Here is a 57,671-nt window from a genome sequence, read left to right on the forward strand (position 1 = left end):
GGCTCCTGAAAAAGATAAAAAAATCACCCTTAGTCAACACTATGCGGTATAAGAGTGTATAATTAACATGCCTTTAAAGATAAAAACAAATACCCCGGAAGCCTTGTTAACCGGTACTTAGAACAAAAAATACTCACAAATACTCATTATCAATTAACTATAATATATAATTCGTTATCTATATAAATTGATATAGTATGAACATCTTTGCTTATTTTTCGGGCAGCCAGAGTAATGCACTCCCGACACAATCAGCACAAAACCGAGCAGACCATTATGAAATTTGACCAACTGAAGGCCTTTCTGGACGCAAAAGCAGCGCAATACAACAATCCTGACTTTATTCCAGGCGACCCGATAAGCATACCTCACAGGTTTACCCAACTTCAGGATATCGAAATTTCAGGCTTGTTCGCAGCCATACTGGCCTGGGGCAACCGTACCACGATCATCAATAAGTGTACGGATCTCCTGAAGCTGATGGACGATGCACCCTATGACTTCATCAAAAACCATAAGCCCAGGGAACGGATGAAACTCCTTCAGTTCTGCCACCGCACTTTTAACGGGGTGGACCTGATGTATTTTGTAGAGTTCCTGCAGGGCTATTACAACGACATTACTTCCCTGGAATTCGCTTTCAGCGGCCATATTACCCCGGAAGACGATACGATCGAAAACGCCCTGCGCGGATTCCATCACATGTTCTTCCTACCGGAGCACCCTGAACGTACACGTAAGCATATTTCCACTCCTGCGAGAAATTCCGCCTGTAAAAGATTGAATATGTACCTTCGCTGGATGGTGAGGAAGGACGAAAATGGCGTGGATTTTGGATTATGGGAGCATATCCAGCCATCGCAATTGGTATGTCCTGTGGATGTGCATGTGGGCAGAGTAGCTACCAGACTGGGTTTGATTCCCGCCGCCAAATCTGACTGGAAAACGGCGATCGCCCTTACCGAGCAACTCAGGCAGCTGGACCCACTGGACCCGGCGAAATACGACTTCGCATTGTTCGGCCTGGGAGTAATAGAAAAGTATGTTTAATAAATATAGCGCAATGATGAAGCGATTTTTGGTGTCAATGGCAATGGGCGCCGTGCTGGCACTTCCGGCAACAGCCCAGAATCAGGAAGAAAAAAGAGATTATATCGACCTTGCCTACAATTTTCAGAAAGGCCAGCAGTTTGAACTGAAACAGGAAAGCCGCAGTGAGACATACACGACCGTAGACGATATCATGCAGCGTGTATCCCGCGATTTCAACAACAGTATCAGTATCCAGGTGTCGGATGTGGCTGATGGCCATCTCTACCTTGAATTCAGATATAAAGAGCTGAAATTCAACTTCAATGCTAAAAATCAGAACATCCTGGTAGATGCCGGTGTTCCCAACGATAAAGAACCTTTCCAGGCGGCCCTGAAAAGCATCATAGACCACCCGTTCACCGTTGATATCTCCAATTCCGGATTTATCAACAAGATCACCGGTCTGGATGAACTGCTGGATAAAGCCTCCGCTACCTTCTCCAGTCTGAAGGAAGACGAAAGGGAAGCATACAAGAAACTGATGAAAGACCAGTTTGGAACAGCCGCCTTCCGTACCTGGCTGGAACAACTGCTGGTGATCTATCCGGTACGCAGTATCAAGACCGGCACCCGCTGGGAAGAAACTGTACCTATCCGTACAGGACTGGTAGGAGATATAGACCTCTATTGGAACCTGCAAACCTGGGACGCCCAGACTGCCAAGATCTCTGGTACAGGTAAAGTACATACCAATAAAGTAGAAACCTTTACCATCGAAGACGGTATCACGGCAACCGCAGAAGTAGACGGCGATATCATGACCAACTACCTGATAGACCGCAATACCGGCTTACCAAGCATCTGTGCACAGAATATGGAAATGAACGGTACGTATACCTACAAGGCTAACAAAGCCAAACGTATCAAGAAAGATATCAAGGTGCCGGTGAAAATAGTCACCAACTCCTCCTACAAGATCAAACAAATGAAATAATACAGAAAAAGGTCCGCTAATGGCGGACCTTTTTATTTTTGTGCTGTATGATGCAATTACTTCCGGAAACGGCCCAACAGCTAACTGCGGATGCCGGTCTGCCAATGGCGGCCGGTATGACCTACGATCAGCTGGAAGAGGCCCTGGCTGAAAAGCTTGAACAGCTGATCAGTTCCGACTTTCAACAATTTGTGCTGCTGCTTTATAAAATAGATGTTTCTGAATTCAGTATCCGGCAGGTACTGGAGGCCGACCTGACACCCGGTGTTTACAGAAAGATAGCTGCACTGCTGATAGAAAGACAACAGGAAAAGATCCTTTCCCGTAAAAAATATAGCCAGCCTCCTCCCGATGACGGAGAGGAGAAATGGTAACAGGATTATTTATTGAACATCAGTTCCCGCACTTTCTCCTTGTCCTCTTTTTCCTTCTCCAGGTCAAAGCTGGTACCAAATATATAATCCCATATACTGGAGCTTACCCCAAAGCCTTTCTCATCACCTTTATAGTGATGCAGGTGATGGTTACGCCATAATGGTTTCAGAAACTTTGCCGGCGGATTCCATGCATGGATCGCATAGTGCATACTGCCGTAAATCAGGTATCCCAGCATAAAACCCGGGAAGAACATAAAAGTATACTCCCGGAGAAAAATATACTGCACGCTGAAAATAACCGAAGCCAGGATCAGGCTGGGCACAGGCGGCATGAATAAACGCTGTTTGTCACGCGGGTACTCATGGTGATTACCATGCATCACATAGATGAACCGCTTTACCCGCTGGCTGTCGCTACTGAAATGGAACAGATAGCGGTGCATCAGGTATTCAAATAAGGTCCAGAAAAACATAGCACCCAGAAAAGTAGTCACCACACGGGTAATACTGAATCCTAATGTGTCGTAACTGTAAAATAGCATGTAACCGATGATGGGGATGTACATGGCCCATATAACCAGGGGGTGTGTTTTGGTGAGCATCTCCAAATACCTGCTTTCAAATAATCTCGCCTGTCCCTTGTTCTTAATCTTATCAAACTTCATAACTCCTTTATTTAATGCAAATAAGTGCCTAAACGAATGACATGTTGGTTTCCTGTTCTGTCTAACTTATGCCCGAAAAAAATGCTTCCGCGAATATTATGCCGATCTTATGCATCTTGCGGGTATGTGAATATCTATTTGCGTCCATCAGGACACCCGGGAAGTAATCAGTGTTATGTTAATCATATGAACCGGGGCGTCACAAAACAGGCAATACAACTGATTATTACTGGAAATAAACTATTGATCTTAAATTATATACATTCCGGGGTACTGATAAATACGGTGCTAACATCCTTTATTGATTGGTGAACATTCCTATCAAGTGGTAATGTCCGTTTGTCATGAGAAGACACCGTAATTTATCGAATTTCCCTAAGCTACTGGCACAAATTCTCAGATAAATCTGCTCGTCATATCTACCATATTAACGGGTGATAGCTTGTATCAGCACATGCTGATTATCAATACACGACCAACCTGTCCCTGATAATAAACGTTCACCACCACAATATCCCCTATAGTCACGTTTGGAATATATCCCGGCAACAATCCCTCCAAAAAGTGGCGCCTGCCACCCATAGGGATGCCTTTTCTTTTATTAAAGATCATTGATGAATGAATTCCTAATTCGTAATTCCTAATTCCTAATTGGCATTTGCCCTATATTTACAGATCATACAACCAGAACCAACTACTTATTATGAAACTTGTTAGTTATCTACGGGATGAAGCTGACCACCTGGCCATTTTAATTGGCGACAAATTGTATAACACACAGGACCTGCACCCCAATCTGCCCGGCAACATGCAGATGTTCTTACTCTCCTGGGAAGAGGTAATAGACCTGGCCCTCGAAATCGATACACAGCTGAAAGCCGGAAAACATATCGGCTCAGCGACCCCGATCCCTTATGATTCGGTGGAGATACTGGCGCCTGTTCCGGCGCCTACATCCTGCCGCGATGGCTATGCTTTCAGACAGCACGTGGCTGCTGCAAGACGTAACCGCCGGGTAGACATGATCCCTGAATTTGATCAGTATCCGATCTTCTATTTCACCAACCATAATGCAATACAGGGCCCCGGCGATGTATTGTGTATGCCTGACCACTTCGATAAACTGGACTTCGAACTGGAAGCAGCCATCGTTATCTGCAAATTCGGTCGCAACATACCGGCAGCTGAAGCAGACAACTATATCGGCGGCTTCATGATCATGAATGACATGAGCGCCCGCACACTGCAGATGGAAGAAATGAAGCTCAATCTGGGACCTGCCAAAGGCAAGGATTTCAGTACCGTGATAGGGCCTATGCTCGTTACACCGGATGAACTGGAACACCTGCTCATTCCGGCAAAACCAGGTCATACCGGTAACAACTATAACCTGAAAATGACCTGCCGCGTAAATGGCGTACAGGTAAGTGAAGGTAACATGGGTGACATGGACTGGACCTTCGCAGAGATCATCGAACGTTGCGCTTATGGCGCCAATATCTATCCGGGTGATGTAATAGGCAGTGGTACCGTAGGTACAGGCTGTTTCCTTGAACTGAACGGCACGGGTAAACGTGAAAATCCTGATTACCAGGAACAATGGTTACAACCAGGTGATGTAGTGGAAATGGATATCGACGGACTGGGTACACTGAAAAATACAATTGTAGCAGAAGAAACAGACTTCTCCATTCTGCAGTTGAAAAAATAATAAGACCACATGCAAATCATTCCAGGACAGGTGCCAACGGCGGCGTTACAGGGCTACCTGCAGGGCGCTGTTGCACCCAGACCCATCTGCTTTGCCAGCACCGTTGATAAAGAGGGGAGGCCTAATCTGTCGCCCTTCAGCTTCTTCAATATCTTTGGCAGCAACCCGGTTACACTGATCTTTTCTCCTGCACGCAGGGTACGTGATAATACCACCAAACATACGCTGGAAAATATCCTGGAAACAATGGAAGTGGTCATCAACGTGGTGAACTATTCCATGGTGCAACAGGCATCTCTTTCCAGCTGTGAATATCCAAAGGGAACAAATGAATTTGAGAAGTCAGGATTCACCCCCGTCGCTGCTGAAAAAGTGAAACCTTTCCGCGTGAAAGAAAGTCCCGTACAGTTTGAGTGTAAAGTAAAAGAAGTGCTGACACAGGGCACTGAAGGTGGCGCAGGTAATCTGATCATCTGCGAGGCCGTCATGATCCATATTAACGATGAGATCCTGAATGAAGCCGGTAGCATCGATCCGCATAAGATCGACCTGGTGGCCCGTATGGGAGGCGATTATTACTGTCGTGCATCCGGCGCAGCCGTATTCGAAGTAGCCAAACCCAATACCTCACTCGGTATCGGTATAGATGCACTGCCACTGTCTGTCAGACAAAGCAGCATCCTTACCGGCAACAATCTCGGACAACTGGCCAACGTACATGTACAACCTGAAATAGATCCTGCATTTGAAGATGATCACCTGAAGAACATCTTTCAGTACTACAGTATCACACCTGATGAAATGGAAAAAGAACTCCATCGTCATGCACAGCAACTACTGGAAAAAGGGCATATACAGGAAGCCTGGCAGGTGTTACTGGCCGGCGCACAATAATTGTGTATATACACAGACAATAAAAAAGCCCCGTATCAGTGATACGGGGCTTTTTTATAAATCGTTCAACAATCCTTATTTGCTGCCGGAGCTGCTGCCGAATACTTTCTTCAGCAGATCAGTTGTTCTTGCAGCCGGATTAGCGCGGATATTAGATTCCTCTTTCGCAATCTGGTCAAACAGCGCAGTCACCGCCATACCTGTTACATAGTCCTGTAAATCAGGGTTTACCTTGTTGAAGGTAGTTGGCAGTTTGTTGTACGCAGTAACGATATTGCCATAATATTTTGTAGCGCTGGTGCTATCCAGTGAACCTTTTACCACCGGAGAGAAAGCTGCTTTCAGTTTGTCAGTTGTTTTGCCTTTGAAATACTCAGTAGCGGAGTTGTTACCACCGGAAACCAGTTTCAGGGCATCTGTGATGCTCATTTCCTTGATCGCATCCACAAAGATCGGCGCTGCATAACCTACCGCTTTTTCAGCAGCACGGTTGATAGACAGGATCGCCTGATCTACCTGCGCACCCATACCCACACCACGGAGGGTATTACCGATTTTTACCGCATCTGGCGGGAGCAACATTTTATAGAGTTCGTTTCCGAAGAAACCGTCAGTTTTGTTCAGATTAGCGATACCATTGGCTACGCCTTTCGCCAGGGCTTCTTTGATCGCGCTGCCTGCTTCACCTTGCGTAACATTGGATGTTCCGGTTTTGGAAGCTGCACTGCTTGCCGCTTCACCTAATTTCTTCAGCAACTGTGCCTGGGTAGCGGGCACGAAAGCTATACCTGATAATAATAGAACGCATAGTTTCTTGTACATAGACTGGATTGTTGTGGTTTTATATGCAAAATAGTAACAATATTTAGAAGCGCTACTATAAAGTTAGAACAAAAAGAACCCTCCAGGTTTAATGGAGGGACGAGCGGTATTTATTCATGTATTGCCAGCATGGGAATATGCGTGTGGAATGCCAGCTGAGCCGTACGACTACGTTTGAAGATACTTTCAAACAGCCCGTGTTTACGGGGGATCGTAATGATCAGATCGGCTTTTTCCCGGTCCGCAAACTCCATAATGCCCTGTACAACGTTCGAATGATCAATGAAATGATATTTTGGATGAAGACCTTCCAGCAGGGTATCCAGCAATAAACTGGCTTCTGGTGTATCGCTGGCAAGTCCTTTTCCTTCCTTGTCGATATTCAGCACATGTAATTCTCCCTGGAATACGTTTAACAGTCTTTTCAGCGGATAGATCGGTGTACCGGTGCCTACTTTTTTGAAATCGCAGGCAAAAACGATCCGTTTTACCGGCTGAAAGGAAACATTGGACGGAATGATCATAACAGGGCAGGAGGTATGTTTCACCACATCGATGGTATTGGACCCGATCAGGATCTCTTCCAGCTGGCTGCCGCCGGTGGTACCCATAATGATCAGATCAGCCTTTTCCTCCTTGCTGAGGTCTTCGATGCTGGCCGCCAGCAGATTATTATCTGCCCGGTAATCCAGTTCGACGCCACCCGGCAATATAGGCAGCAGGTCCTGTTTCATATGTTCCAGTCCTTCCAGACTGGCAGCTTTCAGCTCATTGGGATCTACCATGGGGATGGAGGTCGGCACATCGGGGATGGGCACGATCAGTTCATAAGCATGGTAAAGCAGAATACGGGCGGTACCCATCTGCGCTGCCAGTCCCAGTGCATAACGGGCGGCATTATAGGCAGTAGCGGAAAAGTCTGTAGGTACGATGATGGTTTTCATCCTGTGTGTGTTTTAAAGCTGATGAATCCCTGATTGGGGGCCTCATACATAATGAAAATTTGATGCCAAACCCGTGTTTCGCTCATTTACCCTTTAAATCGACTATTTTTGCACTCCAATTATTGTAATCAGTACACATGACACAATTATCCGAGCAAGAGATCATACGCAGGGAGAAACTGCAGGAACTGGAGAAACTGGGCATCAACCCTTATCCGGCGGAAAAATATCCGGTGAACAATACAGCTGCCAATATAAAGGCCCTGTATACGGAGGAAACCAAAGACCAGTTCCAGGATGTATGTCTGGCTGGCCGTATTATGGCTGTACGTGACATGGGTAAGGCGGCTTTTGTAAAGTTACAGGACCATACTACCCAGATGCAGCTGTATATTCGTCGTGATGATATCTGCAACGGCGATGACAAGACAATGTTTGACGTCGTGTTCAAGAAATTACTTGATCTGGGCGATATTATCGGTGTGAAAGGTTATGCCTTTATCACCAAAACCGGGGAACTGTCTATCCATGTTACCAAACTGGATGTCCTGGCTAAATCTATCCGTCCGTTACCGGTAGTACGTGAGAAAGAAGGAGAGGTATTTGACGCGGTAACTGATCCGGAATTCAAATACCGTCAGCGCTACGTAGACCTGATCGTAAATCCGCAGGTAAAGGACGTTTTCATCAAACGTACCCGCATCATGCAGACCATCCGTGATTTCTATAATGACCTGGGTTACCTGGAAGTAGAAACACCGATCCTTCAGCCTATTCCCGGAGGTGCTACCGCGCGTCCGTTCTCTACGCACCACAATGCGCTGGATATTCCTTTATACATGCGTATTGCGAATGAACTGTACCTGAAACGCCTGATCGTGGGTGGTTTTGAAGGTGTATATGAATTTGCGAAAGACTTCCGTAACGAGGGTATGGACCGTACCCACAACCCGGAATTCACCGTAATGGAAATGTACGCTGCGTACAAAGACTATGAGTGGATGATGGATACAACTGAAACCCTCCTGGAAAAGATCGCGATTGCCCTCCATGGTACTACCGAAGTAACAGTAGGAGAGAAGGTGATCAACTTCAAAGCACCTTTCCGCAGAGTGACCATGTATGAAGCCATCCTGGAGCATACTGGTATCGATGTAAGCAATATGGATGAGGATCAGCTGCGCGCTACCTGTGTGCAACTGGGTATCTACGTGAAACCTAGCATGGGTAAAGGCAAACTGATAGATGAGATCTTCGGCGAGAAATGTGAGCACCACTATGTACAGCCGACCTTCATCACCGATTATCCGGTGGAAATGAGTCCGCTGACCAAAAAGCACCGTAGCAAAGAAGGTCTGGTAGAACGTTTTGAACTGATGGTAAACGGTAAAGAGCTGGCAAATGCCTACAGTGAGCTGAACGACCCGATCGATCAGCGCGCCCGCTTTGAAGATCAGGTGAAACTGATGGAACGTGGTGATGACGAAGCGATGTATATCGACTACGACTTCCTGCGTGCACTGGAATACGGCATGCCGCCAACCTCCGGTATCGGTATTGGTATTGACCGTCTGACCATGATCATGACCAATCAGCCATCCATCCAGGATGTCCTGTTCTTCCCTCAGATGAAACCTGAGAAAACAGCATAATACTTTGATTACAACGTAGCCGGCTTCCGGTTACTGACAATACCCACGGGGCGTTCTCTTTAGCAGGGAACGCCCCGTTTTACATAAAGACCTGCTTAACCCCGCATCAAGTCCACCTCATCTCCGTTTCTAATTCATTGTCAATATATTACATTGCCCTACCTTTGACCTAAACCCAAACGGTATGAAAGCACTCATTCCTACCAGGATCGCCGTTATCCTCTACGGCATCGTAATGGCATTATTTGGCCTGATCCACTTTGTACATGCTGATATCATGGTAGCGGCAGTCCCCATCCCCGGAGGGAAGATCTGGTTATATGTCACCGGACTGGCATTGCTAATGGCAGGTATTGCCTTCATTATCAACCGTTATGTCAGGCTGGCCGGTTACCTGCTGGCATTTTATATCTTTCTGGTCATCCTGCTGGTACATACACCACATGCATTTGAAGACCTGACCTCACTGACCATGTTCATGAAAGATGTGGGACTACTCGCTGGCGCGATCGTAGCAGGCAATACCGGAAAATAGCTGCTTTGCTCCTTCCATCCGTAATTTCAGATTGAGCTTTTCTTTATTTAATTATTTTAGCTGTTTCTTACAACAATAGCTAAACTATGCATACAACACGTTACGGGTCAGTGTGTTTCACCGCACTGAGCCTGCTCTGTCTGAGTCTGCAGGCACAGGACAAAAAAGATCTTACGTTCCGGCAGATATTCAAAGGAGAGGCAACCGGCCTTTATCAACCACTACCAAATATCAAAGGATGGGCAGATGACACCCATTACATCCAGTACCGTACAGAAGGAGGCGCTTCAAAAGCATGGAAAGTAGATGCTGCCACCGGTAAATCCGAACCCTATATAACACCTCCGGAAGGCGCCACTGTGGAAGTACGTAACAATGACGTGGTCTATACCTCTCCGGAAGGACAGCAATCACAACTTACCAGCGATACCGCACAGGAGAAAAACCCTACACTCTCTCCTGATGGTAAATATGTAGCCTTCACCCGTGGCAATGACCTGTATGCGGTAGAGATCAGTACTAAAAAAGAGATCAGATATACGACTGACGGTTCTGACGTCATTTATAACGGCTGGGCATCCTGGGTATACTATGAGGAGATCCTGGGCCGCGCTTCCAGATACCGTGCTTTCTGGTGGAGCCCGGACAGCCGCTATATCGCCTATATGCGCTTTGATGACTCCAAAGTGCCTGTATTCCCGATCTATAGTGAAAAGGGCCAGCACGGTTACCTGGAAAACACCCGTTACCCTAAAGCCGGTGATACCAACCCTGCTGTCAAAATAGGTACCGTACCTGTTGGCGGCGGCGCTACACTCTGGTCTGACTTCAATGAAAATGAAGACCAGTACTTTGGCGCCCCATTCTTTACACCGGAAGGACGTCTTTGGGTACAGTGGATGAATCGTGGTCAGGATAACCTGAAGATCTACGAGATCGATCCGGCTACCGGCAAAAAGAAAGAGATCTATGACGAAAAACAGAAAACCTGGATCGACTGGTATGACGCTATTCCATTCCTGGCAGGCAGCAAAGGTTTCATCCTGAGAAGCGATAAATCCGGTTGGGCACACCTGTACTGGCACAATATGGATGGTTCGCTGAAAAAGCAGCTGACGGATGGTAACTGGACCGTAAAGGATATCCGTTCCATCGATAACAAACAGCAGGTGATCTATTTCACCGCCCGTAAAGAGGCTTCTCCACGTACCGACCTGTACCAGGTAAGTCTGAAAACAGGCGTTATTACCCGTCTGACCTTTGGCGATTATATGCATACAGTGGATGTGAGTCCGAACGGCAGTTATTTCATCACCACCTATTCCAACCTGGCTACGCCGCCACGTATGGCCCTGCTGAACAGCAAAGGCAAGGTGATACGCGAACTGGGTGATGCGAAAGGCAGTCAGTTTGATCAATATAACCTGGCAACGACCAAATTACAGTATTATAAGACCCGTGACGGCCTGGAATTGCCCATGACGATCACTATGCCATTGCACATGGAACAGGGCAAAAAATACCCTATTCTGATCAGCATTTATGGCGGTCCCGACGCAGGTACCGTATACGATACCTGGAAGATGCCACTGACTACCCAATGGTGGGCAGAAGAGGGGGTGATTCAGGTAGCGATCGACAACCGTAGTTCCGGTCAGCTAGGTAAGATGGGTATGAATTACATACACCGTCAGCTGGGTAAACATGAGATTGAGGACTATATGGACGCAGCTACCTGGCTGAAATCACAGCCATGGGTCGATCCGTCTAAGGTTTGTATGACGGGAGGCAGTTTCGGTGGTTATATGACCTGTATGGCCCTGACCTATGGTGCGGATGTGTTTACCCATGGAATGGCCAATTTCGCGGTAACAGACTGGAGCTTATATGACAGCCACTATACTGAGCGCTACATGGATACGCCACAGGAAAACCCTGAAGGCTACCGTATAACATCTCCGGTGACCTATGCGGACCGCTATAAGGGACTGATCCGTATCGTACACGGTACCATGGACGACAACGTACACATGCAGAACAGCATTCAGCTGGTGGACAAACTGGAAAACCTGAACAGGCATTTTGAGTTCATGGTATATCCGGGCGAACGTCATGGCTGGAGAAGTATCAAATCGCTGCATAGCGATAACGAGGCATACCGCTTTATCTACCGCAACCTCCTGGAGCGTCCTTTCCCTGAGAGCTTCACGAAGTAATCGCGCTGTAAATAGCTTTTTATGCGGCTGGTCGGATCGTTCTGACCGGCCGTTTTTTATTTCATGAAAGGGTGAAAAGGGAGGATGAGGTTCAACGCAGGTCTTTTTCCGGTGAACGTATGAATTTTCCGGTTTAACGTTTTGGATCCTGAGCAGCTGAAAAGGATTAAAAGCAGGGCATGCTATACGAGATCATCTCTCAGGCAACGTCAGCAGTAAATATCAGGAAAGAAATAGAAATAGAGGAGGAGTGGGAGTTTCTAAAAAAAGAAACGGGGCTGCAAGACTACAGCCCCGAAAAATTTTAACCATATCTTTATTGAAAAACCTGAACCAAAGGTGCGCGTATTTTGCATATAGGCAAAGCCCATTCTAGTGAATGCTATATTTTAGTTGGGGAACGTATAGAAAAAGAAGGTGAACGTATAAGGATCTGCGGGTGAAAAAATACCCATTTTCAGGGGGTGTTTTTTATGTTTTTATTGATTATAAGCGTATTAAGCTCAAAAGAAGGGGGAAAAGGGGCAAAACCGGCTTAAAATGTAGAAGGGCGGTAAGAATACCGCCCTTGTAATAATTTTAACCATATCCTATGAAAAACCTGAACCAAAGATATAGCAGGCCCTCATGCGGTAACCTCCCATTTCCGTGAACGTTATATTTTAGTTCGTAAAATGGTCAGTTTGGATAGGTCAGCCATCATATACTAAATATTATCATATTATATTAAAATATAATTGTATTTCTTGTATATATAATAGTGAATATAGTATCAAGCAGTTAGCGATTTACCCGATTTTCAGGCCATTTGCCACTGTCTTGTCTGGTTGGAGTAAGATAACCTCCTTCTCATTCCCATAAACGCCCAAAACCAGGCATTCGGAAAAGAAGTTTGCAATCTGCTTTACGGGGAAATTAACAACGGCAACGACCTGTTTGCCAATCAGCTCTTTCTGCTGATACAAGGTGGTGATCTGTGCGGAGGAACGTTTAATCCCCAGTTCGGGGCCAAAATCTATGGTCAACTGATAGGCAGGGTTCTTGGCTCTGGGAAAATCGGCTACTTCGGTAATTGTTCCTACTCTGATCTCTATTTTTTCAAAATCTGCCCAGTTGATTGTGTCCATGGTGCTAAATCTATGAAAATTAACAGAATAAAAAAAGGGCAGGTAAGACTACCGCCCAATAATTTAAACCATATCCTATGAAAAACCTGCACAAATATATTCCGCTCATAAGTACCACAAAACCATCATTTGGTGAAAGCCCCCAATTTCCCGTGTGAATGCATCGAAATACAGCATATGTACAACAGATGGCTTTAAGTTATTATATCATAAAAAAACCTTCTACTTCCACATACTTAATGGCATGGTTCTTGCGTTTTTACAGAGACAAAATTTTAGGTTAAAAATAGGTTAAAGCGAAACGGCCCGACATTGTATCATACAATGTCGGGCCGTTGTCGTTAAGGCCTGTGAGCCTGTATCTTATTGCATCATCGTGCTGTCCTGGATCACAAACGGACCACTTGGATGCAGTACTGTATAATCACTAAAATCCTGGTTAGATTCCAGTCCGGTACCATATAATGTGTCAGTTACTGTACTGATACGCACCGGTTTGCTGGAAAGGAATTTTTGCTGCTTGGAATCCCAGTTCAATTCTTCACAATCCAGTCTTTCTCCTTTCTTATTGATAACCACTACATGATCTTTCAGGAAAACGTTCGCGTCATTTTCAAAGTATTTACCATAACGGGCAGTCAGCGTACTCTCAACTCCGAGGGTATCATTGTAAAACAGCACTTTAAGTCCGGTATTGAATTCCACGAATACCGGCGGCTTCAGATGCCTGAGCATAGTTGGAGCTGTCAGCTTGGCCTTTACACGACCAGTCTGGCTGTACATGGACTCAATATCCTTGCCTTCCTCTACAGCGGCCAGTTGTTTGTCCATGTTCATAATGGCATTGATGTCATTTTCACAGGCTACTATTGTCAGCAGGGAAAAGAACAACGCGATACGCGCTATAATGTTATTCATAATACTGATTAAAGAATGCCTTTCCGGGCATTTTCGGCCTCAAATGTAGATAATCCCCGGCAAAAGAGGAACGAAGCCGGTTTAACGCCTATGCTTCTCCCGTGGATAGATTCCTGAAATGTCCGTTCAGCTTGACCCTGTCCTTCAACCTTTCCATTTCCGCCATCAGCGGGATCACCTTCAGCAAATGACGCTTCAGGTACTCCAGCCGCTGTAATTCCTGGAAAAGATGCAGCAACTCATATTCCTCAGTCAGGGAAAGTCCCACATGATGTGCCATGTCATAGGAAGTCAATGCATCCTCTTCTTTCTGGAAGTTCTTGCTGATCTGCAGAATGCTATGTAATTCTCTCATGGCATGCACCACCTGGGCATGTAAACGCGCATTGCTACTGAACTGATTATCAGGATAACTCACGATGGCGCCTGCAAACATTTTATCGGGGATACTTTTGATCACTTCCAGTATCCGGAACACTTTAATACCACGTGTCACTACATCCAGCTCTCCGTTGTCATATGTTTTTTCAATCCTGACGATCTCTACCAGTGTTCCGTACTCTGCCACTCTTCTGTCCACCACAGAAGGAATACCAAAAGGCTTGTTTTCAGCGATACATTCTTTTATAAGCTGTTTATACCTTGGCTCGAAAATGTGCAGATTCAGCTGTTCGTCCGGGTATAATACAATGCCAAGCGGGAATATGGGAATAAAATTGGTCATATAACCTAAATTATAGAATTACTCGTTACCAATGAAATATATAAAGATGTTATCTATATTTGCCCGATATGCTGAAAACCAGGACTATACGGGCCTTAAGACCTTCAGTATCAAGTTAAACTTTTTCCATGCATCATATATTGTTTGATTGCGAGACAATGAAATATGCCAATACAGGACTCTATGAGTACTGTAAACAGTTTGGACGTGCATTGCTCCGCAACAAAGCTGAAGACGAGAAAATCACCTATTATGTTCCTGCCGGTCTGAAAGGTTTCTTCGGAGACGAACACCAGTATATCACGATCAGCAAACTGCACCGTTTGATCATGCCTTCGTTTTCTTATCTGGACATCTGGCACACCTCCTTTCAGTCAACCCACTACAGGCCTTCCAATAAGAATATCGGACACATACTTACTATCCACGATCTGAACTTTATTCATGAAAAAAAGAATCCTAAAAAAGTGGAATCTTTTCTGAAAAAAGTACAACGGAATATCGACAGCGCTGATCATGTAGTAGCCATCTCAAAATTTGTGCTTGAAGATATAAAGCGCCATCTTGATCTGCGCAACAAACCTGCCAGCGTTATTTACAATGGAGGTGTGCTGGAAACGTTCCCTGATTTTGATGCACCGGAATATCGTCCTCAACGCCCTTTTATCTTTAATATTGGTAGTATCGATGCGAAGAAAAACGCGCATGTGCTGCCTGCTCTTCTGGTAGGTAATGAGTACGAGCTGGTCATTGCAGGCCCGGTCTTCGACGAAGAATATAAAGCAAAGATCCTGAGCTCTGCTGTACACCACGGTGTAGAAGACCGTGTGAAAGTCATCGGTAGTATTTCCAATAAAAGCAGATATTGGTATTACCATCATTGTACCGCATTTGCATTCCCGTCACTGGCAGAAGGTTTTGGTTTGCCGGTAGTCGAAGCCATGAGTGAAGGCAAACCCTGCTTTCTTTCTGACAGAACAAGTCTGCCGGAAGTAGGAGGGCCATTGAGTTATTATTTCCATGATTTCACAGACACTACCATGCAAAAAGTCTTCGCAGAAGGTATGGCGCACTTCAATACCACCAGGCCCATCGAAGCGATGAAAGCACATGCAGGATCACTGAACCAGGACAATACTGCCAGGAATTATCTGCAGATCTATCGTAGTCTGTACTAACTTATTTATATGCATCGCATCGGAATAGACTTAGAAAAACTGAAATATCCTCATAACGGTCTGTACACCTTCTGTGTGCAGCTCGGACAACGTTTGCTGCAATTCAAAACAGCAGATGAACAACTGTTATACTATCTGCCGGATACATTCGATAATTATAAAGGCGATTTCAAAAAGATCCCTTACAAATGGTATGACCGTTATATGTTCAATCCACCGGAAATGGACATATGGCACGCCGTTCACCAGAATGGAAATGTATGGCCAAGAAAGAAAGCAAAGAAGACGATCGTCACCATTCATGATTTAAACTTTCTGTTTGAACCAAACAAAAGCGATCGGGAGAAAAAAAGTGCACTCGATGCCATTCAGCAACAAGTGGATGAAACGGATCATATTGTTGCGATATCCGAGTTCACATTGAAGACAATTCATGAACATCTGCAGATACCCGACAACAAATGCAGTATCATTTATCAGGGCTCTGAGATAAAGGAATTCCCTGGATTTGACGCACCTGCATACAGACCATCAGCGCCGTTCCTGTTCTCTATCGGCATGATATTACCAAAGAAGAATTTTCACGTATTACCACGCCTGCTGGAACACAACGATTACGAACTACTGATCGCCGGAAAAACACAGGGAGATTATGTGAAAAGGATAGGAGAAGAAGCTGCCAAACTCGGTGTATCCGATCGCGTTAGAATGCTTGGCAGTATCACAGATGAAGAGAAATACTGGTACTATAAAAACTGTGCGGCATTTATATTCCCTTCTGTTGCGGAGGGATTCGGCGCACCGGTAGTAGAGGCAATGCATTTCGGCAAACCGGTATTCCTGTCAGACCGTACCAGTCTGCCGGAAATAGGAGGGGATGCTGCGTATTACTTTAAAGAATTCGACAACGAATATATGCGTGGGGTATTTGAAGCAGGCATGCAACATTATGCTGCGAATCAGCCTGTAGAAAAGATAAAACAACACGCTGTAAAATTCAGTTGGGACACCAACGCGAAAAAGTATATGGAGCTGTACAGAAGTCTGTACTGATATAAAAAATCAACCGGCAATGACAGTGTATGAAACCTGTGATTGCCGGTTGAAAATATTAAATACGTTTGTAGTTTCTATAGTCAAATAAACGCTTCCCCGTTATCTTCTCTACCCAATACAGGACAGTATCTTTAAACGACATTTTTTTCCTGCTGATATCATGTGTAAACTGCCAGTTCTTCTGGTTAATACGTTCCTGCATAACAGCAGGATGTGTGCCTTTGAATACTGCCAGTGAATCTACTTCACCATAGTCAAATGCATCAGCTGATACCGGTCCGTTTACTTCATTGTCATTTGATCCATGATACATCTGAAATGAGTTGTTCACCTTCTTCGCCTGCACCTTCGGATCTTTCACCCAACCATAGTGATACATACGTGCATGCACCGGTTTTACATGCAGTTTCTGACCTTCTTTTCTGAAACCCTGCGCATCGCGGTAAGAAGAAATACGCTTGTCATTACGAATGATCCTGATCTCGTTCTGATACCATGTTCTGGAGTCTCCGATATAGTCATAGCTGCCAAAGAAATGCGTATATCTGAACAGCAATCCTTCGACGCGTTTATCATCACGATATTGCTGCATAGCGGTACGGATAGCATCATAATCCTGCTCATGCACCACTTCATCTGCCTGTATGTAAAATGCCCAGTCTGCATCCGGACTAACATGTGCATATGCTTTGTCCGTTTCAACGGCCAGTACGCGTCCGCCTTCTTTCAGTGAATCGTCCCATACAGAATGGAAGATCTTGATCTTAGGCGATCCGATGGACTGGATCAGTTCAAGCGTGCCGTCTTCGCAGTTGCCCACACTGACAATCACTTCATCACACAGCGGCAGGATAGATTTTATCGACGCCACTACGGGATAATCATATTTAACGGCATTCCGAACAAAAGTGAACCCGGATACTTTCATATAGACAGATATATATTGTTTGCGAAGATATATAATCATTGCGAATTGTTTAATTTCGGAGCATGCAACCCTCCCTCATCAATGGCTTACTGAATGGAGATATCAGATCCCTGGCAAGATGTATTTCACTTGCTGAAAATGAGTCTGCCGGCTATGAACGCCTGCTGGAAGATCTTCCGGTGCAGCAGACTACCCGGGTGATTGGTATAACCGGACCGCCAGGTGCAGGGAAAAGTACGCTCGTTAATTCTCTGATAACATTTTTGCTGCAACAGCAAAAGCGTATTGCCATCATTGCAGTAGACCCTTCGTCTCCGTTCAATTATGGCGCATTACTGGGTGATCGTATCCGGATGTCGCAGCACTTTGGCAATGAGGATGTATTCATCCGTTCAATGGCCAGCAGGGGAGCACTGGGAGGCTTAAGTCCGAAGATCATTGAGGTAAGCGATATTATAAAAGCAGCAGGATTTGATTACCTGTTTATTGAAACAGTAGGAGTGGGGCAGAGTGAAGTCGAAATTGCCGGTATTGCAGATACGACCATTGTTGTTGTTGTACCCGAAGCAGGAGATGAGATACAGACGATGAAAGCAGGCCTGATGGAGATTGCAGATATCTTTGTGGTCAATAAGGCGGACAGGGATAATGCGGATGAATTTGTAAAAAACCTGCGTATACTCGCACATACCCGGCAAAAAGAAAACTGGGAAATTCCTGTACTGAAAACGATCGCTACAAAAGAGGAAGGACTACAGGCGCTGGTAGCAGCCATTGATGCACATCAGCAACAGGTAACCGGCAACAGTACACATCATGCATTACTGCTGGCGGAAAAAGCGTATCAGTTATTGCAGCATCGCCGTATGCAGGATGTGAATCGCCGTGTACTGCAACAACAGATCACACAGGAATTAGCCAGCGGAACATTTAATCTGTATCGCTTTGTCAATAAACTTGTATAACACGGCTATCTTTCTTTTTACTCAGCAGAAACACCAGCGCATAGGCGGCAGTACATGCACAGATCACGGGTAATAAAGCATGCAGGGCATGTGTGGTTTCTACAGCAAAAAAGATAGGGGCGATCAATACCCTGTTTCCTGCTGCGAACATGGCTGACATCCCAACGAGCGCCGCTACGGCAAAGTTGAGATGCAATGCAGGAAAAGCGAATTGCAGCAGGAATGTAATAAAGAGTCCGGCTGCGCCACCTGCAATCACCAGGGGCGTCATCGTACCACCGGGTATCCCACCACCGATACTGATGCTCAGCAGTAACATCTTTCCTGACATCATCACTACGAGAAATTGCAGGGTGATCTGGCCCAGTAACAGACTATCGATATGCTCATATCCGCCACCCATTAATTCGGGCTTAAAATAGCCTGTAATGCCCACAATAATGGCAACACCTGCCGGCCACCATAATTGGTCAAAAGGAAGGCGCTTAAAGAGCTTTTTTGCCCCATTGGTCATCCGCCGGGTCAGCATACCCAGTAACCCCACCAGTATACCAGTTCCTGTGTATACCAGTAACATCGGTAAACTGGCAGCCGGGATTGCTGGTGTGGGGAAAACGGGGTCTGTGCCTATCAGCCAATAATGGCACATCAGACCGGTTCCGCCCGCCAGTACAATAGCCACAATAGCTATCCAGCTCATTTCTATTACCAGCAATTCTATAGCCAATGCTACCGCCATCAGGGGAGCGCCAAAAAAGAAGGCCAGTCCGCTGGTCATACAGGCAGCGGCCAGTATCCGTCTTTTCTGCACCATCCGGTTTTCACCTGCTGCAATGGCAAAGGGCATATCCGCTACCGGACCTTCCAGCCCCAGGGGAATACCTGCGTTGATCAGTAAAATGCCCTGAAAGGGCCTTAATATGCGTTTTGCTTTGTCTCCGGCATAATACAGTATTCCGCTAATAAACAGGGTTGCTGCAACTGGTACAGACAATACCAGCCAGTCCCGCTCATCCAGGTCCCTGGATACGCCGGGCAGTCCGCAATAGGTAGGGATCAGATTCATGAGGGTCATCAATCCAAACAGCAGAAGGGCAGTTGCCGCCGCCAGCAAGATCGTATACAGCAATAATAGGGGCAGTTGCCTGTTGCCGATGGGGGTTTCAGACAGTGGTGTGTCCAGTCCGGCAGTATCCATCAGTGGGATGCCTTCTTTTACGAAGGCCCGGATATTCTCTCTCATTTCAGATGATTTTTTAAATGTTCAATATACGTATATCCATGTATTACTGCATACTATCTTTTTATTGTCAGATTTACATGTATAAACAGGATTAGATGGTCCACCGCATAATTTGCGTATACCAGATGTTAATCCGATGTTAAGAAATAAAGGAGCTTTACCAGTACGTTATCAATAAATTTAATTTATTAATTAATGATATTACAAAGATTAGTCTTATTGCTACTTATTTGAGTTATCCAATTTAGCTGTGGTAAATGAGATGTTAAAAATTTGACCAGTTTTACACCATTCTTACATTTGTGGCCTACCATTGATCCATTTACTGATAATTTGATTTTCATATTCTATAGACCTTAAAAGTATAGACCATCATGGACGTTGCTATCTTTGACACCTACGTGAAGCGCCGTGAAGGCGGCTATATGCACTTTGATATCATCGTATCTGCTGATACCAATTATGAAAACGTGCTAACCTTCGGAAACGCATATCTCAAGTCAAAATCAATTGAAAAACAATCTGTCTCTTCCAGGGACTGCCGGTTCTGCCATGTACAGGAAATGATTCCCACATGGGAACAGAACATCCGTCAGCATGGCTATCATATCTACGAACTGGAAGGTTGCAGATAAAGATATATACCACTAAACCGTATCCTAATCAAACGCAAAAAAGGAGGTCTGGCGAAATGCCGGACCTCCTTTGATTTATAAAGAGTTTATGTTTTATGCTGTGCGGTTATTCCTCCAGTACCTGAATCCCAGTATAGCGATGATGATCAGCGGAGTCGCTGCCAGCATCAGGATACCGTTATTCAACCCTTTCGCCGGACCTTCACCCAGCTGCTGAGCCGTTTTTGTACAAAGAGAGCACTGTGCCATTGCCTGTACACTGAAGCATAAAATGATCGCTAATATCTGCGCTGTCTTTTTCATAAGGTAAAATTAAGCATTCTTGCTATTCACCCCATTACCATTTGTCAATAGTATGGAGAGATCATTACATACACTACCACGCCTGTAACGGCTACATAAAACCAGATCGGCCACGTATAACGGGCAATCTTCTTATGTCTTTCAAAGTCTGCCTGAAAACCACGCAGCAATGTAAACAGTACCAGTGGTACGATCACTGCAGCCAGTACGATATGCGTCAGCAGAATGAAGTAGTAAATACCCGCGCTACCGCTGATAGCTGCTTTTTCAGCTGCATCTACAATGTGGTTATGGTCCACATCGCCATATTTAGTGCTTTCTGTGAAGAAGTGAAACGTCACATAAGATAGCAGGAAAACGGATGACAATGCCACCGCAATCAGGTTACTCACCTTATGTGCTTTGATCTGTCCTCTTTTGATAAAGTAAAGACTGGCAAGCAGCATTACCGCTGTTGCGGAATTGAGCACCGCATGGAAGAGCGGCAGTATCTGTACATTAAATCCTGCTTCGATATTAGGCCTCGGCAGGTAGAAGAGGATGGCTACAAGTACCGGTATCACAATCGAAATGATTGCGATAGGCAGATTAAGATTTTTGCTTTTAATATCCATAGCAGTGTTAGATTTTGCCTGAATGTGAAAAGTGAAATGTGAACGCGCATCCGGGCGTTTTCACATTTCACTTTTCACATTTACATTTCATCGTTTATGTATTTAGAACATACTAACGTATGTACGCATTATTCCGTTGTTGAAAACAGTCTTTTTAACAAACCCGGTCTGTGTTTATCCTTTTCCAGGTGCAGCACCGCAATATCATTGGCACATTTACGTACGGCATTTGAATCCAGTCCGTCATAGTAACCTCTGATATTATGGTTTTTATCCAGCAGCACCAGTTTCTCGGTATGGATAAAATCATCCGGTCCGCCGTCTCCTTTTACCACGCTCACATATACCTCATTTCTCGCCCAGTCATAAATATCTTTCTTGGCGCCGGTGAGTAACCACCAGTTGTCCGGATTGATACCATGTTTTACCCCATACATACGCAGTGTTTCAGAAGAGTCTCTCTCCGGATCCACGGTCAGTGATACCAGCTGTAAGAGGGTATCGTTTTTGACATAGGCCTGCTGGATCTTTTCGAGATTGGCCATCATACGCGGACATATGCTGGGGCAGGAGGTGAAGAAGAAATTAACCAGTATTACTTTGTTAGGAAGGTCTTTCAGACTTACCTGGCGGCCCATCTGGTTAGTAAGGGTGATATCTTTCACTACATGGAATGTAGTATCGTAGGTAGTGGTTCCGTTTTTCACTATAGTATCTACCCCTTCCGGAATATAGTACCTTGGGATAGGTACCACGTTTTTACTATAATGATCTACAATCAGGTATCCCGCCAATGGCACCAATATTGCCAACATCGCTCCTAATAATCCTCTCTTGGTAATGGCCTGAAGTTTTAAAGTGTCAGAAAAAATTACGCTTTACAAATACGGCCGTAAAGATACAGCAGGATTCGTAAAGCGTAATATATAAAGTTGTTATTAGTGATGTGCAGCCTCGTTGGTAATGTGTGTAGCAGGAGCTACAGGCGTACCAGGAGACAGGTCTTTGCGCATATTCTTCCAGGAATCACCATCAGCCAGGAAAGCGATGATGAACCATACGAACAGTAACAAAGGAATTAAGATGGTCATAATCAGGTTTCTGATCTCATGACGTAAGTGCATGAATTCAGCTACGATGAAGAAAGCTTTCACCAGCGTCAGACAAACGAAGATACCATTGAGTGCCCATCTTGCCATGAAGTCGTATTCCAGGTAAAGGAATGCCAGACCTACTTCAAAAACAGTGATTGCTAATAATATCCAGAACGTTTTCCAGATACTTTTAGTGGATGAATCGTGAGCATGTTCCTCGTGCGCCGCTCCTGTATGTGTATGTTCCATTAGTTTTTTCTTTTAAAGTTCCAGATTTACAAATACTACTGACTCCTCTTAGAGCAGATAGAAACAGGTGAATACGAACACCCAAACCAGATCTACAAAGTGCCAGTATAAACCTACTTTCTCCACCATTTCATAATGACCTCTCTCTTCATAAGTACCTTTCAGTACGTTAGCGAGGATGATGATATTCAATACAACACCAGAAGTTACGTGTAAACCGTGGAAACCAGTAATAGTAAAGAAGAAGTTGGTAAAGTTAGTAGATGCCTGTGTACCGTCCACGTTCAGGAAAGGGTTACGTCCCCACCATGCACCTGATTCGTGTAAGTGTGTCCATTCCCATGCCTGACAAGCCAGGAACGCAGCACCACCCAGGATAGTCCATGCCATCCATTTTACAACTGCCTGGCGGTCTCTCATCTTACCAGCATGTACAGCCAATACCATTGTTACAGAACTCATGATCAGGATGAAGGTCATCAAGCTCACGAATACCAGCGGGAGATCTGCATGCCCCATACCAGGGAATGAGTGGAATACCACGTTAGGATCAGGCCAGGATGGGCTCATGAAGCGGATCGTACCATATGCTATCAGCAATGCACCAAAAGTAAAGGCATCTGACATCAGGAAGTACCACATCATCAACTTTCCGTAGCTCACATTAAAAGGAGAATGTCCCCCGGACCACCATTTTTTCTTCGCTGTAACTGCTGTATCCATTGTTTGTTTTGTAAATTAATTTTAAGAAAGTTTATCTGGCAACACTCAGAAATATCAACAGGTAAATCCATAACCCGTCCACAAAATGCCAATACGTGGCGGCAACTTCTATTGGAACGGAACTGTATGAACGGACCCGGGTGCGAAATGCTTTGCCAAACATGATCAGCAGTGCAACAACACCACCCAGTACGTGTAACAGGTGTACACTTACGATAACGTAAATGAAAGATACAGAAGCGGGACCATTCAGTCTCAGACCACTATCATTCATTTGTTGGAAACCAACCCACTGGCACAAGGCAAAGGCAACACCCAATATCGCGGTCAGCGTGATCAGCTGTTTGTACCGCTGCATGTTCCTGTTGCGGAACTGTTTCACTGCCATCTGGATAGTAGCACTGCTGGTCAGAATGATCGCAGTAGATATCCAGAAGATGATCGGCAGATTGAAAGTGAACCAGTTGGCCTGGGCACGCTTCACAACATAAGCACTCGTAAACCCGATGAACATCATGGTAATGCTACCCATTGCTATCCAAAGAGAATATTTATGCGGATGTATTTTATTGCGTTGTAAGCTCATTGCGTCCATCACTCCTTGATTTCAAAATTGAATTATCCGATCTTATCAAACAGTAGTGCAAACTGCATGATCATCAGATAAATATACGAACCAAACATCAGCTTGCGTGCTGCAGGCACATCTGCTTTTCTATACAGATTGATTGCTCTGTAAAGAAAGAACAAGGTAACCAGCAGTACAATGATCGCAGAAGTAGGACCACTGATACGCAGGTAATATGGTAATAATCCTGCGGGGATCAGCAGTAACGTGTAAAGCACTGCCTGTAATGCGATCAGCTTGTTAGGTTCTCCTCCGGCGGGTAACAGTTTGAATCCTGCTCTTGCGTAGTCTTTATGCCCGATCCAGGCGATAGCCCAGAAGTGGGGAAACTGCCACAGGAACTGAATTGCAAACAAAGCCCATCCACCCTCACCAATTGCGTCAGCACCACCAGCCCATCCAATGAGCAGCGGTAACGCTCCTGGCACTGCCCCCACCAGCACTGCCAGTGAGTTCCATTTTTTCCATGGTGTGTATACGAATCCGTATAATACCAGGGAGAGCAGACTCAGACCTGCACATAACAGGTTAAAGCCCAGTGCAAGGATAACCAGACCGGATATCCCTGTAACAGCAGCTAAGATAATAGCTTCTGTTTCAGACATCCGGCCTGATGGTAAAGGGCGTACAGCTGTACGCGCCATCAGTTTATCCGTTTCCTTTTCCAGTAATTGATTGATCGTGTTGGCTGCGCCAGACACCAGCAATCCACCGGCAAATAAAGTAAGAACTTTTACGAGGTTGAACCCGATTCCCGGCACCAGCAGATATCCCACTACACTTGAAAACACTACCATGATGGTGAGATTAAACTTCATCAACTGAGAATAATCCCTCACCTTACTGGCTACTGCGTACGATGTCGACAATTTTATCGAGTTTTCTCTTATCATTTCTTCAGCCCATGCCCACGGGTCTCCCCGTAGCTTGCCCAAAAATTCAAACTATTAATGATGTCCTTCTTTTTCTTCGTCTGGAGACAATGGTACAGTCTGTGGAACGAAATCTTTACCGTTCTTGCTGTAGTCATATGGCCAGCGATATACTTCAGGGATCTCACCAGGCCAGTTACCGTGACCAGGATTGATTGGAGTAGTCCACTCGAGTGTAGTAGAGTTCCATGGGTTGGTAGTAGTTACCTTTCTACCCTTGAAGATGCTGTAGAAGAAGTTGAATACGAACAGCAGCTGAGCAGCAAATACTGCGATTACCACGATACTGATGAAGTGGTTCAGATCAGCGAACTGTTTGAATGATTCCCAGCTGGTGTAATCGTAATATCTTCTTGGCATACCCGCGATACCTTCATAGTGCATTGGCCAGAAGATCAGGTAAGCACCGATCAAAGTAGCCCAGAAGTGAATGTAAGCGAGGGTATTGTTCAGATAACGACCAAACATTTTAGGGAACCAGTGGTATACACCGGCGAACGTACCGAAGAACGCAGATACACCCATTACGATGTGGAAGTGCGCAATTACGAAGTATGTATCGTGCAGGTGAATATCGATAGAAGAGTTACCTAACCAGATACCTGTCAGACCACCGGAGATGAATGTGCTCACGAAACCGATAGAGAACAGCATACCAGGCGTAAAGCGCAGGTTACCTCTCCAGATAGTCGTGATCCAGTTGAACACCTTGATGGCTGATGGAACCGCAATCAGCAATGTTAACAGTACGAAGAATGCACCCAGGAAAGGATTCAGACCAGTAACGAACATGTGGTGCGCCCATACCAGGAACGCCAGGATAACGATAGCAAACATAGAACCCACCATCGCGAGGTAACCGAAGATCGGCTTGCGGGAGTTAACCGCCAGGATTTCAGATACCATACCCATCGCAGGGAGGATGATGATATATACCTCAGGGTGACCGAGGAACCAGAACAAGTGTTGGTACAGGATAGCACTACCACCTTCGTTAGAGAGTGCTTTACCGGCAACGAACAGATCGCTCAGGTAGAAGCTGGTACCTGCGTGACGATCAAACAGCAGCAGGATGAAACCAGACAATAATACAGGGAAGGAAAGTACACCCAGTACGGCAGTGAAGAAGAAGCTCCAGATAGTCAGAGGCATCTTGGTCATGTTCATACCTTTGGTACGCATATTCAGGATAGTAGAGATATAGTTCAGACCACCCAGCAGCTGTGAAACAACGAACAGCGCCATAGAAGCCAACCATAAGTCCATACCTACTTTAGAACCGATTGAAGCGTCACCCAGTGCACTCAGCGGAGGATAAGAAGTCCAGCCACCGGATGCAGGACCTGTCTGAACAAACAGGGAAGCCATCATTACGACACTCGCAAGGAAGAACGCCCAGTAACTCATACAGTTCATCAGGGGAGAAGCCATATCGCGGGCACCTACCTGCAAAGGAATCAGCAGGTTAGAGAAGGTACCGCTCAAACCGGCAGTTAATACGAAGAATACCAGGATGGTACCGTGCATCGTCACCAATGCATAATACGCTTCCGGGGTGATACGACCGCCTTTTGCCCAGTGACCCAGGATGCTTTCCAGCCAGGGGAAAGTAGCATCAGGGAAACCCAGCTGCAAACGGAACAGTACAGAGAAGAAAGCACCTATGATAGCCCAGATAATACCGGTGATCAGAAACTGCTTGGCAATAGTTTTGTGGTCAAGGCTGAAAACGTACTTCGAAATGAAGCCGCCTTCATGATGCTCATGGTCATCGTGCCCGTGGCCGTGGTCGTGCGCATGCGCTGCGCCATGAATTACCTCCTGACTGTGCAATGTTGCTTCGTTACTCATAATCGGTTCTATTTATATAAAACTGTCATCGGGGAGTACCGCTACCAGTTTATCTTATAATTTTTAAAATTCCTGCGTCAATTAATTTAATCTCTTCTACAAGGCAAAATTACTGTTTCACCTCGTTAGCCGCCACTACTTTCTGGGTAGAATCGATAGGGGTTGCTGCTGCCGGTACTTCCGGAGCTGCCGGAGCCGGATGAGCTACACCATACTGAGCTACCTGTTTAGCTGTCCATGCGTCGAATTCTTCCTGTGTTTCCACAACGATATTCGCTTTCATGGAATAGTGACCGGAACCACACATCTGATCGCAGGAGATTTCATACACGAAATCAGGATTGCCTGTTTTTTCCTTCATCTCAGTTGTAGTATACTTAGGCGTAAACCACAGTGTAGTAGGGATACCTGGAACAGCATCCATTTTCAGACGGAAATGAGACAGACCTACGTCATGGATCACGTCGCGGGAACCAATGATCAGTTTTACCGGTTTACCAACTACCAGGTGCATTTCTGTTGCCATGAAATCATCCTTGTTCAGCTGATCATCCCAATCCTGACCTACAGGGTTGTTAGCGTCGTTGATATTCTTGAAGAACTTACGACCCAGCTGACCATCTTTACCCGGGTAACGGATCAGCCAGTTAAACTGTTTACCGGTGATCTCAACAACCGCAGCATCTTTCGGTGCATCGGAAGTGATACGGAACCAGTGTCTTAAACCGATAGCCACCAGGATAGTGAGCGCTATGGCAGGAATAACTGTCCATATCAACTCCAGTTTGTTGTTATGAGGGAAATAAAAGGCTTCCTGACCTTCTTTCTCCTGATATTTATAAGAGAACCAGAACAACAGGATCTGGGTAATGATGAATACGATACCTGTGATCCACAACGTCCATTTGATCATGTTGTCGATACCCTCACCCTGTTCAGAAGCTGCTTCAAAGAAAATCTTTCCTTTCAGGGCATCGTTACAGTAGTAAACACCTATCAGGCCCAGTACCAGGAAGATGATCAACAGGAAACCGTTAACGCGGTTGGATTGCTGACGCGCTTTCTTTTCTCCCTTCAATATGGACACATACTCGCTGGCCTTCGCAATCTGGAAGATGACTACGAATATGAGCACAACAACTAAGACTGCTAAATATCCTGACATTGCTATTTGAAATAATTAAGTTATCTAATGCTTTTCGTTATTACCTATCACTTCCGGCTTTTACCGGAATCTCCGTTACTTGCTCGATGATCAGGTATGGTGTATAATACTTTCTTTCAGATAAGGATGATTCTTTGGAACCAGTGCAGCTTTAGTCAGCTGGTTGGTAACAACGAAGATGATCACACCTACAAAACCAGCACCGATACCAGCCTCATACCAAGGGAATACCAGGTGTTTGTATGTACCAGGACCTACCATCTGCCAGAAGTCTAACCAGTGACCAAACAGGATCACGATAGAGATAAACACCATGGAAGAGTAGTTACGTTTTGTATCACGTTTCATCAGGTATAATAACGGAGTGATGAAGTTGATCAGCAGGTTCAGGAAGAAAATTGGTCTCCACTCACCCCAAACACGTGGTTTGAAGTAAACGATCTCCTCTGGCATATTCGCATACCAGATCAGCATGTACTGAGAGAACCACAGGTACGTCCAGAAGATACTGAAACCGAAAGCAAATTTACCCAGGTCATGCAGGTGCTCTTCATTAACCATTGGCAGGTAACCATTACGTTTCAGGTAAACCAGGAACAGAATGATCAGCGCAATACCAGATACCCAGCTGCTAACAAAAGTATACCAGCTATACATGGTAGAATACCAGTGTGCATCAATACTCATTAACCATAACCATGGGGTAGTAGAACCTACAGTCAGGGAGTATACTACGATGAAACCACCGCACCATACTGTATTTCTCCAAACGATACGACGACCGGAAGCTGCGGACAGATCCCAACCATCTTCTTCGATGGACATTTTACGTAATTTCATTACAAAGAAGATCCACGCGCCGATAGTAACTACCGCAAACGCAGTGAACATTCCTTTATTTAAGAAAGCTGCTTTCCAGCTTAATATTTCGTCATGTTTAACATGTTCAGCATTTACCCAGTGATAGATGTGTTCCTGACCGGTAAACACTATCAGCATAAGAATTACGAACAGGATCAGACCCAGTACAGGTACAGCCATGGAAATTGCTTCCGGTATACGACGGAATACAATTTGCCATCCACCATGTGCCAGGGTAGTTGCTCCGATGAAGAAGGCGCTGGCTAACGTTACCAGCAAAAAGAATGTACTGTTCTGGAGGAGGCCAGCCCAGAGACGTGTAGAGCCATGCTCGCCATGAAATGCAAAAATTCCGATCAACAAAGTCAGCAAGCCAATCCCCATTAACACGAAGCTGGTCCTTTTTACTCTTGCCGGTACTACAAATTGGTCCTTCATTACTGTATATTAAAATACTTGATTGAATGCTAGTTTATCTTAGTGTTTCGCTGATGAATCAGCTGCCGCAGGTGCTGGTGCTGCTGGTGCAGCAGGAGCAGTCTGTGTCGCTTCATTAGCCACTGGTCCGGCATTAGCGCCGCCGTTCTGTACGCTGCGGATGTAAGCCGCTACTTTCCAGCGCTGTTCTCTGTCGAGCTGGCTGGCGTAACTACCCATCGCGTTATAACCAAAGGTCATTACGTGGAACAGGCGTCCTTCAGTATAGCTGGCCTTCGCACCACTCGCCAGGTTAGCAGGAGCAGCTACGTATGGACCAGAACCACCATTGTACAGCGGACCGTTACCGTCCAGCTTGGAACCATGGCAGATAGCACAGTAGATATTGAATAGACGTTTTCCTTCCTCCAGATCCGCTTTTGTAAGGATCAGCGGATTCTTTACTGCATTAGCCAAAGCGGTATCTGCCGCTTTCAGATGGTAAGGCAGCAATTCTCCTCTTTTTACGGTTCCATCTACTGGCTTCAGTGTAGAAAGACGCTCACTGTAGAACTCGTATGCACGGGATTCAACCATGTCCGGCATGTAATGTTTGCCGGGTTTCCTGTTGTCTTTTCCGCATGCCGATAACATAGCTCCACTTACCACAGCAGCCGCGATCAATATGTTGGAAGTCCTTTTCATCTGTTTATTATAATTCAAGCTTATGTTCTGTGTGCTCCTCCCGGGGAATAAGTCCTCCGGAAAGTTTTAAATTCTGTTTATGCGTTTACAGCCTCAACTTTAGTTTCAAACAGGCGGTCCTCGCGGTCAAAACGACCGAACCACCAACCTGATTCTACACGCTGTTCATTCACATCTTCACCGCCTGCGCTTACCAGGAATCTTTTCAGTTCCTCAGCATTCGTTTTAGCAGTTACCTCAATCACCATCACAAACTTATCGTCTGTCTGACGTGGATTGAAGATATGTTTCTTTACAAAAGGAGCCAGCTGACACAGGTAGCAGAATGTGAGCACCATACCTACTGCAGAGAACAATACCGTCAACTCGAAAGTGATCGGAATGAACGCCGGCAATGGGAAATGTGGCTTACCACCTATATTCATAGGCCAGTCAGAGTTAAATACCCAGCTCATGCAGGATAATGCCGTAGTAGTACCGGTGATACCGTATATGAAGCCGGCAGTGTGCAGGCTGGTTTCGCGCAGACCCATTGCATGGTCCAGACCATGCACCGGAAATGGTGTGTACACATCGTGTAACTTGTAACCCGCAGTTCTCACTTTTTTCACTGCCGGAAACAATACCGCCTCATCACTAAAACTTGCTACAACAAAATTTTTAACCGCCATATGTTTAAAAAATTCTTAGTCTAAAAAACGAAATCCGATTCTTTACTGTCCGGGATACCCCGGTCATAGATTAGTTATGATGAGCATGAGCTACTGCACCATGAGCATCGTGGTGATGATCATCATCATGGTGTAAACCAGCTTCAAACTCTTCAGCAGACTGCTGCTCATACTGCTCCATGTCTTTCTTGAAGCTTTCTCCCGAAGTTTTCAGTACGCTCTTGATCTCAGCAACAGCGATAACCGGGAAGTACTTAGCGAACAGGAAGAAGCAGGTAAAGAACAGACCAAAAGTACCCATGTAGAAACCAACTTCCGGCCAGGATGGACGATAGTAGCTCCAGCTGGATGGCAGGTAGTCACGATACAGGGAAGTACAGATGATCACGAAACGCTCGAACCACATACCAATGTTTACGATGATTGACATCACAAAGGTTACAGCTACGTTTCTTCTCATTTTGCTGAACCAGAACACCTGCGGAGAAATTACGTTACAGGTCATCATGATCCAGTAAGACCAACCCAGCGGACCCGCTGCACGGTACTTATAGAAAGTAGCGAATTCGTAAGGAACAGCTGCGTACCATGCCATGAATAACTCAGTCAGGTAAGCACAACCTACTACGGAACCGGTCAGTACGATCACCTTGTTCATAGCCTCCATGTGGCCCAGGGTGATGTAGTCTTCCAGACCTAATATTTTACGTACGATGATCAGCAGGGTCTGTACCATTGCGAATCCGGAGAAGATCGCACCCGCCACGAAGTATGGAGGGAAGATGGTAGTATGCCAACCAGGAATTACAGAAGTTGCAAAGTCAAAAGATACGATGGTGTGTACGGAAAGTACCAGTGGCGTAGAAAGACCTGCCAGTACCAGCGACAGTGCCTCGTGACGCTGCCAGTGTTTGGTAGAACCAGTCCAGCCGAAAGAAGCTACACCATATAATAACTTACGCAGTTTGGTTTTAGCCCTGTCACGCACAGTTGCGAAGTCAGGAAGCAAACCAGAATACCAGAACAGGAGAGATACTGTGAAGTAAGTAGAGATCGCAAACACGTCCCATAAGAGGGGAGAGTTGAAGTTCACCCACAGCGGACCACGTGTATTTGGATAAGGCAATACGAAGAAGGCCATCCATACACGACCCATGTGGAAGATCGGGAACTGACCCGCACACATTACCGCGAAGATCGTCATCGCTTCTGCCGCACGGTTCACACCTGTACGCCAGCCTTGACGGAAGAGGAGGAGGATCGCAGAGATCAGTGTACCGGCGTGACCGATACCTACCCACCATACGAAGTTGGTAATGTCCCAACCCCAACCGATTGTTTTATTCAGGTTCCACACACCCGTACCGTAGTAAACTTCCCAGGTTACGGAGAAGGCACCAAATGCGAGCAGCATTAGGGAAATGAAAAAGCCTACATACCACAATTTACCAGGCTTGGCTTCAATCGGGCTGATGATATCTTCGGTTACCTGGTGGTAATCTTTCACCCCATCAACTAATGGTTCTCTTAGTGTGGATTCGTACTTTAAATGCATAATTCTTTAAGCTTTTACCCCTAACCTGCACCTGGATGCAGAATAAGGAGCTTTAATTGTTCTAAACTTAAAACTTTATCTCTCTGTTAATCTTTCAATCTAATCAGCTCAACCCTCGCTTACGCTTCGTGTTTTGCTGCTGCTTCATGATGAGCTTCTTCTTCATGATGTCCTTTCAACTTAGGCTCAGCATCTTTGTTTCTGATCTTAGCCAGGTAGTTGATAGAAGGTAATGTATGGGTTTCTTCCAGTACATAATACATCCTTTCAGTCTGCTCTTCAGTGCGCAGTTTAGCAATGCGGCTTTCTTTATCGTTGATGTTACCAAATACGATCGCATCAGCAGCACATGCAACCTGACAAGCTGTTTTAGCTTCACCATCCTTCATCGGACGACCAGCTTTCTTAGCAGTCAGTTTAGCATCCTGTAAACGCTGTACGCAGAAAGAACATTTCTCCATTACACCACGGCTACGAACCACTACATCCGGGTTCAGTACCATACGTGTCAGATCATCGTTCATACCTGCTACATCATACAGGTTATTTTCAAAGCTGTCAGCACCGTTCCAGTCTCTCCAGTTGAAGCGACGAACTTTATACGGACAGTTGTTAGCGCAGTAACGGGTACCGATACAACGGTTGTAAGCCATCTGGTTGATACCTTCAGAGCTGTGGTTGGTAGCAGCTACCGGACAAACGTTCTCACATGGAGCGTTATCACAATGCTGACACAGCATCGGCTGGAATACTACTTCAGGGTTATTTTCATCACCTGCGAAGTAGCGGTCGATACGCAGCCAGTGCATTTCGTGTGCTTTCAGCACCTGTTCTTTACCAACTACAGATACGTTGTTTTCAGCCTGACATGCAATAGTACAAGCGCCGCAACCGAAACAGGTGTTCAGGTCAATAGACATACCCCATTTGATACCCTGATAGTGGTGAACATCAGGATACAGGGTACCGTCCTTACGGAAGTCCGGACCATATTTTTCCAGTTCTCTGCGGTCTTCGTTTACCTCTTTAGGGTTCTTGATAAACTCTTCAAGGGTAGTTTCTTTTATGATAGGACGACCTTCATAGCTGTTATGCGTCTGGGTCACACCTATCTGAGCAATAGCGCCGGTTTTTTCAACCACCGCATCAGCAGCGAAATAATCAAAGGTCTGACCGTTGAAGCTTACTAACGGATAGGCGTTTTTACCTACACCTGCAGCAGCTTTACCGGCGTTGTTGTTACGACCGTAACCAACCGCGATAGCCACAACTTCAGGATGGATACCAGGCAGGATCAGCAGCGGCAGTTCGATTTCCTTACCGTTTGCTTTGATCTTCAGTACACTTCTGTCGTTGTTGATTTCGTAGTCATCACCCAGCTGCGTATTGAACGTTTTAGCGAGGGTGTTGGAGATTACAGCGTAGTTATCCCATGTAGCACGGGTGATTGGATCCGGCATTTCCTGCAACCATGGGTTGTTCGCCTCTTTACCATTACCGATAGCAACTTTCTGATACAACACCAGTTCCAGCTTACCGCCTTTCTTGGCACTGTTGATCTTGGCAGCTGCACCAGCAACGTCGCCAGCGAAAGTAGCACCACCTAAAGCAGCTGGCTGAGCCGGCTCGATGATACCATCCTGGAGGATTTTATCCCATGCTTCCTGGCTACCCAGTTTAGTGATCCACTCATTTTTCAGGAAATCTTCCCATGAAGTAGCGTTTCCGCTCCATGCCAGCAGGGTAGATTCAAACGCACGTGTTTTGAACAGTGGTGCGATTGTTGGCTGTATAAAGCTGAAGTATCCGGTACGGCCTTCTGCATCTCCCCAGCTTTCCAGGAAGTGATGAGCAGGAGCAGCATACTTGAATATTTCAGAAGTTTCGTCTTTACGATCGTTGAATGTAACCGTCAGTTTCGTCTGTTTAACACCGGAGATGAATTTCGCGGAGTCAAAGTAGTCGTAAGCCGGGTTAACACCATATACGAATAATGCACCGATGCTACCTGCATTCAGATCACTTACCAACTGGGTCATCTCACTGTCGATACCCTGACGGTAGCTGGAAGTGGAATTCCAGTCGATAGTAGTGCCATTCGCGCCGATCTGGCTGTTGATAGCATTTACTATGATCTGTACGTTTACATCGTTGGAACCACTTACCACCAGCGCTTTACCCTGGTTTTCTTTCAGTGACTTCGCAGCTTTTTCGATACCTTCTGCCAGACGTTTGTCAGCGATAGCTGGTTTGCTTACCGCACCACCAACAGCGCTCAGCAACGCCAGTGCAACAGCACCGAGTTCAGAAGGCTTGTGTGTGAATCTTTCGTCAGCATTTGCACCGGTAACGCTCATCATGCTCTCAAACTGGAAATGTTTGCTCATTTCCGGTCTCTTCTGATCGATCTTACGGTTAACGCCATAACCCTTGGAATACTCTACAGGGTTCAGCCAGGTACCCAGGAAATCTGCATCCAGACTCACAATCGTCTTTGCATTTTCGAAGTGGTAAACAGGCAGCGCTCTCTTTCCGTAAGAAGCTTCGTTAGCCAGCAGCAGACCTGAGTAGGATACTGCATCATATGTTACATGACGGAAACCAGGATATTTCGCCTGGAAACCTGCAATAACTTTCTTTGTAGAAGGACTGATAATAGTGGAGGTCAGTAACACGATAGGAGCACCGCCCAGACCAGCCAGTGCAGCACCTACCTGTTTGTCCAGCTCTGCCCATGTTGTTTCCGCACCACTGATGGTTGGGAAACGCAGACGAGCTGCATCGTACAGGCTCAGAACAGAACCCTGTACTCTTGCTGTGGAAGCTGTACCGGTTACAGAAGACAGATCATTACCATCAACTTTAATCGGACGACCTTCACGGGTCTTAACGACGATAGGCAGATATTCTCCGTCTACTGCGTAAGTGGAAGCGTAATAGTTAGGTACACCGGGAGTGATTTCTTCCGGCTTATTTACGTATGGTATTGCTTTCTTAACAGGCGTTTCGCAACTAGCCGCAATTGTAGCAGCTGCGGTAGTGAACCCCAGGTATTTCAGGAAATCCCTGCGGGGTGTAGTAGCATTCAACAGGCTTTCACTCTCCTCAAAAGGCAGGTCCTCTCTAAATTCGTTATTCACAATCTCCTGATGTTCCTTGGTATTGTGCAACTCCTCCAAGCCTTTCCAATACTTTTTTTGCTCCATGTTATTTATACTAACGAGTTACGGATATATTGTTTTAGAACTTTGAAGCTCCTCGTTGAAGTACAGCATGCCGGCATAACGATTTACACTCGCTAACAATCCCCTAAGCTTCCTTCACCCGATTTACCTCTTCTATATTAATAGTGACATTTCTGACATTCAGTACCACCTACCATCTCAACGGTTACGCTGTCGATCTTGCCTTCTTTCACCTGCTGGTGGAACTGTTCAAAAATGCTGTAATATTTATTATCTGCGAACTGCACTTTAGTTGTACGGTGACAGTTTACGCACCAGCCCATTGACAGCTCAGCAAACTGATGAACTTCGTCCATCTCAGTGATCGCACCGTGACAGGTTTGACACTGTTGTTTACCAGCTACTACGTGTTGAGAGTGGTTGAAGTAAACGTGATCAGGCAGGTTATGGATTTTAGTCCACTGGATTGGTTTGCCAGGTTTAGTGTAAGCCTGTGCTTTCTTATCCCAACCAACATGATCGTATAATTTCTGGATCTCTGCAGTACCATTTACCTTCTTACCTTCTGCAGTGTACAGGTCAGCACCACCATACTCGCTGATAGTCTTGTGACAGTTCATACAGATATTCTCAGAAGGGATCATAGCATGCTTACTCTTCTCAGCACCCGCGTGACAATACAGACAGTTGATCTGGTTAACACCTGCGTGAACTTTGTGAGAGTAGAAGATCGGTTGCTCTGGCATGTAGTCTTTCTGACGACCCAGGCCGATAGCACCGTTAATTGTATAGTAACCACCTACGATGAACAGCAGCAGGATCACCAGGGCGATGTATGCTTTGTTCTTGTAGAAAGGAACTGGTTCCGGAGTAGGTACGCCGTCTTTGTCACCAGCAAGCTTGTTCAGGTTACTGTTGATCTGCATCAGGATCAGCGCAACGATAGCGAGGATCAGCGTGATGATACCGAACAGCAGGCTGTTGTTACCACCATCTCCCTGAGTAGCTGCCTGATCACCAGGTTTATCACCAGGACCAGGAACCGGTTTGTTACCTTCATCAGCGATGTAAGCCAGGATATCATCGATATCAGCATCAGTGAAAGATGGGAAACCAGGCATCACCTGCTTGTTAAAATCATTGAAGAGTTTAACAGCATAAGCATCACCTGAAGCCACCACGGAAGATGAGTTATGAATCCACTGGTGCAATAATTTCTTATCGGACCAACGTTCTTCCACACCCTTCAGTGCAGGACCAGTAACTTGTTTGTGAACATTATGGCAGCTGGCGCAATTCTGCTGAAACAATGTTTTACCCTTGCCTGGATCTGCTGCCCTTACTGATAAGGACGCGATCATTGCAACGCATAGGACAAGAACACTCACAAAATGCTTGCGCATAAGAATGGAAACACGACGATACACAGCCTATTTAGTTTAGATTTGACCTTAAGTTTCTTTAAAAGTGCTCACAAAAATAAGACACAATGTTGACAATTTATCAACAATTATAAAAAATTCTTACTTGCTTCACTGATTCCTTTTCCCTATATATATTCCGCTAAAGCGCGTATTGATCAATGCTTTTCGCATGAGAAAAAACATGATAAAAGTCATGATTCCAGACAAACTCTTGCAGTCTTCATCGTTCTGGTTATATATATAATGGTGTGTCCTTTTGAATGGTATTATTTTTGTCCGGACTGTTGTTTTCTTAACTTCCTTGTGCTTATCAGGTTCCATTTATAACCCTCCCGGTACCAGGAATGTTCAAACCTCTCCATAAATAAGACCAATTAGTTACTTTTGCGCCGTCTTATAATTTAACATACGCACTTTGAAAAATATAGCCATCTTCGCCTCGGGAGCAGGTAGTAACGCACAAAAAATTATTGATCATTTCCGGAACTCGTCCATTGCAAAGGTCGCTATGATACTTTGTAATAAACCGGAGGCCGGCGTGCTGAAGATCGCCGAAAAAGAAGGTATCCCCTCCGTACTGATAGAAAAAGAAGGCTTTTTTCGTACGGACCATTATATAAAGGTATTAAAGGACGCCTCCACCGACCTCGTCGTACTGGCCGGTTTCCTTTGGAAAGTACCCGCCAACCTGGTACAGGCATTTCCGGACCGTATTATTAATATCCACCCGGCCCTGTTACCTAAATACGGTGGAAAAGGCATGTATGGCAACTTCGTACACGAAGCAGTGATCCTGGCAAAAGAAACAGAAAGTGGCATCACCATCCACTTCGTCAACGAAAAATATGATGATGGCGCAACAATCCTCCAGGAACGTTGTACGATCACCCCGGATGATACCCCTGAGACCCTCGCAGCTAAGATCCACCTGCTTGAACACCAATGGTATCCTCTGATTGTGGAACGATTATTGACCTCGTAATCACAGGCTTTCAGCTCAGCTGTAGGCTTCCTTCTGAACCTACAATTGCTGACGGCTTCCGTCAAATGCAGACAATTATATGAAACAACCACTGCTTGTTATTTGCCTGTTATGCCTGAGTGGAATGTCCCTCTATGCCCAGGACAAAACGCCCTTTCACCGGTCTACCTTTATTAAGGTAAATCCCGCCCGGCTGATCAATCAGCTGGAATTCTCCGTCGAACAGGAACTCACCTCACGGCTGAGTCTTGAACTGGGTATCGCCGGTATCTATACAGACTACCCCGATTATATCCTCGCCAGGAAAATAGATATCGGTCAGAAAAAACCAGATATCAGTACTGAACAATTTGTTGATGGGAGAGGTCTTGGGTTCAGCGCCAGCCTCCGCTGGTACCTCGTCACCCAGAAAGATGACATCTCCCGCGCCCAGGGTACCTACTTCCAGCCTGTCCTTTTATATAAGAAAGTGTTCTACCCCAATGAAAAGATCAATATCCAGGGTACCGAATACGAAAACACCGGCGACAAAGATGTCTATGCCATCCAGTTCCTGCTGGGCCGCCAGATCACAAGAGACAGATTCATTATAGACCCCTACATAGGTCTCGGCGTCCGCGCCAAAGTCTATGACTACAATAACTTTTATGATAATAATGGGGTGGCTGACTCCAGAGACGGACGCCTCATCAGCGTACTGCCCAGTCTGCACCTTGGCATAAAGATCGGATTGCGCCTGTAATAATCCGCCAACAGCGCCATTTTCCAGCAAACAGCCCTCATTCTTCCGCCACCCGCCTGCCGGCAGGGTGCTTAAGCATATTTACCTAATTGTGTGCTACCTTTGTGGTGTAAAACGACTGGCATTATGTCTAAAAAGAATGTGTTCTATATTATATTTTTCGCGTTGTTATCCATCGCTTTCCTTGGCTACTCCGGTTATGTGATCAAAGGTGAGAAAGGCACCTTCTTCGGAGAAGAGAAATTACCTATACTTGGCACCAACGGCCACATCGTCGGGGGCTTCTCTTTTACTAACCAGGAAGGAAAAACAATTACCAGCAAAGACGTTGAAGGAAAGGTTTATGTAGCGGAGTATTTCTTTACCACCTGCACCAACATCTGTCCAAAGATGAATGCAAACATGACGAAAGTCTATGCAGCATATAAAGATGAACCCCGCTTCCGCATATTGTCTCATACCGTAGATCCGGAAACCGACAGCATCCCTGTCCTGAAAAAATACGCAGAAGAGCACGGCGCAGATCCCCGTAACTGGTGGTTCCTGACCGGCAGCAAAAAAGAACTCTATAAACTGGCCAGAGCTGGTTATATGGTTGACAATGGTACATTTACCGGTGATGATGACTTCGTACACACCCAATGGTTTGCCCTGGTAGACGGCGAATCCCGCATAAGAGGGCTGTATGAAGGCACGAAAAAAAGTGATGTAGACAAAATGATCGTTGACATCGACCGGTTGCTAAAGGAAAAACAATAACTCGTTATAAATTATCATGAGCAACAAGAACAAAGCAAGTATTACCGAACTGCTCCGGGATAGTAAGCTCAGCATTACGGATACCCGTGTGAAGATACTGGAACTGTTCATGAACAGCAATGGCGCACTTGAACATAGCAGTTTTGAAAAACTGGCCGGTCAGAGCTTTGACCGCGTAACAGTTTACCGCACACTACAAACCTTCCTGGATAAAGGGATCATCCATAGTATCCCAACCACAGATACCTCCATCCGTTATGCACTCTGCCGATCGGAGTGTTCAGAACATGATCACCATGATCATCATGTACATTTCAAATGTGAAGAGTGTGGTAACACCACCTGCCTGGATACCGATGTACCAGAGATCCACCTGCCGAAAGGATATGCCGCACATAATGTGGATGTAGTAGTAAGTGGCGTGTGTAAGGAATGTAAATAACCTGATCCTTAGTCTTTTATATAAGAAATCGCCTGATCAATTAAGGATCAGGCGATTTTATTTTGTAGCAAACTTCATTTATTTAGTGATCGCAGCGATCTCCTTCTGTACAAAAGCTGCCAGTTCCTGCACATAAGCAGGGGAGAAGTCAAACTGAATACCCGCCGCTTTATACAGTTCAGGCAGGGTACGGGTACTACCCAGGCTGAGTGCATGCACATAATTATCCAGGGCCTGCTGCTTGTTCTCTTTGAACTGTTTCCACATCGCAATCGCTCCTAACTGCGCAATACCATATTCTATATAATAGAAAGGCACTTCAAACAGGTGTAACTGGCGCTGCCAGCCGATCGCTTTATAATCCTCCCAACCGCTCCAGTCCACTACACCGGTAGCAAATTCATCCTGTATAGCGACCCAGGCTGCTGTACGTTCTTCCACCGTATGTTGTGGGTTTTCATACAGCCAGTGCTGGAATTTATCGATAATAGCGATCCATGGGAAGATAACGATCGCACGTTCAAGCTGTTGCAGTTTAGCCCTGCGCAGTTCTTCCTCATTGCTAAAGAAGATATTCCAGTAGTCCATGGTAAACAGCTCCATACTCATACTCGCCACTTCCGCGATCTCCATCGGATACTCTTTGAAAGCACTCAGAGACAGATTATGACTCAGGAAGGAATGTACCGCATGACCACCCTCATGTACCATGGTCGTCAGGTCTTTCATCTGACCGGCCGCATTCATAAAGATGAAAGGCACCCCGGTTTCTGCCAGCGGACAGTTATAACCACCCGGTGCTTTACCCTTACGGCTCTCCAGATCCAGGCGTCCTAATTTTTGCATCACACGCAGACAGTTACCAAAGAATGGTCCCAGTTGGTCAAAACACTCAATCGCCTTGTTCACCAGCTCGTCTCCGGTCTGGAAAGGGGACAGTGGTTTCACACCCTGTGGTTCCGCATCGGAATCCCAGGGTTTCAGCACATCCAGCCCCAGTTTAGCTCGATGTTTCTCCTGCAGACTCTTTACCAGCGGCACAATATGCTCCTTTACAGCCGTGTGGAACTGAAAACAGTCTTCTTTTGTGTAGTCGAAACGTCCGAGGTCTTCAAATTTATAATCCCGGTAATTGGCAAAACCGGCATTCTTTGCCACCTGATCTCTCTTGGTGATCAGGTTAGTAAAGAGCTGGTCAAGGGTGTCTTTATCTTCCAGACGACGCTTCGCCGTTTTGGTAAATACCTCCTCCCGCAGTTCGCGGTTGCTGTCTTCCAGGAAGCGGGCTGCCTGTTGCAGGGTATATTCCTGTCCATTTACAGTAATGGTCATCTTACCGGCAATAGCGCCATACTGCTGTGACTGCACACTCAGTTCTGCCATCAGGGGTACATTCTCTTCACGGAACAGTTTTACCTGTTTACGCACACTCCGCAGATAAGTAGCATACAGCTCCTGATCCAGGTCTTTTACCCATTCACTGGCCAGCAGCTTTTTATTCAGCGCATCCGCGTAGGGCTGCAGTTGGGGCTGTATTTCCATACAGAAGTAGGCAAAAGCCTCTTCCAGGGATTTGTCGGTTGTATCGCAGGTCATGCGTATCTGGCGCCAGCAGGCATCCTCACTGATGACAGCCTCCAGTTCACTGATATCCTTCAGCCACTGCTCCAGGGCTGCTACACTTTCGAGCGGCCTTTGCCGCAACTCCTCAAAATATGGCTGCAATGCCTCCCACGTTGTTACCGTAAAGTCTTCGGGTAACAGTTTACGTGGCTGTTTCTCAATATTTGCGTCTAAAGTCTTCATTTTACTAAAATAAGAAATTCCGGGGCAAAGACCTGAGATAGGAAATAAGAAGGGCTGATCTGGTATCTGACTATAGTCATCTTTCATTGATCTTTCATTGATCTTTCGTTGCGGAACGAAGGAGTAACGGAGAATAAGTATAGTCTGACTAATATAAAACGCGCGTCACCCGGGCGGGGTACCAGGCTAAAAACACCACATATCTGTAGTACAGACAATAAAAAACCAGACGCTGCATGCGATATACACACAGCGTCTGGCATTGGAAACCAATAAATTATCTAAGAATTACTCTTCAGTCTTCTTTTTCTTAGGAGCAGCCTTTTTCTTAGGCGCTTCCTCACCTTCAGCAGCAGGAGCGTCTTCTTTCTTAGCTCTAGCCTTTTTAGGTTTTTCAGCCGGCGCTTCTTCAGTTGCTACTTCCTCAGCGCCTTCTTTAGCGGCAGCTTTCTTAGGTTTAGCAGCTTTTTTAGCTGGCTTTTCAGCAATTGCTTCATCAGCAGCAACTGCTACTTCTTCAGCCGCAGCTTCCGGAGCATCTTCAGCTACTTCTTCGAATCTCAGCAGATCGTTAGTCTTGAGGATGGCATACCATTTTACCATCTTCTTCATATCACTAACGTAAACCCTGTCTTCATCGAAAGAAGGAAACACGCTTTTGAAATAAGACTTGATAGCATTATTGTCAGCTTTGGTACCAACCGGAGCTGTTTTAGCTTCCTGGTCCTGCATGGCTTTAAATACTTCAGCCAGGTTTACATTTTCTCCGGTTGTAAACACCTCGATGCTTTCCAGCGGAGTAAAATTATGGATGCGGGAGCTCACAAATTTTGTGCTCTTGTCTTCCAGAGATCTTACGATAGCGCCATCCTGTTTGCTGGCAATTAATTGAAACAAACCACTCAAACCGGTTACTGCAACTATTTCTCTATACTGCATGTTCAAATTTTTAAGAAGCGCAAATATAAAAAATCGTTTCTATCCGACAAATTGGAGAGGCTGTTCATTTAATTATTCTTGATAATTGACAAAAACAACCTTTCTTTTTGACAGGATCAACTATTTAACTTTTTTCCTAATACCAGCGGCAATTTCCATTGTCGCACCTGTCCACCGGGACTGATCACCTCGGCAAAGATGACGTATATACCTGTTACCAGCTCGCGGTTCCCGGCATCCCGGCCATCCCAGATCATATGCCCCTCAGCGGGCAGGACCGTATTTCTTTCTAACTGCCTGACAGACCGCCCTTCCGCATCAAAAATCGTGACATTTATGACAAAACCCGGCGCCGGAAACTGATAACTGAGTACTGCCACATCCTCAAATCCGTCATTATCCGGAGAAAAAATATCCGGACGGACCGATAACATCCCCTGAATACTCCCTGTCGGCAGCTGCTGGGAATTCATCTTTCCGGGTGTCGCATATTTTGCCGATGCCGCCGCAGAATGCCAGTTATACTTATCCTGTGTAGGGGCATCTGCCTGTAACCGTTCCAGTGAAACACCCCTGGTATTACCGGCCAGGGATACATGCATTGCATCTGAATAATGCAATTCATCAATGATATTCCCGGCGGCGTTTAATAATACAACTATACCCTCCCCATTGATCAGTGCCGGCAGATTTATTTTATAAATTCTTTCCGGTGATAAACAATCATACTTGCCACACAAAGCAGACGGGTCTGTGGTGAAAGCCGCATAAGCACCCGGCAATAATAAACGGGCAGTCCCTGATAAAGGAACCACTTCATCCGGCAGACCATCCGTTTTTCTTCTTGTCAGGAATAAACGGGAGAGATCAACCGCTTTACAGCTTCTGTTAAATAGCTCCACAAACTCCGGCACACCGGAAGCCGGATCGTATAAGATCTCATTAAAGACGATATCAAAACTATCCGCTTCAAAAACCCTGGCCACCGCCAGATCAGGCATAACGGTCACTTCCTGTCCGGTACAATCTTTCAGATCGGCTACCGAGATCTTATAAATAGTACCCGGCTGGAGTGGCGTACCTAATTGAAGGGATACGTTATTATATAATGGCCCCTGTGCAATGACGCTATTAACAGACAAAGCCGGATCAAAATAATAATGGGCAGCAACACTTACATCCAGACTATCCATCATACCTGAAAACGATAGTCCGACCGTCATACTATCAGGTGCATATGCATGTACCAATGATACGGGTGGAGGTAAATTACTTTGTCCGCTGACTGTATTCTGTTTACCAGGCGTAGCGCCTTCTTTTGCCAGTGAGGGTCGCCAGTTACTACTACCTGCACAGGGCCAGTGTACATCTACCATCTCAAGACTCCAGCCCCCTTTCTCTTTCACCGGATTATGATACCAGCTGCGGTCATATGCAACTGCATGTACCAGCGTGCCGCTATCATTACGAAGAATGATCATATCACTGTCACCAGGTGCGGGAAAATTACTGATGCCCATCACGGCAATATCAGTGGAAAACTGGTTCACAGATTGCCTGTCACATAATACCAGATAAGTATCCGGTGGAAAAAGATGGGCAGGTAATAGCACTTCTCTGCTACTGTTAGCCAGTCGCCAGTCTTTTAGCTGAAGCGTAAACGGACTATTATTCTTCAGCTCTACAAAACGCACGGCCTGTAATCCTGCGGAAGGTAATGCTCTTGGGAGGAATTCATGTATCAGTACATCATATCCTGTAGAAAGGTAATACAGGAAAGATGCTCTTAGTACAGGTGCTGCATTACCTGCAGGATCCTTTATTCCACTCACCAATAAATAGCAGCTATCACCATTGGGAAATGGCTGTTCAAACTGCACATTCACACAGGAGGGATTATTATGCTCCTGCCAGATACGCAAGGGGATATTGTCTGTACCCGAAAGCTGGAAATTACGGTAGTCACGCAAACTATTGCTATCAGGTGTTTCACTGAAACAGCAGGTGATGGTATGGGCATTGATCAGCTGAACAGACAACAGCGATGGAGGTATGGTATCTGTGACAAGCGGACGGACAGATACATCATCAACATAATGACGACCAAAGAAAGAAGCGGTAGACTGACGTATAGCGAATCCCATACAACGGGACGTGTTATACATATTATCTTTTGCTATACCTTCCCGGATATAACCAGTGCCATCGCCATTTTCATCGGTCCACAATTCCCAGTTATCCTCCTTTCTGATCACTTTAATTTTTAATGTGGAAGAAGTATGATCGGTAATACCATCACGCCCATCGATCAGCAGGACAGGAGGCAGGTTGCCATCTTTCCGGTAAAGACTGACTTCATCTTTTGTATTGCCAATGCGCACGAAATATCCTTTAGCACCTGGTCCGGAAAGGTTGGCGCTATCAGCGATAAGAAATACATCCGCATAATTAAGGGAGGAGGTATTGAAGTCCAGTTGCAGCCACCACTCCCATATTGCATTACGGGCCAGCGAAGAGGTTGTGGAAAGATGGAATGTACTGCTGCTGCGTGGGAGGCGGCTACGGAGGCGGCCCTGATCTACTGTCCACGCAGTATCTGTTCCCTTCCAGGCAACTGCTTCATTAATATACTGATAGTCAAAAGATTCGCTTACCTGAGCGCAGGAGAAAGATACCTGCATCAGCAGGCATGCACAAACAATGGTAGTACGCATGTCTTAAAAAAATTGGGTTGGTTTGGACAGAAATTTAGTGATTTTCTATGATTCTGCCGAAGACATTGAAAACCGCAATGGTTGTGTTAAATTTGCATTTCCAAAAAATTAAAATGTAAAAACAATGAAAGTTGCCGTAGTAGGAGCTACCGGACTGGTAGGCTCAAAAATGTTACAAGTATTGACCGAAAGAGATTTTCCGGTTACAGAACTGATTCCCGTGGCTTCTGAGAAGTCCGTTGGTAAGGAAGTAACATTTAAGGGCAAGCCTTATAAGGTGGTGAATGCAGATACAGCAATTTCCATGAAACCGGATGTGGCATTGTTTTCTGCTGGTGGCAGCACTTCTCTGGAGTGGGCGCCAAAATTTGCAGCAGCAGGTATTACTGTAATTGATAATTCCTCTGCATGGAGAATGGATCCTACCAAGAAGCTGGTGGTTCCTGAGATCAATGGTAAAACATTGACACCTGAAGATAAGATCATCGCAAACCCTAACTGTTCTACTATCCAGATGGTGCTTGTACTGAATCCTTTACATGATAAGTACAAGATCAACCGTGTAGTAGTTTCAACTTATCAGTCAGTGACTGGTACAGGTGTAAAAGCGGTAGATCAGCTGATGAACGAGCGTCAGGGTATTGAAGGTGAAAAAGCATATGCACACCGCATTGACCTGAACGTGATCCCGCAGATCGATGTATTTCTCGATAATGGTTACACGAAAGAAGAGATGAAGATGGTGAAAGAGACCGTGAAGATCATGGGCGACAGCAACATCCGTGTAACAGCGACTACTGTACGTATCCCTGTGATCGGCGGTCACAGTGAGTCTGTAAACATCGCTTTTGACAATGAATTTGAGCTGGCGGAAGTACGTAGCATCCTGGAAAACACATCAGGTGTTATTGTGGTAGACGATCCATCCAAAGCACTGTATCCGATGCCAAAAGATGCACATGAGAAAGACGAAGTATTCGTAGGTCGTATCCGTCGTGATGAAACACAGGAAAAAACATTGAATATGTGGATCGTGGCAGACAACCTGCGTAAAGGTGCTGCAACAAATGCGGTGCAGATAGCAGAATATCTCCACGCACAAAAGTGGATTTAGTAAAAAATAGCCGTCGACTTTATCCTTTCGGGTGATAATTTCGCGAACGTATAAACGATTTATTTAAACTGATAAGAGCAAGTGTACCCACACTTGCTCTTTTAGTATCGATTTGATGCGAAATAAGTATCACTTTAACAAAAATTACACAGAAGTAGTATTGCTTTATGGAAGATAAAATCCAATTTTGGTACTAATAATCCTATGCCAACTTACTGATTCCAAAAAACTATCTTTGTGAGCAAGTAAGGTGCCGAAAGAACTAAAAATTCTTAATTCCGTAAACACCCTTAAAGTCCTATGAAAACCAACGCCAATCGTGAGCTTTTACTGATGCACAAATTTACTGAAGAGTGGAGTACTAATTTTTCTTCACAGGTGTCCCGCATCATGAACATTGTGGATCAACATGATACACTGGACGGCATTATCCCGATCATTGAGGTAGCCAACGTGTATAATCAACGTTTTGCGCACACTAAGACAGACAAGGAAAACCTGTTGAAGAACCGCAAGGCAAGACCATTCGAATTTCTGATCCACAAGAACTAATCCGTTGAAAATTATTGTGCTGTAGTCATCTGCCGGCCGGTGAATGTGCCCACGGTCGGAAAATATGCCCGGCAGATGGTTATGCTGCTCACGTCTTGAAAACGGTGTTACTCCCAGAGAAAATTACAATGCATTGTGGCTTACCCATCCGCTAACAGCGGACAGTGACTAATGATAGTATTTTCACCCCGGGAAATTAACTAACTATTCCAGATCCAGTGCCCTGTCCATAAATTTGACAAAGGGTTGCATTACCGAAAATATTTTAAGGATCTCCCTGACTAATGCAGGCTGCAAAGCGGCATCGTCGGATATATGATGCCATACGGTGAAGCTTTTCAGTTTCAGATATGCGATGGCGGGATTGTCCGGCAGATAGCCCTGTGGTGCTGTCTTTAATGATTCGCCTTCGATCTTTCCGAAGTAGCGGATGAATTCCTTATTGGAAATGATCTGCTGAAATTCTTCGAAATTATAATCTATTTCCTGTCTCACTTTTTTGAGCACAGACGCTTCCGGCATCCACAATCCGCCACCGGCAAAACTATTCCCCCCAGGTTCGAGATGAAAATAATAACCAGGACGTGGCGTTTTACGGCCACCCGGCGCAAAAGACGCGCCCATATTGGTTTTGTAAGGTGTTTTATCTTTTGAGAAACGGGTGTCTTTATAAATACGGAAAGTACAGTCTTTGACCTGGAGACCTATCAATAAAGGCTCCTGTTTAGCTAACCCGTCCAGGATCTGTTGTACTACGCTTTCGTAATCAGCTTTCGCATTTTGATAATCGGATTTATGCTCATCAAACCATACCTTATTATTATTCTTAGCTAATGATTTTAAGAACTTCAACGTGGGGGGCTGTAACATGTAATCAGTTTTGTACACAAAATATAAAAATTATTTTCCCTTGTTCCAGTAATCTATAAATGCACTATGCCCTTCATCCCTGGCCGGAAAGCCAGGAACGAAGAGCGCAGGCAATAAGTTTTATTTACTAGAAATGATATGTTGCAGCTAACAGCACACTTGGGGATGTAGCAGCAGGAGCCCCTGATTTCTTATTGAAGATATCTACAGATGCATTATCTACTCTGAATTCGGGTATAACCGTCAGGTTACCCACTTTATAATTCAGTGAAAGCGTACCGGCCACAACATGGCCGCCGCCGGCAGTAGCAAAGGTTTTAAGACCATCTTTATCATCGAAATATTCACCACGTACGGTCAGTCCCAGTTTGTCATTGAAGTCAACATTGACATACAGTGCAGAGCCCCACCATTTTTTAGCAGATGCGCCGGGTTCCTTATCGCGGGTATCATTGTAAGTGCTGACAGTACCATTATATCCCAGCCCCAGTACAGAGCTGATCTGGTAGGTAGCAACGAAGTCGATCTGATGGTTCTGAATACCAGTAGTATCTTTTCCTTCCAGGTAATTGAGGTAGAGCTTCAGTGGTGCTTTGGTAGAGGAGTAGCCCAATTGTGCACCTACATATTTGTTATTGGTCCAGGAGGCGGACTTAAAATCAGTCGGATTGAATACGCCGATCATCGCTGTCCAGGCACTGCTGATAGTGAAATCAGCCTTTACACCGGTACTGAAGAAGGGACCGTTGCTGAACATGTAACTCATGCTGTAGTTACGATTCAGATAAGCATCCAGCAGTTCATAGCCAACATGTGTACCAAAGCTACCCATGCTGATCTTCAGTTTGTCCAGCACCTGATAACCTATGTATAACTGCTTGATGGCCAGTTCGGCTGTATTTGTTTTATCGGTAGTCTCGTTATAGGAGAATTCAGCAGCCCTTTTACCAAAACCGAGGTCCGCTACGATGCTTCCCTTCTTGAATTCATGCTCGGCTTTGAGAGAGATCATACCCAGTTCAAAACTGTTGTGTGAGTTGGTGAAACTGGTCTTGTTGTCAGTGTTGTTGCCATTGAAATTATACCGGTAATATACGTCCGCGGACCCTGAGATCTTAACCAGCGGAGCTTGCGTCGTATCAGTAGCGGTCTGGGAATAGGCAATAAATCCCTGGCAGGCAGCAAATGCTACCAATAGAACTTTTTTCATGAAACGATATTTGGTTGATAAAATGGTGTGCGTGTGTTGTTTTCGAAGTTCTTTGCTCGTACTGTTCTATAGCCGGAAATGAAGGGAAAAGAATAGCTAATAATTATCCGGGAAGGAAAATCCTACATGGAATAATTGAAATTGGTTGATAAAAAATTCTGGTTGATAAAATATAATTCTGTCTACGTTCTTTATTTCCCAGAATAATTATTAGCTATTCGACTTTTGGGTGTCAAACTATGTTAATCTCTTGGTTGTTGTGGCTTAGTGCGCCATCTGCTCTTCTTTCAGTGCACCATTGTCTTGTACACTCAGCATAGCAGGATGGTACTGTTCGTTGTGCTGTGTAGCATCCAGACCCAGTTCTTCTTCTTCTTCAGTTACACGAAGCGGGTGGATCAGGTTGATCAGCTTGAAGATACCGTAAGATACGGTGAAGCTGTATACTACTACGATCACGAGGCCGATCACCTGGTTTTTGAAGAGTTCAAAACCACCGTAGAACAGACCGTCAGAGATAGCACCGTTTACATTTTTGCTGGCGAAAATACCTGTCAGCAACATACCTACCATACCGCCTACGCCATGGCAAGGGAATACATCGAGGGTATCATCGATCGCAGTTTTAGATTTGTAGTGTGCTACCAGGTTAGATACGATAGCGGAAGCGAAACCTATCATGATACTCTGCGGAATTCCTACGAAACCGGCAGCAGGCGTGATAGCTACGAGACCAACTACGGCACCGATACAGAAACCGAGTGCAGAAGCTTTACGGCCACGGATCACATCGAAGAAGATCCAGGACAGACCAGCAGCAGCAGCGGCAGTATTTGTGGTAGCGAAAGCAGAAGCAGCGAGGCCGTTAGCACCCAGGGCAGAACCTGCGTTGAAACCGAACCAGCCGAACCACAGCAGACCTGTACCTAACAGTACGAAAGGAATATTTGCAGGCTGCAGTTCTTTCTTTTCAATATGATCTTTACGGCGTTTCAGTACCAGTACACCAGCCAGAGCAGCACAACCAGCAGAGATGTGTACTACTGTACCACCTGCGAAGTCAAGTACGCCGAGTTTGAACAGGATACCATCAGGATGCCAGGTCCAGTGCGCAATTGGCGCATATACCAGCAGACTGAATAACACCATGAATAATACATAAGATGTGAAGCGGATCCTTTCTGCAACAGCACCTACTACCAGTGCAGGAGTGATCACTGCGAATTTCATCTGGAACAGGGCGAATAACAGTAAAGGAATAGTAGTTCCCAGAGACCAGGGCTGGCCGGAAGGTACTCCTTTAAAGAACAGGAAGGTTGAAGGATCACCAATCAGACCATTTATTGATGTACCGAAGGAAAGGCTGAATCCAACGGCAACCCATACTATGCTCACCACACCGGTAGCAATAAAGCTCTGTACCAATGTTGAGATCACATTCTTACGATTCACCATACCACCGTAGAAGAATGACAAACCGGGAGTCATCAGGAATACGAGGCAGGATGCCACCAGGATCCAGGCAATATCACCATAATTGTACTTTCCTTCAGGATCAGCAAAAGGAAGCTCTCCTGGAATGAAAAGTGCAAATACTGCGATCAATGCCAGCACAATGAAGGGCAAATAGTCTTGAAATGATGTTTTCTTCATAGCAATTGATTTTTAAATTTCTTCAATAAAAGTATGAAGGATATTCAAGTCATCAAATAGAAAAGGCAAAAAATAGAAATGATTGAACAAAAATATGGGTTGAACGGGCAAAAATTAACTATATTATTATTATTCATAATATATGTATTAAAATTTGCATGAAAAGGTGCTTAAAAAAGGGGCATACGCCTTTTATAAACGACTAAATACCAATAAATTAAGGAAGACGAAAGGGGGCGTTTAACAATTTTCTAACATTGGAGAGACAGTTGCTACTGCAAATATGTCATATGGCATATAATAAAATAAAAATCAGCCTATTATATATTAGGCTGATTTTACTAGGTGTTTGATCTACGTTGAAAAATATTAATATATTACAATTAAATACATGTGAATTTTATGATCCAGAACATAAAAATGGGTCTCACTGCAGCATTATTGCTTCATACTTTCTAATTCCCGTTGCATAGCGAACATCTGATCGCGTAAACGGGCCGCTTCCATGAAGTCCAGATCCTTCGCAGCCTTCTCCATATCCTTCTTTACCTTACTGATGGCCTTCTCCATCTGAGGAATGGTTTTAGCCGCTACCGCTTCCTGCTTCGCGTAGCCCATCGCATCTTCTGCTACCAGACTAACCTCATCATGTACCGCATAAGGCGAATTTTCATCGAACTGCTTGATTTCCAACACAGATGTCTGTCCAAGGATCTGCTCCTTGCTTTTCAGCACTGTCCGTGGCGTAATATTATGAGCTGTATTATAGGCGACCTGTTTTTCACGGCGGCGGTCTGTCTCATCTATTGTACGCTGCATACTGTCGGTAATCTTGTCAGCATAAAATATAACCAGCCCTTCCGCATTTCTCGCCGCACGTCCCGCTGTCTGTGTCAGGGAACGTTCATCACGCAGGAAGCCTTCCTTATCCGCATCCAGTATGGCCACCAACGTTACTTCAGGCAGGTCAAGACCCTCACGCAGCAGGTTCACCCCAACGAGTACATCTATATTACCAAGGCGAAGGTCTCTTAAGATCTCAATACGTTCCAGGGTATCTACCTCTGAATGGATATAGCGGGACTTCACATTAATACGGTGCAGATACTTATCCATCTCTTCTGCCATTCTTTTGGTCAGGGTAGTCACCAGTACGCGGCCTCCTTTTAATACACGCCTGTCTATTTCATCCAGCAGGTCGTCTACCTGGTTCACACTCGGTCTGATCTCAATAGGTGGCTCCAGCAGTCCGGTAGGTCTTACAACCTGCTCCACTACAACACCTTCGGTCTGCCGCAGTTCATATTCACCTGGCGTAGCGCTGACGAAGATGGCCTGGTTCACCAGGTTCTCAAATTCGTAGAAGTTCAGCGGGCGGTTATCCATCGCAGATGGCAACCTGAAGCCGAAGTCCACCAGGGTCAGTTTACGGGACCGGTCACCACCATACATACCGCCGATCTGAGGAATGGTAACGTGACTCTCATCTATTACTAACAGAAAGTCTTTCGGGAAATAATCCAGCAGACAGAATGGGCGGGTGCCCGGCGCTCGTCTGTCCAGGAAACGGGAGTAGTTTTCAATACCACTGCAATAGCCCAGTTCGCGGATCATCTCCAGGTCATAGTTCACTCTTTCTGACAGGCGCTGTGCCTCCAGATGTTTTCCGATAGAACGGAAATACTCCACCTGGGCCATCAGTTCATCCTGGATCTCAAAGGTGATCTGTGCCATCATGTCCTTAGGCGCCATATAGAGATTGGCGGGGAAGATGGCGGCATTTTCCATCGTTCCGATACGTTTCCCATTCTGTACATCGAAGCTTTCGATCTCCTCGATCTCATCTCCGAAGAAGGTGATACGATATCCAAAGTCCACATAAGGCAGGTTGATATCCACTGTATCTCCCTGTACCCGGAAGTTACCACGGTTGAAATCACCGGTGGTACGGGAATAGAGAGAGTTGACCAGTCCGTGTAACACGGTATTACGGCCAATGGTCTGGCCTTTATGCAGCCGGATGATCCCATTTTCGTAGTCTGTCGGGTTCCCCATACCATATATACAGGACACACTGGCTACCACGATAATGTCTCTACGGCCCGATAAAAGACTGGTTGTGGCCCTGAGACGCAACTTATCCAGTTCTTCATTGATCGAAAGATCCTTTTCTATATAGGTATCGCTTACAGGCATGTAAGCCTCCGGCTGGTAGTAGTCATAGTAAGACACGAAGTATTCCACGGCATTATCCGGAAAGAACTGCCTGAACTCTCCGTACAACTGGGCTACCAGTGTTTTGTTATGCGTCAGGACCAGCGTGGGACGCTGTACCTGCTGGATAACATTGGCAACTGTGAATGTTTTACCGGAACCTGTTACCCCCAGCAATGTCTGGGCAGGGGCTCCATCCTGAATACCTTCCACCAGCTGTCTGATAGCTGTTGGCTGATCGCCTGCGGGGGCATATGGTGCTTGTATCTTGAAGGGCATATCTTAAGTTATGACGTTATCAAATGTACAAATTATCGGAGAGTGCTTTTTCATTTGAAAAAACTGGCTCACCTTTACACACTTGTATATTATTAACCTTGTCATCCTTTATGTTTAAAAAATTGTACCATGTTTTGCTGGGTGTCATATTGCCATTGATTCCCATGACAAGCTTTGCCTGGGGTGTTACAGGCCATCGTGTTGTGGCAGAGATTGCCAGCCGTCATCTTACTCCGCAGGCACGCAAGGCCATTGCAGCGCTGCTCGGTCCGCAGAGTATGGCAATGGTCGCCAACTGGCCTGACTTTATCAAGTCAGACACCACCCATGTATATGATCATACCTCTCCCTGGCATTACCTGGATTTCCCTGCCAATGTTGATCGTGCACAATTTGACGAAGAACTGAAAAAGCACACGACCGGCGAGAACCTGTATGCGCAGACGGAAGCGCTGATCAAAAAACTGAAAGATCCGGCTACATCCAAAGCAGATAAGGTATTTGCACTGACTTTCCTCATACATATGATAGGAGACATGCACCAGCCTTTACACATCGGCCGTGATGAAGATCAGGGAGGTAATAAGATCGCTGTGATGTGGTTTGACAAGCAGAGTAACCTGCACCGTGTATGGGATGAGCAACTGATAGAATTCCAGCAGCTCAGCTATACCGAATATACCAAAGCGCTGGATACAGCATCTGCCGCTGAAGTGCGTAAGATCCAGAATGGCAGTATTGCTGACTGGATGTACGATTCCAATCAGCTGTCCAATAAAGTATATGCACTGACACATGCCAATGACAAACTGAGTTATCGTTATAACTACTGGTTTATCGGCGACCTGAATGGTCAGCTGCTGAAAGGAGGCCTGCGTCTGGCAGCACTCCTGAATCAGATCTACAAATAATGGGTTACAAGTATAAAAGAAAAAGCATCCGCCGTGGCGGATGCTTTTTCTTTTATAGCAGATACGAACTGACTAGATCAGATCGATATCGAAGTTTACCAGTTGTACGAACTGATCGAGACGTGCATTGATATCGTCCTGGGTGATTTCACGCAGACGGCCTACACCGAAGCGCTCCACACAGAAGGAAGCCATTGCAGAACCTACGATGATCGCAGTTTTCATATTCTCGAAAGAGATGTCCTTTGTTTTAGCCAGGTGTCCAATGAAACCGCCGGCAAAAGTATCACCAGCACCGGTTGGGTCGAATACCTCTTCCAGTGGCAGGGCAGGAGCGAAGAATACGTGATTTTCATGGAACAGCAGTGCGCCATGCTCACCTTTCTTAATGATCAGATATTTTGGTCCCATAGTGGTCAGGATCGTACGGGCAGCTTTCACCAGGGATACTTCGCCTGTCAGCTGACGTGCTTCACCATCATTCACCAGGAGTACATCTACTTCTTTCAGTACCTTTTTCAGATCGTCCATAGCAACTTCCATCCAGAAGTTCATGGTATCCATTACGATCAGCTTAGGCCTTGTTTTCATTTGTTTTATTACACTCAGCTGTACCTGCGGGGTCAGGTTACCCAGGATCAGGAATTCGCTGCCCTGGTAACTGTCAGGTATTACCGGCTGGAACTCACCCAATACGTTCAGTTCTGTAGCCAGTGTATCACGGGTATTCATATCCATATGGTATTTACCCGCCCAGTAGAAGGACTTCTCATCTTTTTTCACCTGTACACCATCCAACGCAACACCCTTAGCGGTCAACGCGTTGAGTTCATCCTGAGGGAAATCTCCTCCGATTACAGATACCTGATTAATGGGCTTCACGAAATTAGAAGCGGCCCATGCGATATAAGTGGCTGAACCACCGATAATTCGTCCGGATTTACCAAAGGGCGTCTCAATATCATCGAACGCCATCGTTCCTACAACAGTTAGCGACATGCTGATCTTTTTTTATTGGGTTTTAGTTAGTTTAAAACAAAACAGCGCAAATGTAACTAAACTTTTACCCGCTTCCACCATCCTTTCCTGAATATAAATATTGCTGCAACTGCCACACAGGATTCGGCGATCGCAATCGCCCAGAACACGCCCGCAGGGCCCATATTATAATTTACAGCCATTATCCAGGCCATCGGGACCTGTAACATCCAGAAACCGACAAGATTGATCAGCGTAGGCGTACGCGTATCGCCGGCGCCATTAAAGGACTGTGAAAGCACCATACCATAGGCGTAGAAGATATAACCGACGCTGACCAGTTGCAAACACTGGGCAGCATAGGCGATAATACCGGTATCCTGTGTAAACAGCATGACGATAGGTCTGGCTGCCAGCAGGAAAAAGACTGACACAAATCCCAGGAAAAGCATGTTAAAAAATGCAGCTCTCCAAACTGAGGTTTCTGCTCTATCTGGTTGTCCGGCGCCAAGGTTCTGTCCAACAAGCGCCGCGGCCGCATTCGCCATACCGGAAGCAGGTAAGAGCGTGAAAATAATAATACGCACTGCTATTGTATAACCAGCGACGGCATCTTCGCCAAAGCGAGCTATCAATCTGACCAGGAATATCCAGCTGGCAGTATTAATAAGCAACTGTGCAGTACCACCTGCCGCTATTTTAAGTAATCGCACGATCACTCCCATATCAGGAAGCAGATGACGACTGTTTATTTTTATCAGTCCTTTACCACCAAACAGGTGATATAACTGATAACACACACCAATACCTCTGCCAATTGTAGTGGCCAGTGCCGCGCCTTTCAGGCCTAAAGCAGGAATAGGACCGAATCCATTGATCAGCAAAGGACACAAAATGATATTCAAAATATTCGCGATCCACAATGAACGCATGGCGATAGCGGCATCACCTGCACCTCTGAAGATACCATTGATCAGAAAAATGAGAATAACGATGAGGTTACCACCTAACATGATCTGCGTGTAAATGTGTCCGTTATAGATCACCTCATCAGAAGCTCCCATTAACGTCAGTATTTCACTGGCGAATACAATGCCCGTAACAGCGATGATAGCAGCGAGTGTGAGTGCGACGTACAATGACTGCACCGCAGTATGTGCAGCCGCATCACTGTCCTTTTCACCTGTACGGCGAGCCACAACAGCTGTAGCAGCCATGCTTAAACCGAATGCGGCAGTATATACCAGCGTCATGATAGATTCTGTCAATCCTACAGTAGTGATCGCATGTTTACCCAGTTTACTTACAAAGAAGATATCGACAACTGCAAACAGTGATTCCATCACCATTTCCAGTATCATCGGAACAGATAATAAAAAGATTGCACGGTTGATATTACCACTGGTAAATTCTTTCTCCGTACCTGACACAGCCATTATAAACAGCCGGAATGCCTTGCCCAGGCGGGAATCTGCCTGTGTATGTTGCATGTTAAAACTATTAGAAACTTTTAGAAAATGGGAACAGGTTGCACTGTATGGAGTACATCCTTAATAAAGTGGGCGTGGGGGATACCTGGGAGGACCAGGTATTACATGATGCTTTTCATGGCGTTTAAAATTGTAGGCTACAAAGCTAAAGATGTTTTTTTAAACCGCTTTGTTTTTTTATAAGGTGTGGCAACAAACATCTCATTCCAGATATTTTTTAAAAGACATCAAATTCAATACGGGTAAGCACTTCATTGCATGACCAAAACACATTAAATAATTTTTTTACAATGATTGTAACTTTTCTTTAACGCTCTCGTTTAACAATAGCATCAGCGCTGAGAAACCATTATTGTATTTAAAATACGGAAAACGGAAACCTAAGTTCTAAAAATTCAATTAAACGGAAACCATGCTTACGATTAAAAAACATGCTCTTAAAATGGGAGCATTAGCCCTTGCTATGGGTATTACTTTTGCAGCTTGCAGCGATGATGATGACAATCCAACACCTGCGCCTGGACGTACTAAAGAGTACAAACTGACCAAAAGCGCTACTGATGCGACTCAGGTAGGTACTATCACCCTGTCTGAAAACACAGACAGCAGTGTAAACCTGGCTATCACCCTGAAAGCTTCTGCTAAAGACATCAAACATCCTTTCTATCTGATCGGTGGTACCGTTGCTGCACCAGTAACTGACACGCTGACTAAAGATACCCTCGTTGGTAATGGTGCAGAAGCTACTAAAGTGATCTGGAACAAGATCAAGACGGTAGTAGTAAATGGCAGCACACGTAAATTCAATTTTGACAGTGCGCTTAAGATCAATGCTTTCGCTAAAGTACGCTACAGTGCTACGAAAGACAGCACAATCGCTATCGGTAACATCCTGAAAAGCGTTGCGCAGTAATCGGCTATTTTGCTAAGAAATTAGAGACTCACTGGTTCAACTAAAGTAATAATGGCCGGAAATATTCCGGCCATTATCATGATGGTCTTCGCTCGTCATTAGGATATGGC

Annotated in this window: 52 protein-coding genes; 20 read left to right on the forward strand and 32 right to left on the reverse strand. The window is 45.4% G+C overall.

Annotated features, from left to right (window positions below):
• Window positions 1-276: 276 nt before the first annotated feature.
• The 3 genes from BMZ72_RS15890 to BMZ72_RS15900 are packed head-to-tail and all read left to right on the forward strand — an operon-like array spanning window position 277 to window position 2,400.
• Window positions 277-1,050: a TIGR02757 family protein gene (locus BMZ72_RS15890; RefSeq protein WP_089810023.1), complete on the forward strand. Its 774-nt coding sequence runs from the start codon at window positions 277-279 to the stop codon at window positions 1,048-1,050.
• Window positions 1,051-1,063: 13 nt separating this feature from the next.
• Window positions 1,064-2,026, forward strand: a complete 963-nt coding sequence (locus BMZ72_RS15895; protein WP_143087709.1) for a DUF6263 family protein — start codon at window positions 1,064-1,066, stop codon at window positions 2,024-2,026.
• 47 nt (window positions 2,027-2,073) lie between these two features.
• Window positions 2,074-2,400, forward strand: coding sequence for a hypothetical protein (locus BMZ72_RS15900; RefSeq protein ID WP_089810027.1), 327 nt, complete (start codon window positions 2,074-2,076; stop codon window positions 2,398-2,400).
• A 5-nt stretch (window positions 2,401-2,405) separates the two neighbouring features.
• On the opposite strand, the gene BMZ72_RS15905 is transcribed toward BMZ72_RS15900, so the two are convergent.
• Window positions 2,406-3,068 (reverse strand): sterol desaturase family protein, encoded by a 663-nt coding sequence (locus BMZ72_RS15905; protein WP_089810029.1) that lies wholly within the window; start codon window positions 3,066-3,068, stop codon window positions 2,406-2,408.
• A 703-nt stretch (window positions 3,069-3,771) separates the two neighbouring features.
• Here BMZ72_RS15905 and BMZ72_RS15910 point away from each other — a divergent pair.
• Window positions 3,772-4,779 (forward strand): fumarylacetoacetate hydrolase family protein, encoded by a 1,008-nt coding sequence (locus BMZ72_RS15910; RefSeq protein ID WP_089810031.1) that lies wholly within the window; start codon window positions 3,772-3,774, stop codon window positions 4,777-4,779.
• Between the two features lie 9 nt (window positions 4,780-4,788).
• Window positions 4,789-5,673 carry a flavin reductase family protein gene (locus BMZ72_RS15915; RefSeq protein WP_089810033.1) on the forward strand — a complete coding sequence of 295 codons (885 nt, stop codon included), beginning with the start codon at window positions 4,789-4,791 and terminating at the stop codon, window positions 5,671-5,673.
• 75 nt (window positions 5,674-5,748) lie between these two features.
• Here BMZ72_RS15915 and BMZ72_RS15920 read toward each other — a convergent pair whose 3' ends face one another.
• Together BMZ72_RS15920 and BMZ72_RS15925 are read right to left on the reverse strand one after the other, a co-directional pair.
• Window positions 5,749-6,495, reverse strand: a complete 747-nt coding sequence (locus BMZ72_RS15920; protein ID WP_089810035.1) for a DUF4197 domain-containing protein — start codon at window positions 6,493-6,495, stop codon at window positions 5,749-5,751.
• Between the two features lie 110 nt (window positions 6,496-6,605).
• Window positions 6,606-7,439, reverse strand: a complete 834-nt coding sequence (locus BMZ72_RS15925) for a universal stress protein (protein ID WP_089810037.1) — start codon at window positions 7,437-7,439, stop codon at window positions 6,606-6,608.
• A 137-nt stretch (window positions 7,440-7,576) separates the two neighbouring features.
• Here BMZ72_RS15925 and lysS point away from each other — a divergent pair, with 137 nt between their 5' ends.
• From lysS to BMZ72_RS15940, 3 genes are all read left to right on the forward strand, one after another.
• The gene (gene lysS, locus BMZ72_RS15930; protein ID WP_089810038.1) at window positions 7,577-9,091 is read left to right on the forward strand and encodes a lysine--tRNA ligase; all 1,515 of its coding nucleotides are present in this window, start codon (window positions 7,577-7,579) and stop codon (window positions 9,089-9,091) included.
• Between the two features lie 184 nt (window positions 9,092-9,275).
• Complete coding sequence (locus BMZ72_RS15935) at window positions 9,276-9,626, forward strand: DoxX family membrane protein (protein WP_089810040.1); 351 nt, start codon at window positions 9,276-9,278, stop codon at window positions 9,624-9,626.
• Between the two features lie 86 nt (window positions 9,627-9,712).
• Entirely contained in the window at window positions 9,713-11,842 is a 2,130-nt protein-coding gene (locus BMZ72_RS15940; RefSeq protein ID WP_089810043.1) for a S9 family peptidase, read from the forward strand.
• A 788-nt stretch (window positions 11,843-12,630) separates the two neighbouring features.
• On the opposite strand, the gene BMZ72_RS15945 is transcribed toward BMZ72_RS15940, so the two are convergent.
• The 3 genes from BMZ72_RS15945 to BMZ72_RS15955 form a co-directional block, all read right to left on the reverse strand.
• A complete protein-coding gene (locus tag BMZ72_RS15945) occupies window positions 12,631-12,969 on the reverse strand; it encodes a tRNA-binding protein (RefSeq protein WP_089810045.1) in 339 nt (112 codons plus the stop codon).
• 363 nt (window positions 12,970-13,332) lie between these two features.
• A complete protein-coding gene (gene lptC / locus BMZ72_RS15950) occupies window positions 13,333-13,887 on the reverse strand; it encodes an LPS export ABC transporter periplasmic protein LptC (protein WP_089810047.1) in 555 nt (184 codons plus the stop codon).
• 88 nt (window positions 13,888-13,975) lie between these two features.
• Window positions 13,976-14,611, reverse strand: coding sequence for an LON peptidase substrate-binding domain-containing protein (locus BMZ72_RS15955; RefSeq protein WP_089810049.1), 636 nt, complete (start codon window positions 14,609-14,611; stop codon window positions 13,976-13,978).
• A gap of 128 nt (window positions 14,612-14,739) precedes the next feature.
• On the opposite strand from BMZ72_RS15955, the gene BMZ72_RS15960 reads away from it, so the two are divergent.
• Together BMZ72_RS15960 and BMZ72_RS15965 are read left to right on the forward strand one after the other, a co-directional pair.
• Window positions 14,740-15,789: a glycosyltransferase family 4 protein gene (locus BMZ72_RS15960; protein ID WP_089810051.1), complete on the forward strand. Its 1,050-nt coding sequence runs from the start codon at window positions 14,740-14,742 to the stop codon at window positions 15,787-15,789.
• Between the two features lie 9 nt (window positions 15,790-15,798).
• Entirely contained in the window at window positions 15,799-16,842 is a 1,044-nt protein-coding gene (locus BMZ72_RS15965; protein ID WP_089810054.1) for a glycosyltransferase family 4 protein, read from the forward strand.
• A 58-nt stretch (window positions 16,843-16,900) separates the two neighbouring features.
• On the opposite strand, the gene BMZ72_RS15970 is transcribed toward BMZ72_RS15965, so the two are convergent.
• The gene (locus BMZ72_RS15970; RefSeq protein ID WP_089810056.1) at window positions 16,901-17,773 is read right to left on the reverse strand and encodes a glycosyltransferase family protein; all 873 of its coding nucleotides are present in this window, start codon (window positions 17,771-17,773) and stop codon (window positions 16,901-16,903) included.
• Window positions 17,774-17,835: 62 nt separating this feature from the next.
• Between BMZ72_RS15970 and meaB the strand changes: the two genes are divergently transcribed.
• The gene (meaB, locus tag BMZ72_RS15975; protein WP_089810058.1) at window positions 17,836-18,738 is read left to right on the forward strand and encodes a methylmalonyl Co-A mutase-associated GTPase MeaB; all 903 of its coding nucleotides are present in this window, start codon (window positions 17,836-17,838) and stop codon (window positions 18,736-18,738) included.
• On the opposite strand, the gene BMZ72_RS15980 is transcribed toward meaB, so the two are convergent.
• Window positions 18,722-19,981, reverse strand: coding sequence for a chloride channel protein (locus tag BMZ72_RS15980; protein ID WP_089810060.1), 1,260 nt, complete (start codon window positions 19,979-19,981; stop codon window positions 18,722-18,724). The two genes, meaB and BMZ72_RS15980, sit on opposite strands and share 17 nt — an antisense overlap.
• Before the next feature lie 374 nt (window positions 19,982-20,355).
• On the opposite strand from BMZ72_RS15980, the gene BMZ72_RS15985 reads away from it, so the two are divergent.
• On the forward strand, window positions 20,356-20,616 hold the full coding sequence (locus tag BMZ72_RS15985; protein ID WP_089810061.1) for a DUF2024 family protein: 261 nt from the start codon (window positions 20,356-20,358) through the stop codon (window positions 20,614-20,616).
• 93 nt (window positions 20,617-20,709) lie between these two features.
• Here BMZ72_RS15985 and BMZ72_RS15990 read toward each other — a convergent pair whose 3' ends face one another.
• The 15 genes from BMZ72_RS15990 to BMZ72_RS16060 all read right to left on the reverse strand — a co-directional run bounded on the left by BMZ72_RS15990 (window position 20,710) and on the right by BMZ72_RS16060 (window position 36,972).
• Entirely contained in the window at window positions 20,710-20,919 is a 210-nt protein-coding gene (locus tag BMZ72_RS15990; protein ID WP_089810063.1) for a hypothetical protein, read from the reverse strand.
• 44 nt (window positions 20,920-20,963) lie between these two features.
• Window positions 20,964-21,533 carry a DUF420 domain-containing protein gene (locus tag BMZ72_RS15995; RefSeq protein WP_089810065.1) on the reverse strand — a complete coding sequence of 190 codons (570 nt, stop codon included), beginning with the start codon at window positions 21,531-21,533 and terminating at the stop codon, window positions 20,964-20,966.
• 128 nt (window positions 21,534-21,661) lie between these two features.
• Complete coding sequence (locus BMZ72_RS16000; protein WP_089810067.1) at window positions 21,662-22,348, reverse strand: SCO family protein; 687 nt, start codon at window positions 22,346-22,348, stop codon at window positions 21,662-21,664.
• 123 nt (window positions 22,349-22,471) lie between these two features.
• A complete protein-coding gene (locus BMZ72_RS16005; RefSeq protein WP_089810069.1) occupies window positions 22,472-22,876 on the reverse strand; it encodes a cytochrome C oxidase subunit IV family protein in 405 nt (134 codons plus the stop codon).
• A gap of 48 nt (window positions 22,877-22,924) precedes the next feature.
• A complete protein-coding gene (locus BMZ72_RS16010; protein WP_089810071.1) occupies window positions 22,925-23,599 on the reverse strand; it encodes a cytochrome c oxidase subunit 3 in 675 nt (224 codons plus the stop codon).
• Window positions 23,600-23,630: 31 nt separating this feature from the next.
• On the reverse strand, window positions 23,631-24,194 hold the full coding sequence (locus BMZ72_RS16015; RefSeq protein WP_089810073.1) for a cytochrome c oxidase subunit 3: 564 nt from the start codon (window positions 24,192-24,194) through the stop codon (window positions 23,631-23,633).
• Window positions 24,195-24,217: 23 nt separating this feature from the next.
• Window positions 24,218-25,096 (reverse strand): heme o synthase, encoded by an 879-nt coding sequence (gene cyoE / locus BMZ72_RS16020; RefSeq protein ID WP_255373213.1) that lies wholly within the window; start codon window positions 25,094-25,096, stop codon window positions 24,218-24,220.
• A 78-nt stretch (window positions 25,097-25,174) separates the two neighbouring features.
• Window positions 25,175-27,010, reverse strand: a complete 1,836-nt coding sequence (locus BMZ72_RS16025) for a cytochrome c oxidase subunit I (RefSeq protein WP_218155257.1) — start codon at window positions 27,008-27,010, stop codon at window positions 25,175-25,177.
• Window positions 27,011-27,119: 109 nt separating this feature from the next.
• Window positions 27,120-28,175 carry a cytochrome c oxidase subunit II gene (locus tag BMZ72_RS16030; protein WP_089810077.1) on the reverse strand — a complete coding sequence of 352 codons (1,056 nt, stop codon included), beginning with the start codon at window positions 28,173-28,175 and terminating at the stop codon, window positions 27,120-27,122.
• 90 nt (window positions 28,176-28,265) lie between these two features.
• A complete protein-coding gene (locus BMZ72_RS16035) occupies window positions 28,266-29,474 on the reverse strand; it encodes a quinol:cytochrome C oxidoreductase (protein WP_089810079.1) in 1,209 nt (402 codons plus the stop codon).
• A 39-nt stretch (window positions 29,475-29,513) separates the two neighbouring features.
• Complete coding sequence (locus BMZ72_RS16040; RefSeq protein WP_143087710.1) at window positions 29,514-30,158, reverse strand: c-type cytochrome; 645 nt, start codon at window positions 30,156-30,158, stop codon at window positions 29,514-29,516.
• A gap of 77 nt (window positions 30,159-30,235) precedes the next feature.
• Window positions 30,236-30,829, reverse strand: coding sequence for a DUF3341 domain-containing protein (locus tag BMZ72_RS16045; RefSeq protein WP_089810084.1), 594 nt, complete (start codon window positions 30,827-30,829; stop codon window positions 30,236-30,238).
• 70 nt (window positions 30,830-30,899) lie between these two features.
• Window positions 30,900-32,384 (reverse strand): NrfD/PsrC family molybdoenzyme membrane anchor subunit, encoded by a 1,485-nt coding sequence (gene nrfD, locus BMZ72_RS16050; RefSeq protein WP_089810085.1) that lies wholly within the window; start codon window positions 32,382-32,384, stop codon window positions 30,900-30,902.
• 119 nt (window positions 32,385-32,503) lie between these two features.
• Window positions 32,504-35,590, reverse strand: coding sequence for a TAT-variant-translocated molybdopterin oxidoreductase (locus BMZ72_RS16055; RefSeq protein WP_089810087.1), 3,087 nt, complete (start codon window positions 35,588-35,590; stop codon window positions 32,504-32,506).
• A 137-nt stretch (window positions 35,591-35,727) separates the two neighbouring features.
• Entirely contained in the window at window positions 35,728-36,972 is a 1,245-nt protein-coding gene (locus BMZ72_RS16060; RefSeq protein ID WP_255373214.1) for a c-type cytochrome, read from the reverse strand.
• A gap of 436 nt (window positions 36,973-37,408) precedes the next feature.
• On the opposite strand from BMZ72_RS16060, the gene purN reads away from it, so the two are divergent.
• From purN to BMZ72_RS16085, 4 genes are all read left to right on the forward strand, one after another.
• The gene (gene purN / locus BMZ72_RS16070; RefSeq protein WP_089810093.1) at window positions 37,409-37,975 is read left to right on the forward strand and encodes a phosphoribosylglycinamide formyltransferase; all 567 of its coding nucleotides are present in this window, start codon (window positions 37,409-37,411) and stop codon (window positions 37,973-37,975) included.
• A gap of 79 nt (window positions 37,976-38,054) precedes the next feature.
• Window positions 38,055-38,717, forward strand: a complete 663-nt coding sequence (locus BMZ72_RS16075; protein WP_143087711.1) for a hypothetical protein — start codon at window positions 38,055-38,057, stop codon at window positions 38,715-38,717.
• Window positions 38,718-38,843: 126 nt separating this feature from the next.
• Window positions 38,844-39,476: an SCO family protein gene (locus BMZ72_RS16080; RefSeq protein ID WP_089810098.1), complete on the forward strand. Its 633-nt coding sequence runs from the start codon at window positions 38,844-38,846 to the stop codon at window positions 39,474-39,476.
• A gap of 16 nt (window positions 39,477-39,492) precedes the next feature.
• Window positions 39,493-39,918 carry a Fur family transcriptional regulator gene (locus tag BMZ72_RS16085; RefSeq protein ID WP_089810100.1) on the forward strand — a complete coding sequence of 142 codons (426 nt, stop codon included), beginning with the start codon at window positions 39,493-39,495 and terminating at the stop codon, window positions 39,916-39,918.
• Between the two features lie 78 nt (window positions 39,919-39,996).
• Here BMZ72_RS16085 and BMZ72_RS16090 read toward each other — a convergent pair whose 3' ends face one another.
• The 3 genes from BMZ72_RS16090 to BMZ72_RS16100 all read right to left on the reverse strand — a co-directional run bounded on the left by BMZ72_RS16090 (window position 39,997) and on the right by BMZ72_RS16100 (window position 45,377).
• On the reverse strand, window positions 39,997-41,724 hold the full coding sequence (locus tag BMZ72_RS16090; RefSeq protein WP_089811582.1) for a M3 family oligoendopeptidase: 1,728 nt from the start codon (window positions 41,722-41,724) through the stop codon (window positions 39,997-39,999).
• Window positions 41,725-42,012: 288 nt separating this feature from the next.
• Entirely contained in the window at window positions 42,013-42,663 is a 651-nt protein-coding gene (locus BMZ72_RS16095; protein ID WP_089810102.1) for a DUF5606 family protein, read from the reverse strand.
• A gap of 116 nt (window positions 42,664-42,779) precedes the next feature.
• Entirely contained in the window at window positions 42,780-45,377 is a 2,598-nt protein-coding gene (locus BMZ72_RS16100) for a lamin tail domain-containing protein (RefSeq protein ID WP_089810104.1), read from the reverse strand.
• Between the two features lie 124 nt (window positions 45,378-45,501).
• Here BMZ72_RS16100 and BMZ72_RS16105 point away from each other — a divergent pair, with 124 nt between their 5' ends.
• Together BMZ72_RS16105 and BMZ72_RS16110 are read left to right on the forward strand one after the other, a co-directional pair.
• A complete protein-coding gene (locus BMZ72_RS16105; RefSeq protein ID WP_089810105.1) occupies window positions 45,502-46,491 on the forward strand; it encodes an aspartate-semialdehyde dehydrogenase in 990 nt (329 codons plus the stop codon).
• A gap of 300 nt (window positions 46,492-46,791) precedes the next feature.
• The gene (locus tag BMZ72_RS16110; protein ID WP_012788212.1) at window positions 46,792-47,043 is read left to right on the forward strand and encodes a hypothetical protein; all 252 of its coding nucleotides are present in this window, start codon (window positions 46,792-46,794) and stop codon (window positions 47,041-47,043) included.
• A 204-nt stretch (window positions 47,044-47,247) separates the two neighbouring features.
• Here BMZ72_RS16110 and BMZ72_RS16115 read toward each other — a convergent pair whose 3' ends face one another.
• The 4 genes from BMZ72_RS16115 to uvrB form a co-directional block, all read right to left on the reverse strand.
• A complete protein-coding gene (locus BMZ72_RS16115) occupies window positions 47,248-47,913 on the reverse strand; it encodes a DUF2461 domain-containing protein (RefSeq protein ID WP_089810107.1) in 666 nt (221 codons plus the stop codon).
• A 127-nt stretch (window positions 47,914-48,040) separates the two neighbouring features.
• Window positions 48,041-49,123: a porin gene (locus BMZ72_RS16120; protein ID WP_089810109.1), complete on the reverse strand. Its 1,083-nt coding sequence runs from the start codon at window positions 49,121-49,123 to the stop codon at window positions 48,041-48,043.
• A 264-nt stretch (window positions 49,124-49,387) separates the two neighbouring features.
• Window positions 49,388-50,776, reverse strand: a complete 1,389-nt coding sequence (locus BMZ72_RS16125) for an ammonium transporter (RefSeq protein WP_089810111.1) — start codon at window positions 50,774-50,776, stop codon at window positions 49,388-49,390.
• A gap of 438 nt (window positions 50,777-51,214) precedes the next feature.
• Window positions 51,215-53,269, reverse strand: a complete 2,055-nt coding sequence (gene uvrB / locus BMZ72_RS16130) for an excinuclease ABC subunit UvrB (RefSeq protein WP_089810113.1) — start codon at window positions 53,267-53,269, stop codon at window positions 51,215-51,217.
• A gap of 110 nt (window positions 53,270-53,379) precedes the next feature.
• Here uvrB and BMZ72_RS16135 point away from each other — a divergent pair, with 110 nt between their 5' ends.
• On the forward strand, window positions 53,380-54,180 hold the full coding sequence (locus BMZ72_RS16135; protein ID WP_255373215.1) for a S1/P1 nuclease: 801 nt from the start codon (window positions 53,380-53,382) through the stop codon (window positions 54,178-54,180).
• Between the two features lie 72 nt (window positions 54,181-54,252).
• Here BMZ72_RS16135 and BMZ72_RS16140 read toward each other — a convergent pair whose 3' ends face one another.
• Both BMZ72_RS16140 and BMZ72_RS16145 read right to left on the reverse strand, forming a co-directional pair.
• Entirely contained in the window at window positions 54,253-55,179 is a 927-nt protein-coding gene (locus tag BMZ72_RS16140) for a PfkB family carbohydrate kinase (RefSeq protein WP_089810116.1), read from the reverse strand.
• 56 nt (window positions 55,180-55,235) lie between these two features.
• Window positions 55,236-56,648, reverse strand: a complete 1,413-nt coding sequence (locus BMZ72_RS16145; protein ID WP_089810118.1) for an MATE family efflux transporter — start codon at window positions 56,646-56,648, stop codon at window positions 55,236-55,238.
• Window positions 56,649-57,060: 412 nt separating this feature from the next.
• Between BMZ72_RS16145 and BMZ72_RS16150 the strand changes: the two genes are divergently transcribed.
• Window positions 57,061-57,561, forward strand: a complete 501-nt coding sequence (locus BMZ72_RS16150) for a hypothetical protein (protein ID WP_143087712.1) — start codon at window positions 57,061-57,063, stop codon at window positions 57,559-57,561.
• Window positions 57,562-57,671 lie beyond the last annotated feature (110 nt).

The sequence above is a fragment of the Chitinophaga sp. YR627 genome (assembly GCF_900114995.1).
Lineage (GTDB): Bacteria > Bacteroidota > Bacteroidia > Chitinophagales > Chitinophagaceae > Chitinophaga.

Bases quoted from the DNA above. Each gene is read 5' to 3' on its own strand.
- BMZ72_RS15890 (WP_089810023.1), top strand. From the start codon at position 277: ATGAAATTTGACCAACTGAAGGCCTTTCTGGACGCAAAAGCAGCGCAA.
- BMZ72_RS15895 (WP_143087709.1), top strand. From the start codon at position 1,064: ATGATGAAGCGATTTTTGGTGTCAATGGCAATGGGCGCCGTGCTGGCA.
- BMZ72_RS15900 (WP_089810027.1), top strand. From the start codon at position 2,074: ATGATGCAATTACTTCCGGAAACGGCCCAACAGCTAACTGCGGATGCC.
- BMZ72_RS15905 (WP_089810029.1), bottom strand. From the start codon at position 3,068: ATGAAGTTTGATAAGATTAAGAACAAGGGACAGGCGAGATTATTTGAA.
- BMZ72_RS15910 (WP_089810031.1), top strand. From the start codon at position 3,772: ATGAAACTTGTTAGTTATCTACGGGATGAAGCTGACCACCTGGCCATT.
- BMZ72_RS15915 (WP_089810033.1), top strand. From the start codon at position 4,789: ATGCAAATCATTCCAGGACAGGTGCCAACGGCGGCGTTACAGGGCTAC.
- BMZ72_RS15920 (WP_089810035.1), bottom strand. From the start codon at position 6,495: ATGTACAAGAAACTATGCGTTCTATTATTATCAGGTATAGCTTTCGTG.
- BMZ72_RS15925 (WP_089810037.1), bottom strand. From the start codon at position 7,439: ATGAAAACCATCATCGTACCTACAGACTTTTCCGCTACTGCCTATAAT.
- lysS (WP_089810038.1), top strand. From the start codon at position 7,577: ATGACACAATTATCCGAGCAAGAGATCATACGCAGGGAGAAACTGCAG.
- BMZ72_RS15935 (WP_089810040.1), top strand. From the start codon at position 9,276: ATGAAAGCACTCATTCCTACCAGGATCGCCGTTATCCTCTACGGCATC.
- BMZ72_RS15940 (WP_089810043.1), top strand. From the start codon at position 9,713: ATGCATACAACACGTTACGGGTCAGTGTGTTTCACCGCACTGAGCCTG.
- BMZ72_RS15945 (WP_089810045.1), bottom strand. From the start codon at position 12,969: ATGGACACAATCAACTGGGCAGATTTTGAAAAAATAGAGATCAGAGTA.
- lptC (WP_089810047.1), bottom strand. From the start codon at position 13,887: ATGAATAACATTATAGCGCGTATCGCGTTGTTCTTTTCCCTGCTGACA.
- BMZ72_RS15955 (WP_089810049.1), bottom strand. From the start codon at position 14,611: ATGACCAATTTTATTCCCATATTCCCGCTTGGCATTGTATTATACCCG.
- BMZ72_RS15960 (WP_089810051.1), top strand. From the start codon at position 14,740: ATGCATCATATATTGTTTGATTGCGAGACAATGAAATATGCCAATACA.
- BMZ72_RS15965 (WP_089810054.1), top strand. From the start codon at position 15,799: ATGCATCGCATCGGAATAGACTTAGAAAAACTGAAATATCCTCATAAC.
- BMZ72_RS15970 (WP_089810056.1), bottom strand. From the start codon at position 17,773: ATGAAAGTATCCGGGTTCACTTTTGTTCGGAATGCCGTTAAATATGAT.
- meaB (WP_089810058.1), top strand. From the start codon at position 17,836: ATGCAACCCTCCCTCATCAATGGCTTACTGAATGGAGATATCAGATCC.
- BMZ72_RS15980 (WP_089810060.1), bottom strand. From the start codon at position 19,981: ATGAGAGAGAATATCCGGGCCTTCGTAAAAGAAGGCATCCCACTGATG.
- BMZ72_RS15985 (WP_089810061.1), top strand. From the start codon at position 20,356: ATGGACGTTGCTATCTTTGACACCTACGTGAAGCGCCGTGAAGGCGGC.
- BMZ72_RS15990 (WP_089810063.1), bottom strand. From the start codon at position 20,919: ATGAAAAAGACAGCGCAGATATTAGCGATCATTTTATGCTTCAGTGTA.
- BMZ72_RS15995 (WP_089810065.1), bottom strand. From the start codon at position 21,533: ATGGATATTAAAAGCAAAAATCTTAATCTGCCTATCGCAATCATTTCG.
- BMZ72_RS16000 (WP_089810067.1), bottom strand. From the start codon at position 22,348: ATGTTGGCAATATTGGTGCCATTGGCGGGATACCTGATTGTAGATCAT.
- BMZ72_RS16005 (WP_089810069.1), bottom strand. From the start codon at position 22,876: ATGGAACATACACATACAGGAGCGGCGCACGAGGAACATGCTCACGAT.
- BMZ72_RS16010 (WP_089810071.1), bottom strand. From the start codon at position 23,599: ATGGATACAGCAGTTACAGCGAAGAAAAAATGGTGGTCCGGGGGACAT.
- BMZ72_RS16015 (WP_089810073.1), bottom strand. From the start codon at position 24,194: ATGGACGCAATGAGCTTACAACGCAATAAAATACATCCGCATAAATAT.
- BMZ72_RS16025 (WP_218155257.1), bottom strand. From the start codon at position 27,010: ATGAGTAACGAAGCAACATTGCACAGTCAGGAGGTAATTCATGGCGCA.
- BMZ72_RS16030 (WP_089810077.1), bottom strand. From the start codon at position 28,175: ATGTCAGGATATTTAGCAGTCTTAGTTGTTGTGCTCATATTCGTAGTC.
- BMZ72_RS16035 (WP_089810079.1), bottom strand. From the start codon at position 29,474: ATGAAGGACCAATTTGTAGTACCGGCAAGAGTAAAAAGGACCAGCTTC.
- BMZ72_RS16040 (WP_143087710.1), bottom strand. From the start codon at position 30,158: ATGAAAAGGACTTCCAACATATTGATCGCGGCTGCTGTGGTAAGTGGA.
- BMZ72_RS16045 (WP_089810084.1), bottom strand. From the start codon at position 30,829: ATGGCGGTTAAAAATTTTGTTGTAGCAAGTTTTAGTGATGAGGCGGTA.
- nrfD (WP_089810085.1), bottom strand. From the start codon at position 32,384: ATGCATTTAAAGTACGAATCCACACTAAGAGAACCATTAGTTGATGGG.
- BMZ72_RS16055 (WP_089810087.1), bottom strand. From the start codon at position 35,590: ATGGAGCAAAAAAAGTATTGGAAAGGCTTGGAGGAGTTGCACAATACC.
- BMZ72_RS16060 (WP_255373214.1), bottom strand. From the start codon at position 36,972: ATGCGCAAGCATTTTGTGAGTGTTCTTGTCCTATGCGTTGCAATGATC.
- BMZ72_RS16075 (WP_143087711.1), top strand. From the start codon at position 38,055: ATGAAACAACCACTGCTTGTTATTTGCCTGTTATGCCTGAGTGGAATG.
- BMZ72_RS16080 (WP_089810098.1), top strand. From the start codon at position 38,844: ATGTCTAAAAAGAATGTGTTCTATATTATATTTTTCGCGTTGTTATCC.
- BMZ72_RS16085 (WP_089810100.1), top strand. From the start codon at position 39,493: ATGAGCAACAAGAACAAAGCAAGTATTACCGAACTGCTCCGGGATAGT.
- BMZ72_RS16090 (WP_089811582.1), bottom strand. From the start codon at position 41,724: ATGAAGACTTTAGACGCAAATATTGAGAAACAGCCACGTAAACTGTTA.
- BMZ72_RS16095 (WP_089810102.1), bottom strand. From the start codon at position 42,663: ATGCAGTATAGAGAAATAGTTGCAGTAACCGGTTTGAGTGGTTTGTTT.
- BMZ72_RS16100 (WP_089810104.1), bottom strand. From the start codon at position 45,377: ATGCGTACTACCATTGTTTGTGCATGCCTGCTGATGCAGGTATCTTTC.
- BMZ72_RS16105 (WP_089810105.1), top strand. From the start codon at position 45,502: ATGAAAGTTGCCGTAGTAGGAGCTACCGGACTGGTAGGCTCAAAAATG.
- BMZ72_RS16110 (WP_012788212.1), top strand. From the start codon at position 46,792: ATGAAAACCAACGCCAATCGTGAGCTTTTACTGATGCACAAATTTACT.
- BMZ72_RS16115 (WP_089810107.1), bottom strand. From the start codon at position 47,913: ATGTTACAGCCCCCCACGTTGAAGTTCTTAAAATCATTAGCTAAGAAT.
- BMZ72_RS16120 (WP_089810109.1), bottom strand. From the start codon at position 49,123: ATGAAAAAAGTTCTATTGGTAGCATTTGCTGCCTGCCAGGGATTTATT.
- BMZ72_RS16125 (WP_089810111.1), bottom strand. From the start codon at position 50,776: ATGAAGAAAACATCATTTCAAGACTATTTGCCCTTCATTGTGCTGGCA.
- uvrB (WP_089810113.1), bottom strand. From the start codon at position 53,269: ATGCCCTTCAAGATACAAGCACCATATGCCCCCGCAGGCGATCAGCCA.
- BMZ72_RS16135 (WP_255373215.1), top strand. From the start codon at position 53,380: ATGTTTAAAAAATTGTACCATGTTTTGCTGGGTGTCATATTGCCATTG.
- BMZ72_RS16140 (WP_089810116.1), bottom strand. From the start codon at position 55,179: ATGTCGCTAACTGTTGTAGGAACGATGGCGTTCGATGATATTGAGACG.
- BMZ72_RS16145 (WP_089810118.1), bottom strand. From the start codon at position 56,648: ATGCAACATACACAGGCAGATTCCCGCCTGGGCAAGGCATTCCGGCTG.
- BMZ72_RS16150 (WP_143087712.1), top strand. From the start codon at position 57,061: ATGCTTACGATTAAAAAACATGCTCTTAAAATGGGAGCATTAGCCCTT.